This window comes from Clostridium sp. 1001271st1 H5, assembly GCF_005845215.1.
Lineage (GTDB): Bacteria > Bacillota > Clostridia > Lachnospirales > Lachnospiraceae > Enterocloster.
In genome coordinates this window covers 57,672-115,342 of sequence record NZ_SPHO01000019.1, presented here as the reverse complement: position 1 = coordinate 115,342, position 57,671 = coordinate 57,672, and the positions used below count along the sequence as shown (strand labels likewise).

The window sequence follows — 57,671 nt, the reverse complement described above, 5'->3', positions numbered from 1 at the left end:
GATGCCTGAAAACTGGCGTCAGGTCGCGACGCTCAGATTGATAGAGGGACGGCCGACAAGGGAAGTATGCGCTATGTTGGATATTACAGAAAAGGCATGCTATTCCAGAGTCAGCCGTATCAGGAAGTACCTAGAAGAACTGCTAAAAAGAGATAATTGGCCCTAAGGTTATTTCACACATGATTCAATGAGAGATACAACTGTTTTAACAGCATTGTTCAGACTGCTTTGTTCCATGGCCTGAATATAGGTATTGCGGTTTAAATATAAATCGTTAATCGCATTAAACAAAGAGTCATCAGACAATGCTTCCTCTTCCAGAACCTTGCTGAATCCTTGTTTTGCAAAGGAATTGGCATTGAGAATCTGGTCTCCGCGGCTTGCCGCTGCTGACAGGGGGATGAGCAGGTTCGGTTTGCGCAGTGCCAGAAGTTCGCAGATGGAATTGGCTCCAGCCCTTGATATGACAAGGTCGGCTGCCGCAAACAGATGCTTTAGGGGAGCGTCAACGTATTCATACTGTACATATCCGTCTGTTCCAATCCGGTTCTCATCCAGATTGCCTTTGCCGCAGATATGTATTACCTGATAGCTGGGCAGAAGACGGGGAAGGATGTTGCGGACTGCTGTGTTAACGGCTACAGAGCCCAGACTTCCGCCTATGACAAGAAGTACTGGCTTGTGGGCGGACAGATGGGCATAAGTGAGCCCGGACAGCCGGTCGCCCTGGAGCAGTTCCTCACGGATAGGAGAGCCTGTAAGCACAGCTTTGTCAGATGGAAGGTACTTAAGGGTTTCCGGGAAATTACAGCAGACTTTGCAGGCGGAGGGAATGCATATTTTGTTGGCCAGTCCTGGCGTCATATCGGATTCATGTATGATGACAGGAATTTTGTAATGCTTGGCAGCAAGAACCACGGGAACTGCAACAAAGCCGCCCTTGGAAAAAACTACATCCGGTTTATGGCGTTTTAAGAGCCGTCTGGCCTCCGTGTAACCCTTGACAACGCGGAATGGGTCGGAAAAATTCTTGATATCAAAGTATCTGCGCAGCTTGCCAGAGGATATGCCATCATAGGGAATGCCTGCATTTTCAATCAGCTTGCGTTCCATACCCTGGTATGAACCGATATAGCGGATTTCGTAACCAGCCTCCTTCAGTGAAGGGAGCAGGGCCAGATTGGGGGTAACGTGTCCGGCAGTACCGCCGCCGGTTAAAATGATTTTTTTCATAAAAACCTCCTAAAGAATACGATATGCTGGGGAATCCGGCATTCACAAACGTCTACTATTATAGTAAGCATTAAACGCAAAAAGTCAACCCTAAAGGCAAAGGGAACTTTAGGAGATTTGGTAAACAGAGGTGTCACGTGGGAGATTATAAAAGAGATTCAGAACAGGACAATTCTATGGACTGCCCGATTTGGGGAACGGATGATATATCAGATGAAGAACTGTTAAAAGAATTTGAAGCAGTCAAGCATATGGCCGTCCCCCTTCCCATTCCGTCCCCATCACCAGACGAATTTGAGAAAATCTGGACAAGGATACAGGAAGAAAGGGCTGAGTCAAAGAATGTACCGGAATCCAACCAACCAGAGCACCCCAAGGTTATCAGACCGAGGTTTGGCTGGAAGCGGTTGGCTGCGGTTGGTTTAATTGCCTGTCTTGTGGCAGGGAGTGGATGTATGGTGGCTATGGGGACGAAGTCGTATTTTTATCGGGAGAAGGAGTTGGGGGATGGACAAGGTATTTTTGTAAATGATTCATTTAAGGCTGAGGTCAATGGGGAGGATGAGGCTTATGAGGTTATTGGGGAGGAGCTGAATATCAAACCACTTAAATTGGGTTATATACCACCGGATATGGATTTTTTAGGTTTATATATAGAAAATGGAATAGCATATATGAAATTTAATTATAAGCAAGAAAATGTTTTTCTAATACAGTCAAAGTACGATAAGAAAGTTTCATATAACTATAAAGGTGATTCCCAATATAAATTAAATATTTATAATAAATGGATTGGAGAAAATTTAGATATCCATAGAGAAATGTTATCTAACGAAAAATTAAGATATGATACATCAGTAATATTAGATGGTTCATATTACTCTATTTCAGGTGTTATCGATGAATCAGCGTTTCTACAAATTGTGGAGAGATTAACATTTTAAAAAGGAGATGTACAAATGAAAAAGTATATAGTTACAATTTTGAGCAGTATTCTTATTTTGTCTATGACGACATTAACTGTTTATGCTAAACCATATAACCCAAATGACTATACCTCGGTTAATGAGGTTTCTGAATTATTACCAAAGTCTATACGACAAAGTAAGGTTTCTGAATTTGCTAAAGCAAGGGGCGATTTTTTTATGAGAGCTGATTTAGCAATTTCTGATGAAGGTAATGGGGATATTGGTGCAGTAGCTATTGGATTTTTAGCCATACCAGTAGATGAGGCATACATTACAGTTTATTTGGATAGATGGGATGAAACATCCGAACGCTGGAGACAGGTAACATATTATGACGCTGAATATTATGCAAAAGATTATCCTGAAGGATTGGATACCCCTACAGTAAACATTACATTTAAAGGTCAGGAAAAGGGTTATTATTATCGATTAAGAGGGGTATTCTCAGCTGTTTATAATGATAAATTTGAAGGTTTTAGCCCAGTTACAGCAGGAATTTTCATTGATTAGTAAGATACGAATTGTGATAAGTAATATACTAAAAAGGAAAGGAGAACTATATTTATTCTCCTTTCCTTTAACACTTTTACCGCCCTTTAAACTGCTTCAACGCCCTAGCCAACTGGTCCGGGCAAGACGTAGGTCTTGGCCCGCACTGGATTCCGTCCAGCCTGCGGATGGCCTCATCCACGTCCATGCCCTCGATGAGGCGGGACAGGCCCTGTGTATTGCCGGAGCAGCCGCCTATGAATTGGACATTGGTCAGTTTATTATCTTTCACTTCAAAGGATATCTCCCTGGAACAGACCCCTTGTGTTTTATATCTCATGTGTAGTGCCTCCTGTAATAAATTCATGTATATCCGATTATGCCTTATGCAAAAGATAATGTCAAGTGAGAACAAGCTTTGAACTTGAAAATCTGCGGGCTTCCTATATAATAGAAGAATAGTACAAGACAGAAGGAGGTAATTATGCTAGGAATTATTGGAGCCATGGACGAGGAAGTGGCTATGATTAAGGCGCAGTTGACAGATGTGCAGGTGGAGACAAGGGCTGCCATGGACTTTTATAAAGGAAAACTGGAGGGAAAGGAGGTAGTGGTGGTCCGCTCCGGCATCGGCAAGGTTAATGCAGCTATGTGTACTCAGATTCTGGCTGATATATACGGCGTAACGGGTGTGGTGAATACGGGAATTGCAGGTTCCCTGAAGGCTGAGATTGATATTGGGGACATAGTACTTTCCAGCGATGCGCTTCAGCATGACATGGATGCTACCGGATTTGGCTATGAGCCGGGACAGATACCCAGGGTAGAGACACTGGCCTTTAAGGCAGACGAGGGTCTTATACATCTGGCAGAGGGCTGCTGCGCCAGGGTAAATCCGGACATCCGCACCTTCGTGGGGCGCGTAGTGACCGGAGACCAGTTTGTCTCTGATAAAAACAAGAAAAAGTGGCTGGTAGATACGTTTGGAGGATATTGTACGGAAATGGAGGGGGCTGCCATTGCCCAGGCCTGCTATCTTAACTCTATCCCGTTCCTTATTGTGAGGGCCATCTCTGACAAGGCGGATGACAGCGCCACAGTGGATTATCCTGCTTTTGAAGCTAAGGCCATTGTCCACAGCGTAAATCTGCTTACTGAGCTTGTACGTTCCTTTTCTTAAATAAGGATTGATTGAAAATCAGATTGATATATAGCAGACACACATATAAAGATTCGCTAATAATTAGACCTCTGGATATGACGAAATTCAGAGGTCTGTTTTATAAGAGAGGGAGGTTGGTATGGGCAAGAAAAGGAAATGGATGATATTTGGAGGAACAGCAGTTGCTGTCATGGCAGCGTTTCTCTGCATTGCGGCCTTTTTCCTATATAAAGGGGTGACGCATTTCTTTGACAAGGAGACAGCGGCGGACCATTACCTGGAACAGATGGTGTCAGCGGCATCCCAGGGGGACCGGGAGGCCATGCGCTCCCTGTATTTGCCGGGAGCAGTGCCCGAAGAATATATGGAAAAAGAAATACAGGAAAATATGGATATATGGGGCGCAAGACAGATGGCCTCTTTTAAAAAGAGGGGATTAAATGTCCGGACCAGTACTGTAAAGGGTGTAAAGACCAAAACTGTGGAATGTACCTACAGGGTGAAGGCAGAGGACGGCCAGCTGTTTACAGCCGGCCTTAAGAGAATGGAGACATCGGACGGGAGCCGGGGAATCATCAGCTTTACCGTCAGGGACAGCGCATCCTTGGCGCCCCAGGGCACCCTGCGCACCATCGGTCATTGGAATGTATTTCAGTGGGGATTGTTCCTTCTGTCCCTGGCCATGATTTCCGCTACGATTATGACAGCCGTCATATGTTACAGGCAGAATCCGCGGTACAGGTGGGGATGGATTATATTGATACTCATAGCCTATCTCTCCATGGGGTTTTCTATCATACGTACGCCCGCCAGGCGGGAGTTTAAGGTCAACTGGGCGGCAGCTACGGTGAGGCTCAGCCGCTATGTCACATATGAAAACGGCAGCAGGGAGTTCCGCCTGTTTCTACCGGCAGGAATGGCTGTTTACTGGATTATGAAAAAACGGCTGGACCAGGAATCCAATCAGAAAGAGCATGGGGACCAGGAATCCGGCCGGGAAAAGCATGGAGAACGGGAATCCGGCCGGGAAAAGCATACGGATGCAGAAGGAAAATCCTGGCGTATACCTTAACTGTCTAAAGAAAAATCTCACCACTCAGAATCGTTTTTTAGGAGAATTTGGCGAACGATTCTAGGGACTCTCAACTTCCCAAATCAAAATCCGTTGCTATAATAGACTTTACCGGGAAACGCCTGACTGCAGGGGCGCTTCCCAAACCAGGCAGCGGCTGCAGCCAGCAGCCAGGGCCAAAACAATAATATTATATAGAAACGGGATGGAATCCGGGAAGAAAGGGGAGCTTTTACTATGATGAGCTTTTTACAAACAGGAAAGGCACTATACGTGCTGGCAGCAATCTGCCTGGCAGGGGTATTTACCAGGTTGATGGCAGGAAGCTTCTACAAACGATTAATTAAAGAAAGCACCAACATGGCATTGACTAAGAACAAATATCTGCGCGGATTGAAACAGAATGCAGAGGATACATATCGTATGAATCAGGGAATGAACAACACACGTGTATATCTGGAACGCCAGATGTACAGCCTGCGGACCTTTGGGATGTCCGTCAAGGGACTGGACAACCTGTCGGGGCAGCTGACACTTCTCTGCTTCCTGGCAGGCGGCGGAGCAGCATTTCTCTCTTATTGGTTTAGAAGTGATAATTATTATATTGTATTGTACGGCACCACAGGCATCCTGGCCGGCATGTTCACCATGCTGGTGGATTACGGAGTAAACCTGGAATCCAGGAGACAGCAGCTTCTGACCTGCCTCCAGGACTATCTGGAAAATGTGATGTGGCCGCGAATGAACCGGGAAGGCGCAGCAGAGCATGTGCCGGCCGTTACAGCTGAGGAGGACCGCAGGGAACCGGCTAATCTGCGCTCCATAGGAAGAGACCGCCGTTCAAATAGTAATAATAGAAGGGGGCTGGAGCAAACTGCTGCCAGCAGGGAAAAACAGGAAGAGAAGTCAAAGGATAATTGGCTTCAGGATTTAAATCCGGAACAAAAAAGAATGTTGGGGGAATTGCTGAAAGAATTCATTTCCTAAATAGGCTGACACCCAGGAATTTGCTTCCAGGGTCAGAAAGAAATGGTATTATAAGGGAAATTATGTTATAATTTAAGAGATAAGCGGCTTTACCGCAGCACTGATAGAATCATGGGCAGATGGTCCATGGACATAAGAAAAGGAGAGCGCGAGTTATGGGAAAGGAAGTTATGTTTGATTATTCCAAGGCAGCAGGATTCGTTTCTGCGGAAGAGATGGCCAACTTTAAGACCACAGTCATGAGTGCAAAGGAGACCTTGCTGAGCAAGACTGGCGCCGGTAATGATTTTCTGGGATGGATCGATTTGCCGGTAGATTATGATAAGGCCGAATTTGCAAGGATTAAGAAGGCGGCGGAAAAGATTCAGAATGATTCTGATGTCCTGCTGGTGGTAGGCATCGGCGGCTCCTATCTGGGGGCAAGGGCAGCCATTGAATTTCTGTCACACAGCTTTTATAATGTGTTACCCAAGAGCGTTCGCAAGACACCTGAGATTTATTTTGTAGGCAACAGCATCAGCAGTAAATATATCCGTGACTTAAAGCAGGTACTGGACGGCAAGGATTTCTCCGTCAACATCATTTCCAAGTCAGGCACTACCACAGAACCTGCAATTGCATTCCGTGTATTTAAGGAAATGCTCATTGAAAAATATGGCAGAGAAGAAGCCAACAAGCGCATCTACGCAACCACTGACAAGGCTAAAGGCGCCCTAAAGAACCTGGCAGACGAAGAAGGCTATGAAGAATTCGTTGTGCCGGATGATGTGGGCGGACGTTTCTCCGTATTGACGGCTGTAGGCCTTCTTCCGATTGCAGTGAGTGGAGCGGATATTGATAAGTTAATGGAGGGTGCTGCTTCAGGCAGGCAGAAAGCCCTGGAGACACCATATGAATCCAACGCAGCCCTTCAGTATGCAGCTGTGCGTAACATTCTGCACCGCAAGGGAAAGGCAGTTGAAATTGTGGCCAACTATGAGCCAAGCCTTCACTATGTGTCCGAGTGGTGGAAACAGCTCTATGGCGAGAGCGAGGGCAAGGACCAGAGGGGCATTTTCCCGGCGGCAGTGGATTTGACCACAGACCTTCACTCCATGGGACAGTTCATACAGGACGGAGCACGTATCATGTTTGAGACAGTTCTCAATGTTGAAGAATCTCCTGCCGAGATTCTTCTGAATAAAGAAGACGTGGATACCGACGGCATGAATTACCTGGCAGGGAAGAGTGTGGATTTTGTAAATAAGAGCGCCATGAACGGAACTATCCTGGCTCACACCGACGGCAATGTACCCAACCTGATGGTTAAGATTCCGGAGCAGAACGAGTTCTATCTGGGAGAGCTGTTCTACTTCTTCGAGTTTGCCTGCGGTGTCAGCGGATATATCCTGGGCGTGAATCCGTTTAACCAGCCGGGTGTGGAGAGCTACAAGAAGAACATGTTTGCATTGCTGGGTAAGCCTGGATATGAGGCTCAGAGAGAGGAACTGCTAAAGCGGCTGTAATGACGGTGCGGTTTCGGGATGACTGGCCGGTCATGCCATATGAATCTAAGTGAGATAAAAGCTTAACAGAGATACGGCATAGAGAAAAGGCCGTCCTGCTGATGGGGTGAGTCAGCAGGACGGCTTTTCGATTGCCCGGGCATCCTGTTTTAATTGCCGTATCACAAAGAACATGGTATACACTGCCATAAAGCCGGACACAGCGGGCGCAATCAATCCTATGACAAACAGGTTATCAGGGCAGTAGGTGTAGGCCAGCCATATGAGAGGCATTCTGAGGGCCAGGGCGCCGAAACAGCAGCTGACCATGGTAAAAACTGTTTTGGAACGGCCGTTCATAAAGCCGTTGAGACAGAATACAAAGGATACAGCCAGGTAATCAATGCTGCAGGAATGAAAGAAGGGGATTCCGGCCTCTATGATGTGGGGATTGGTGTTAAAAAGTCCAATCATGGTCCGGGGGGACAGCTGGGCCCACAGGAAGAAGACAGAGGAGGCCAGCACCGCGAATCCAATGCCGGCGGCCAGGGATTTCCTTGCCCGCCCCGGTTTTCCGGCGCCGTAGTTCTGGGCTGTGATGGCAGCCAGGGCGCTGGCGATGGAGGTGGCGGGAAGCATGGCAAACACATCGTATTTGCTGGCAATGCCAACTGCTGCAGCTGCATTTACCCCCAGACGGTTGGTGACCGAAGTCAGATACAGAAAGGACAGCCGGACCATGCACTCCTGGGAAGAGATGGGGATGCCCACCATGGCCAGCTCCTTCAGCCTGTCCCTGTCAATGCGCAGGTTTTTAAGGGTAAAGATAAATATGAACTTCTTCCTGTTAAGGTAGACAATGGAGCATATCATGCTGATGGATTGGGAGAGGACGGTTGCCAGGGCCGTGCCGGCCACGCCCAATCCCAGATACTTGACAAAAATAATATCGCCTGCAATGTTGAGCACACAGGACAGCGCCACAAAATACATGGGCCTGCGTGAGTCTCCGTACCCTCTTAATATGGCGCTGATGGCATTGTAGCCGCAGATGAAAAATATACCGCAGAAGCAGATGGTCACATACTGCCTGGCTTCATCCATGGAGGCGGCCGGCGTCTTTAAGGCTGCAAGTATGGTGTCCCTGAAAATCAGCATTCCAAAGGTCAGTGCCAATGCCACAACCGCAAATACGGACAGAGTGGTCCCGATGGTGCGGCAGGTCCTTTCATCATCCTTCATGCCGGTGTATTTTCCCACCAGTATGGTGCCGCCCAGGGTCAGGCCGGATACCATGCTGGTGATAATCTGGGTGACCTGGGTTCCGGTGGAAACCGCGGCCACGCTCTCCGGCGGGCAGTACCATCCGATGACCATCAGGTCCACAGCGCCGTAAAGGGCCTGTATCACATTGGCAACCAGAAATGGGACAGAGAACGCCAGCAGCACGTGAAATACATTTCCTTCTGTCAGCAGATTACTGTTTTTCATGTTGAACCTCTCCTCAATCTAACATTTGTTATGTATAAAAATAAACCCTCCAGTAACTAGAGGGTCAATAAGAAATGTCTAATTTTCTGATTTTCTTGAAAAAGGAATCTGTATTTCCGTCACATACCGGGACACATCATTGGTAAAGCCCGCGTCAATCAAGGTGATTTCCACGGAATCCCCGCAGCAGGAATAGCCCATCCGGTCCATGTATTCCAAAAGCAGTATATAGTGCTGGGACGCCTCCTGATGGGTGCCGGAAAAGCGGACGCTTATATAGTCCCCGGCCTGCAGATGCTGTTCCTCTCCCTGATAGTGGTCCTCCTTCTCGAGAAGTACAAAAATACCTGAAAATGATTCAAATCTCCGGGCCTTCAGATTAGCGGATGACAGGGACACGCCTACCTTGCCCAGGAACATTGCAGGTTCCAGCGTATTGGCCCTTTCCAGCTCACGGAGGGGGAATTCCAGGTCCTCTCCCAGTTTAATATCCTTGCGCAGATATGCAATGGGCCTCTGTTCCAAATGAAGGATTCTGATTTGGCCGCATTGTGTGTCCATGGCATCCTCCAGGGCCTTCAGGCGGTATTCCAGCTTCTGTTCAATCTGTATCAGTTCACTGATTTTTGCCTGTGTTTCTTCCCTCTGTTCTTTGAGCAGTGCCAGCATAATATCCACATCCCTGTTTTCAAAAAACAATGAAATTTTCTTGAGAGATACGCCCAGGGCCCGGAGATATTTGATGGTATTCAGCCGTTCAAACTGTCGGGTAGAGTAATACCGGTATCCGGTTTCCGGGTCTGTTGTCTCCGGGCGCAGGATGCCGATTCCGTCATAATAGCGCAGGGTACGTATGTTGATGCCGAAGAGTTCGGCCATTTCTCCGATTATAAATAGGTTTTTCATGATATCCCTCCGCTTGTGGTATAAAGTTGATACACACTGTATTTACAGATGTCTTAAGGCCGCCGTATACCGTGCTTTTTCATGCGTCTCCACAGGGTTGTCCGGTTAATGCCGAGCTTCTCAGCAGTCAGGGTCTGATTATAATTTGATTCTTCTAACATCCGAATCAGGAATTCACGCTCCCCATCCTGGTAAAAAGGCGGAATGGGCGTGTCCGCGGACTGGAATTTTGCCGGCAGCTCTTCGGGATGCAGCGCCTCCCGCATATCATCTGACGTTATTTCTTCTTTATCCATACATATAACAACCAGCCGTTCCGTGACATTTCTCAATTCGCGGATATTTCCGGGGAAATGGTAATCAGACAGCATCTGTATGGCTGCTGTGGCCACATGGGGGATGATTCTGCCCAATTGCCGGTAATACAGATTTAAATAATGGAGGAAAAGTATCTTGGTATCGCCGCAGCGCCTGCGCAAAGGAGGCAGGAACAGCTTCAATACATTCAGGCGGTATAAAAGGTCCTGGCGGAACCGCCCCTGCTCTGTTATGTGGCTCAGGCTGTGATTGGTGGCGGCAATGATACGTACATCCACGGAAATCACCCGGTCCCCGCCCACCCTCCGGACCTCATGCTCCTGGAGGACGCGGAGCAGTTTGCCCTGGATGCTGAGGGGGATTTCGGAAATTTCATCCAGGAACAGGGTTCCCTTGTGGGCCAGCTCAAAGAGGCCGGTTTTACCGCCCTTGGCTGTACCGGTAAATGCACCCTCCACATATCCGAACAGTTCGCTTTCCAGCAGGTTTTCCGGCAGTGCGGCGCAGTTGACTGCCACAAATGGACCGTTGCAGCGGGTGCTGGCATTATGTATGCTTTGCGCAAACAATTCCTTTCCGGTGCCGGTTTCCCCCTCTATAAGGATATTTGAGGAGACAGAAGCGAACTTTTTCGCTTTTTCGATTACATAATCTATTTCCGGGCTTTCATGGATAATATCATCAAAGTGGTAATGGGCGTTAAGCCCTTTATCAGTCATCTTCTTACGTATCTGGATTTCCACCTGCTGAATCTGTGTTACATCCTGGAAGGTTACCACGATACCGGTTATGCGGCTGTTGATAATGACAGGATGGATGGTGGCGTTGATTGTGTAGTTTTTCCACCGTATGAGCTGGTTGGGAAGCTCTGTTCCCGAATTTATGACAGCAGAAACCGGCTCTGAGAGGAAGGGGAAGGCGGACTGCAGGGAAAGACCCTGGAGCTTCTTCTTTGGCCCTGTGTACATCTTCAGGGCAGCGGGGTTGCATATTTTTATGGTCTGCTGTGTATCCACATATAATACCCCATCCATGGCTGTCTGGGTAATGGTGGTGAACATGGCCGAGCGTTCCCGTTCCATACGGACCACATCCACGGTACGCACAGCCTCGTCCAGGGCCCTGGTAACGGCCTCATTGCCCGTGCGTATGGTGACGGATGGAAGTCCCCTCTGGGAACAGATTAAATTGACGGAATATCCGCCTATGAAGGCAGTATAGCCGTCAGCCACAGCCTGGTCAATTGCTTTGGTAATGTCATCCGTGGATTCGGAATGGTAGCTTTTAATATCACAGTTTACAAAGCTGCCCAGTTCATCCGCCTCCGCAAGGGCGGTATAATTTCCAATAAATGCCACTTTCTTGGGTGAATAAAGAGTGATACACTCATTGAGAGCCCGAATCAAATCATAGGCCGTTATGGGAAGTTCTATGATAGGGAGTTCCGGGGTCATCCTGCGCAGGCCGCAGGCCGTGTAGCCGCGGGCTATAATGACATCGCTGTGGGCGTTAAATGAAAATGTTTCAAGCTCATCGGCCGTGCGCATCTCGATTCTTTTTCTCAGCCTTGCCCGGAGGGGGTGATTCTGGAAAATTTTGTTGACCCTTTCCTCCAATTCCGGATAGGGGATAATAAAAATGATATTTATCAGCATAAAGTACCTCCTGGATGATGCAACGCACGCAACGTTGCTTCAATACTACAACACTGTTGCGAAAAACACAAGAAGGATTTGAAAAATAATTTTCTTTAATCAGTCACAATTTAATGGCAGCTTATGGCTATTTGCAGTGAATTGTGTAATTATATATATGTTGGCATGTGATTTGCTAGTTATATAAGTATCCAAGAAAGGCCCTAACCGGCTCTGTATAAAATCATAGGAGGAATGACAATGAAAAAAAGAACAGTAAAGGTTTTAGCAATGGCTATGGCATCCCTGTTTGTTTTGAGCGCATGCTCCGGGACAGCCAGTAACCAGACAAGTACGGGGGAGGCAGCCGGCACAGCCGATACAACTGCCTCCGCATCGGCAGGCCAGTCCACGGCAGGCCAGTCCACGGCAGGCAATCATTTTACGTATGTGATAGGTACGGAGCCCCTTACCATGGATACCCATCTCATGAGTGATGCAAATACCGGCCGTGTATCTGTGCAGATACATGAGAACCTGGTGAAACGGGATTTGGAAGGCAATTTCCAGCCGGTACTGGCAACGGAATGGTCCCCAAATGAGGATGCAACCGAGTGGACCTTTAAGTTAAGGGAGGGAGTTACGTTCCATGACGGCGAACCCTTTAATGCCGAGGCAGTGAAATACAATATTGAGCGTCTTAAGGACCCTGCAACAGGCTCACCCAAGTCTTCCCTGGTGAATATGATTACGGATTTTGAAATTGTCAATGACCACGAAATTAAATTTATCCTGGACCAGCCCTGCGCGGTAATTCCGGCCATGGTCAGTACATACAGTACGGGCATGATGAGTCCGAAGGCCCTGGAGGAGTATGGGAAGGATTACAGCACCCATGCAGCGGGCACCGGTCCCCTTAAACTGAAGGAGTGGATTCCAGGCACTTCCATGTCCCTGGAGAAAAATGAAACCTATTGGGGGACCCCGGCAACGGCAGAAACCATTGATATAAAGATAATTGCCGAGGATTCTGCAAGGGCAATGATGCTTAAGACAGGTGATGCAGATGTTGCAGCTAACATTCCAAGTGTTTTAGTGGATGAGCTTCAGAGCGACCCCAATGTTGAGGTGGAGATGGTTCCCGGTTACCGCACTATTTATCTGGGACTGAATTTCCAGGATGAGAAGCTTGCAAATCTGAAGGTCCGCGAGGCAATTGACTATGCAATTGACCGCGACGCCATCATCAATGGCATTTTAGGGGGATATGTGACCTTCCCGTCTACCGGAGTTATCTCATCTTCAATCCAGAATGCAAAACCGGGAATTGGAGACGATTATAAATACGACCCTGAAAAGGCAAAACAGTTATTGGCAGAGGCCGGTTATCCGGACGGATTTACCACAAAGATTAATACTCCTGAAGGCAGGTATGCAATGGACCGCCAGGTTGCAGAAGCCATCCAGGCCATGCTGTCACAGGTAGGCATTACAGCAGAGGTTAATGTTCTGGACTGGGGCGCTTATACGGAAGCAGCAGCTGCCGGAGATACGGAAATCTTCCTGTTAGGAAAGGGATGCGCAACCGGAGATTTGGCCCAGGACCTTATGTATAATTACAGGTCAGGGGAGCTTCAGAACTATACATTCTACTCCAACCCTGAATATGACAAGGTATGCGAGGAGCAGCAGCGTACGGCAGATGAGTCTGCCCGCAAGGAACTGCTGTATAAGATGCAGGACATCATCCATGAGGACCGGGCGTCCGTCATCCTGTATTATGAGAACCAGACATTCGGCACAAGGGCAGACGTATCAGGACTGGTTATCTATCCGAATGAGACAATTGAACTGGCATATCTGAACAGAAAGTAATGTGATAAAAACAGGATATAGAACAATGTAATCTGTAAATGCAATATAAAAAAATGGTTCCCTCCCCCGGATGTATCCCGGGGAGGGAAGTTAAGAAAGGAACAGGGCGGTCAATGGCAAAATATATTTTTAAACGAATGTTGTCTTTGATTCCAGTGCTTATTGTAGTCTCCCTTTTAGTATTTCTGATGGTACATATGATGCCCGGCGACCCGGCCCGGCTAATAGCAGGTGAGCAGGCTACAACGGAGGACGTGGAGCGGATTCGGGTGGCGTATGGATATGATAAGCCTCTGTACGTACAGTATTTTAAATATGTTGGAGGTATTCTCCAGGGGAATTTTGGCACATCTACAAGAACCGGCCGGCCTGTGGCAGAAGAGCTGGCAGTACGTTATCCAAATACTCTTTTATTGGCAGCCACATCCACAATTGTGGCAATCATAGGCGGTGTAGGGATTGGCCTGCTGTCAGCCGTGAAACGGTTTTCCATATGGGATAATCTATGTATGTTCCTGGCCCTGATAGGCCTTTCCACACCGGCATTTTATCTGGGTCTGATGCTGATGCTGGTTGTCTGTGTCAAGCTTCAATGGCTTCCTATTACACCCCAGTCCACTGCGCTGAGCCTGATTTTGCCTACGGTGACTCTTTCGTCCAGAAGTCTGGCGACCATTGCCCGTATGACCCGCTCCAGTACCCTGGAAATATTGGGTCAGGATTACATCCAGACCGCCAGGGCCCAGGGATTCAGCAAAAGAAAGGTCATATTCGGATGTGCGTTAAAGAATGCCATGAATGCCATTGTGACGGTTGCCGGACTTCAGTTTGGCCTTTTGATTGGCGGAGCCGTCATTACAGAGAAGGTATTCGGATGGCCGGGCCTGGGAGATTTAATCGTGACGTCAATCAAGGCAAGGGACTTTCAGGTGGTGCAGTCAGCCATCCTGGTTATTGCCGCATCGTTTGTGATTGTTAATTTGATTGTAGACCTTCTGTATGCAGTCATCAATCCAAGAATCAAATTGTCCTGATGGGAGGGAGACGAATGCCGGAGAAGACAGAGAATCCAGCAGCTGAAGGCGCTTTGCAGGCGGATATCAAGATTTCCAAATCGTATCAGATTAAGCGCTTCTGGCATAATTTTAAAAAGAGAAAAATCGCTGTTTTAGGCCTGGTGATTGTACTGCTGTATGTGGCTATAGCAATTGCCGCGCCTTGGATTGCTCCTTATGACCCGGAGGAGGCTAACTTCAGCATCATGCTGAAAGCCCCGGGGACCATAGAAGGGCATCTGCTTGGAACGGATGAGCTGGGACGTGATATCCTGAGCCGTCTTGTTTATGGGGCCAGAATTTCAATTGGCATCGGCGTTACGGTGGTTCTGGCTGCATTTTTTATTGGGGTGCCCCTGGGTATCGTGTCAGGCTACTATGGAGGAAAGATGGATTTCATGCTGATGCGTATCATGGATGTGCTGATGGCATTTCCGCAGCTGCTCCTGTGTATTTTGTTCGTGGCAGTGCTGGGGGCCAATCTTACTAATGCGGTCATGGCTGTATCAATCTATACAGTGCCGAATTTTGCGCGCATGGCCCGAAGCGAGACACTGGCGATTAAGAATGGGGAATATATCGAGGCAGCCAAAGCCCTGGGCGCCAACAATTTCCGGATTATCGTATCACATATCCTGCCCAACATTATGTCGCCGTTAATTGTTCTGGCTACTTTGAATTTCGGAAATGCGGTATTAACTACATCCGGAATGGGATTTTTAGGAATCGGCGCCCAGCCGCCCACACCGGAGTGGGGAGCAATGCTGTCCAGCGGACGCCAGTATCTGTTGGTGGCCCCCCATGTGACCAGTATCATTGGTCTGGCAATCCTTTTCCTGGTATTGGGACTGAACCTGTTTGGCGACGGCTTAAGGGATATTTTAGACCCTAAGCTTAAGAGTGACTGATAAAACAGACAATGAATGTGAGGCATTGGAATGAAAGAGATTTTCGATTACATAGAACAGCATAAGGAAGCGTATTTAGAGGAACTATTTACATTTTTGCGGTGTAAGAGCATAAGCACCAGGGATGAGGGAGTGGAGGAATGCGCAGAGCTTCTTGCCGGAATCATGGAGAAAAGCGGTATCAGGGCTTCCATTTTTCCCACGGACAGGCATCCCATTGTATATGGAGAGCGCATGGAAGATGCATCCCTTCCCACCATGCTGGTATATGGCCACTATGATGTGCAGCCGCCGGAACCTCTGGAGGAGTGGAAGAGCGACCCGTTTGAACCGGATATACGGGACGGGAAGATATTCTGCAGAGGCGTATCAGACGATAAGTCACAGCTTTTCACCCATATTAAAGCTGCCCAGGCATGGGCAGAGGTGAAGGGAAAGCTTCCTGTCAATGTAAAGTACCTTTTTGAGGGTGAGGAAGAAATCGGAAGCCCTGATTTGCTGACCTTTGTGGAAAGCCATAAAGAACTGTTGAAATGTGATGTATGTTTCTATTCGGACAGCCACTATCATGAAAGCGGCAGGCCGCAGATTAACTTAGGTGTAAAGGGTCTTTGCTATGCGGAGATTACATTGAGGGAAGCCGAGACAGACCTGCATTCCATGATGGCGACCTGTATACAGAATCCTGCATGGAGGATGGTAAAGCTTCTGAATACAATGCGGGATGCAGAGGGCAATATCACCATTGATGGGTTTTATGATGATGTAAGGCCGCTGAGCCAGCTGGAAATAGATGCAGTATCTAAGATTCCGTCAGATGAAGAGGTCTTAAAGAAACAATATGGAGTGGACCATTTTATAAGGGGAAGGAAGTCAGATAATTTCTATTATAATCTTATATTTGAACCTACCTGCAATATTGCAGGATTATCATCTGGTTTTACCGGAAATGGGTCCAAGACCGTGCTGCCAAGGGAAGCGGTTGTAAAGATTGACATGCGCCTGGTTCCGGGACAGACTCCGGAAAAGATATACAGGACACTGCGCCGTCATCTGGATAACCATGGGTTTAAGGATGCAGAGCTTAAGCATTATGGGATGGTTACCCCGTCAAGGACGCCGGTGGACCATCCGTATGTGGAAGTGGCAGCCCAGGCCCTGCGGGACGGGTTTGAGGAAGAACCCATTATTTTCCCCGGAATTGGGGGAGTGGCTCCGGATTTTGTGTTCACCGGCCATCTGGGAGTTCCCAGTATTGTGATTCCCTATGCCGCGGCAGACCAAAAGAACCATGCACCCAATGAAAGTATGGTTTTGAGCGGATTTTTCAAGGGAATCCGTACATCGGCAGCATTGCCGTATTATCTGGCAAAAAAGAGGCAGGCATGAGCCTGAAAGATTTGTGCGGCTGTCCGTGATTGGCAGTACAGCCGCTGAAAGGGGAAAAGGATATGAGCGAGAACCTGCTTGAAATAAAAGATTTAAGCATTGAATTCCGCACATATGACGGAGTGGTGAAGGCAATCAACCACATGTCATTTGATGTGCCCAGGGGAAAGACCGTGGGACTTGTGGGGGAGACAGGGGCAGGTAAGACCACCACGGCCCTGTCTGTCATGGGATTGGTGCCAAATCCGCCCGGGGTCATCACATCTGGCTCCATCCTGTTTGAGGGCACGGATTTGCTGAAGCTGAATGAGTCGGCCATGTGCCAGTACCGGGGAAAGAAAATAGGAATGATATTCCAGAACCCCATGACATCCCTAAATCCGGTTTACACGGTAGGGCACCAGATTAGCGATGTCATCAAGCAGCATCAGGATGTAGACCAGAAGGAGGCCTGGAAAAGGGCCGGCGATATGCTGGAAATCGTGGGGATTCCCAGGGAGCGCCTCACAAACTATCCTCATGAGTTTTCTGGAGGTATGAAGCAGAGGGTGTGCATTGCCATGGGACTGTCCTGCAATCCCCAGCTTCTCATTGCAGATGAGCCCACCACTGCGCTGGATGTGACTATCCAGGCCCAGATTCTGGAATTGATGAAGGGCCTGAAGGAGAAATATAAGACTTCTACCATATTTATTACCCATGCCCTGGGGGTTGTGGCGGAAATTGCAGACTATGTGGTAGTTGTTTATGCAGGGTGTGTGATTGAGAAGGGAACCATACAGGAAGTGTTTGAACAGCCGTCCCATCCATATACACAGGGACTGTTCGGATGTCTCCCTGATATTGAGTCGGAGGAGTCCGCCATGCTTCACGTAATCAGGGGGTCCATGCCCGACCCCATGGAATTGCCTGCGGGATGTAAATTTTGTCCGAGATGCGACAAGGCCATGGATATATGCAGGACAACAGAGCCGGAGGACATGTCCATCGGCGGGGAGCACACTGTAAAATGTCATTTATACAGAAAGGAAGAACAGTATGAGTGATACGATTTTAGAGGTTCACAACTTGAAGAAGTACTTTAAGGTGCCTGCAGGTACGCTCCATGCAGTGGATAATGTGAGTTTCCATATAGATAAGGGGGAGACGTTAGGACTTGTAGGGGAAAGCGGGTGCGGAAAATCCACGGTAGGCCGGGTGGTCCTGCGTCTGATTCCGCATACGGACGGCCAGGTCATATACCAGGGGGAGGATATTCTTTCCTATGATAACAGGAAGATGCAGGGATTGAGAAAGAAAATGCAGATTATATTTCAGGACCCCTATTCCTGTCTGGACCCCAGAAAGACCATCGGACAAATCATTGCAGAGCCGCTGCGTATACATAAGACATATCCGGCCGGGGAGATTAATGACAGGGTACTGGATTTGATGGCAAAGGGCGGTGTCAGCAGAAAATTATTTAACAGCTATCCCCATGAACTGGACGGAGGACGGCGCCAGAGGGTGGGTATCATAAGGGCGCTGGCCCTGAATCCGGAATTCATCATATGTGACGAACCGGTGTCATCCCTGGATGTATCCATACAGGCCCAGATACTTAACCTGCTCCAGGAACTTCAGAGCACAATGGGGCTGACCTATCTGTTCATATCCCATGACCTGAGTGTGGTTCGCCATATCAGCAACCGGATATTAGTAATGTATCTGGGACAGATGGTGGAAATATGCGATTCCAGGGAGCTCTTTAAGAATCCCGTGCATCCTTATACTAAGGCGTTGCTTTCCGCGGTCCCCATTGCCAAGTATGGCTATAAGAGGGAACGGATTCTGTTGGAGGGGGATGTGCCCAGCCCAATTAATCCCAAGCCTGGCTGCAAATTCGCCAACCGCTGTCTGATGTGCCAGGATATCTGCAGGCGGGAAGAGCCGCCTGTGTATACGGTGTCGCCCGGACATCAGGTATGCTGCCACATGGCGGAGCATTAAAACAGGCCGGATATTACTCTTCAATTACCTGGATTTCCAAAAAATCAAAGTCAATGGATTCTATAAAATTATCCTGGGTAAACCGTACCTTATCATGAAGCTGGAATTCCTTAACAGAAGATTCCAGCCAGATTGGTTTTTCCAGGTCAAACTCATAGCAGATAGAATCCAAAGAGTCAAATACCATCTGGGTCCTGGACCGTGAGTAGTCAGTCATGACTGCCACCGTGTCCTTGACCAGATGGTTGTCTTTCATAAGTTTTCCCCACATTCTGAACATAGTGCTTCTCCTTTTGCAAGTCTGTTACATTGGCTTCTGATGTTTTAGTATAACATCTAATCCGATGTTTTAAAAGTCATTTTTAAACTCAATGCCGGCTGTGACTGTATCCGTCATATTTCGGCCATATTTGAATTTTTTGTAACATCCCTTGCCCGTGGGGACTATTTGTAGTAAGCTATACGTAATAACAAACGTTCCCATAAGGAGGAAATGCAGGTGGGACAGGCAATTACGGATTATGTAAAGTTCCTGGCAGATGCCAGGGATGCGGTGTACCGTCTTAACTGTGACCAGAATACGGCCGGCCAGCTGGCGGATGAAGAAGAGAAAAAAGAACGGGAGCTTGAAACTGCCGGAAAGGCTGTATCCGATTCCGTGAACCAGACCGTTAAAAAGCGTTTGGATGAGATTAATTCCAGCTATGACAAGGAGATTGGAAAAGGCCAGGAACGTCTTAAGAAAGCCAGGGCAAAACGGGAGAAGGCCAAGAGCCAGGGGATGAAGGAACGGATTGCCGAGGAGACCAGCGAACTGCGGGAACACAACAGGGACCTGAAGGTCCAGCTGAGGACATTGTTCCAGAAGAACCGGGTGCCTGCCTGGTGCGGGACTACATTTTATTATGCCTTGTACTATCCCAGAGGATTTAAGGAAATACTGATATTCCTGCTTACCCTGATAATCTGCTTTTTGGGAATTCCCTGCGGCATTTATTTTCTGATTCCCCAGAGGATTATCTGGTATCTGGCGGCTGTGTATTTTGTGGACGTCCTGTTGTTCGGCGGCCTTTATGTGATGATTGGAAACAGGACCAGGCTCCGTCACCAGGACACGCTTAAAAGGGGACGGGATATCCGCAATGTTCTGAGGTCCAACCAGAAGAAGATAAAGGTGATTACCAGAACCATTCAGAAGGATGGGAACGAGGATATATACGACCTTGAAAAGTATGACGATGAGATTGCCTGTGTGGAGCAGGAGCTGTCGGAAATAGCTTCCAGGAAAAAGGATGCCCTGAGCACCTTTGAGAATGTGACAAAGACTATCATAACAGATGAAATCATAGCCAGCCATAAGGATACAATGGACAGGCTCAGGCAGGAGCTGGACGAGGTGTCCGCGAACCTGCGGAGCCTGGAGAGCAGCATTAAGGAGCAGAATATACGCATTACAGACACCTATGGACCATACCTGGGAAGGGAATTCCTGCAGCCGGATAAACTGGCGCAGCTTTCACGGCTTATACAGGATGGTTCGGCGTCCAACATTACGGAGGCTATTAAGGTGTACCGGGATGCAGGACAGGCTGAGGGCAGAGGATAGGCTTGTGACGGCTTGTCAGTATAAAAATACGGACTCTTCGGAGTCCGTATTTTGTTTCGCGCATAAGGAAGGAGCCGCTGCGCCATAGAGAATCACCCATCTATTTTGCCGCAGCCCCATATTTCTTGAGCCAGTGCCCTCAGACGCTCTATGCCTGAAGGGATGATGGCGGCACGGCAATGCTATTGATTCCGGGAAAATACCTGCTTTCCGTCAATAAATACAGAGAGGATATTGGTTTCGATTTCAAAGGGATTTCCGTCAGTGATTACAATATCCGCATCCTTTCCCACTTCCAGGGAGCCTACCCGGTGGGCCACTCCAATATGTTCAGCAGGATGAATCGTGATGGCTTTCAGCGCCTCAAACTCATCCATCCCAGCCTTCACAGCCAGACCCGCGCAAAGAGTAAGATACTTCTGGGGGATAAAGGGAGCATCCGTAATGATGGAAACATGGCAGCCGCTGGCCGCCAGTACGCCGGGCGTATCCCAGGTCTTGTTTCTCAGTTCAAACTTCGTGGCATGACCCAGGGTGGGCCCCACGGCCAGCATTACATTTTCCTGAGCCAGTTCTTCTGCAACCAGGTGACCTTCCGTAACATGTTCCAGTGTAATATTGACATCAAATTCCCTGGCGATGCGCAGAGCGGTAAAAAAGTCATTTGCCTGATGGGCGTGGGCCTTCAGAGGAATTTCCTTCCGGAGAACCGGCAGCATGGCCTGGAGCTTCATATCAAAGGGAGGACGGGCTGCCATATCATCTCCGGCCCTGTCCAGCCTGGCTTCATACTCCCTGGCTCTGAAAAGAACCTCTCTCAGGCGGGCGGCAGTGGTCATGCGGCTGGAATTCCCCTTTTCCTGGTAGCAGCGCTTCGGATTCTCACCAAAGGCGCATTTCATGGCAGCCTCCTCTTTAAGACACATCTGCTCCACCCTGCATCCAACGGGTTTGATGGCAGCAAAGGTGCCCCCCAGAACATTTGCACTGCCCGGGCCCACGCAGAGGGTTGTAACACCGGCATTTCGTGCTTCCGCCAAGGTTTCATCCCTGGGTTCAATGGCGTCTATGGCGCGAAGCTGGGGGGAAATGATGTCCCCCAGTTCATTATAGTCATGTCCCTCGTAGCCAATGCCGTATCCGGACAGACCGGTATGGGCATGCGCTTCTACAAAGCCGGGATAAATCTCTGCCCCGGCTGCATCATATACTTCTGCGCCATCCCGGACAATATCCGGCTCAATCTTTATAATCCTTTTGTTATCCACCAGAATATCAGCCATAAAAGGAGTCCGGCGGACGGCATTGTGAATAAGTCCATTTTTAATCAGCAGCATAGTGATTTCCTCCTGCCCTTTCTCATTATTATTTAATTCTGCCGGTTATCCGGCACAGAAAAGACCAAATATATTTGTTACAGATACATTCTCAGCCACCGGAGAATTTCGCTGTAGTAGCGGTCCCGTGCCAGAGGCGTTCCTCTGCCTGCAAGGCCGTGATGTTGGCCGGGGAACACGCATAATCTGGCTGGCACACCATGAACCTTTAGGGCGGTGAAGAGCATCTGGCCCTGGGAGAGGTGACTGCGGCGGTCATTTTCGCCGTGGAGCAGCAAGGTGGGCGTTTTCATGGAAGGGATGCGGCTGAGAGGAGAACGCGTCCACAGTTTGGCGGTTTGCCGGAAAGCACAGGCTTTCATCTGTTTTTCGGCAAATTCAATGCCGTAATCACTGGTTGATACCATGGAAACACAGTTGGAAATGACCCCATCGCAGACTGCAGCTCTGAAACGGTCACATTTCCCCGTGGCTGTTGCAGCCAGATAAGCTCCGTAGCCAGTGCCAATCACAGCCATACGGCTGGAATCAATCTCAGGACAGGCGTCCAGAGCCGCATCCAGGAAACGGATAAGACCGTTGTAGTCATAATCGCCCCAGTGTCCGTCCAGCTTTGAAAAATCTTCGCCATACCCCATGCTGCCGGGCAGGTTGGCAAACAGTACAACATAGCCGTTTTGGGCAAGCAGCTGCATTCCAAAGTGGTATACTTCACCAAATGCCTGCTGAGGACCGTCGTGAAGAAATAAAACCGCAGGACAAGTCTTTTCATCTGTTTCCTCCCGTAGTGCCCAGCCCTGAATACCATGGCAGGGGATTTCCACCATGGGGTGGCAGGGAAGCAGGTCCTCATTGTGAAGGCTTGAAACCTTCTGCTCTCCATCCTTCAGGATATAGACCTCCGGACAGGCTCCCCTGCGCAGACCGGCAAAGGCAATACGTCCGGCACGGACGTCCAGCTGGTTAATGCTGCCCGGGTCAAGGGTCAAGGGCAGCGGTTCACCTCCGGCAGCCAGCTTATAAATCTGGGAGGACCCCTTCTCTGTGGCGGCAAAATAGAGATTATCACCATCCGCACAAAAAGTCTTTTCCTGCAGGCAGACATCGGAAACAATGTAATTGCCAACCGCAATTCTGGATGCATACAGGATTCCGGCATTGCCGGTGTGCAGGGAAACCTGCATCAGGGCAGGAGCAGCATCCGCCTCACTGCCAATACCAGCCGCGTAAAAAAACGCATAATTGCTGCCTACAGCAAGATGTTTGATTTCCCCATGGTTTTTACAGAGGACCCGGTCTTCTCCGTCCCAATAGTGAATCTCATTTGCAGCACCGGCAAGGATTCCGGGAGTATAGCCGGCATAGACCAGACAGCATAAATCTGCCGATACAATACGGACATCCATGCCCTCCGGAGAGATACGTTTCAACCGGCCATCGCAGGAGCAAAGAAAAAGCTGGCGGCGAATCTTGGCCCGGTATCCCACGCCGTCCTCCCAAAGGGGAAATTCATCCAGGATGGTCCACGCTCCATCCTCCCCGGCCTTTTCTTCCGTAATCGGACGGCGGGCTGAGATGAGAAGCCGCCCGGAAACCCAGCCTTCAATTCTGGCGGAAAAGGGGATTTCCCACACAGTCTCCTCCAAACCGTTCTTCAGGGACAGAAGTGCGCACTGCGTGCTGTCTCCATTGGGACGGGCAACCGCCAGTGTGGCTTCATCCACCCAGGCAAAGCTTGTAATCCCGGATACTCCAAGGGGATAAGACTGGGTAAAGTCACTGATATGTATGTGTGTTACATAGTTATTTTCTGCTTCGCAGGGAGTATGGACAAGGAACGCGCAGCGGCCTGCCCCGGGAGAAATGCGCAGATTCGATATGTTGTGCAGACTTAATATTTCAGGGTGCTTCATGCCTTTCTTTCTCCTTTCAGGTATTTGTCCATCCAGTTTGTGATTTCTGTCAGGCGTTTAATCCGGCAGCGGGGCTTGCCGGCACGGGACAGTTCATGGTTTTCACCATGGAACAGGCACATACGCACCGGGGTGCCTGCCAGCACTGCACCGGTATAAACAGGCATCATTTCACTCAGAGGGCAGCGGCGGTCTTCATCAGAATGGATGAAGAGGATGGGCGTCTTAATATTCATAGCATATTTTCCGGGGGAATGGTTCCAGGCATTTGCGGCATCGTACAGCGGTGAAGGGGGAAACTGCTCACTGGTGACCCAGAAACCGCTGTCGCAGGCACCATAATGCACCATCCAGTCACCGATGCTGCGCTGGCTTGCCGCAGCAGCAAACCGGCCTGTATGGCCTGCAATCCAATTGGTCAGGAAGCCTCCATAGGAGCCGCCGGTGACGCCCACCCTGCTTCGGTCGATTTGGGGATATACTTCCAAGACATGGTCGGTAAATTCCATCAAATCATCATAGTCCAGGGTGCCGTTGATGCCGGAGATGGCAGAATAGGCATCTCCATGACCGTCGCTTCCCCTGGGATTACAGAAGAATACAAAGTACCCCTGATTGGCCCAAAGCTGCATCTCATGGTAGAAAACCATACCATAGCAGGCTTTGGGACCGCCATGGATGTCCAGAATAGCAGGGTAAGTACGGTTTTCATCATAATCTGCAGGAGGAATTACCCAGCCGGTTATGGTAATGCCGTCATGATTTTGGAAATAACAGGGGATGGGTGTGCAGACTCTGTGGCTGTCCGTATAGTCCTGGTTGAAATGTGTCAGTCTGGTTTCCTGACCCGTGGCCAGATTAAACGTATACAGCTCCTGCAGGCCCATGCCCCGCATTCCGACGAAAACAGCCTTATCTCCCTTGATGTCAAAACAGTCTACGGACCCTTCCTGGCTGCTTATCTGTCGGAAGCTGCCGCCGGATGTTACCTGAAACAGGTGGCTGGATTCAAAATGTGCTGAGGTGAAGTATACGCTGCTGCCGGAACACAGGCAGGTGGTGCCGGTTTCATAGCGGCAGTCGGAGCCGATGCCCAGTCCTCCTACATAGTGGTCAGGATAGCAGAGCTCAGATACTTCTCCGGTGGCAAGATTCAGTGTATAGAATGTGGGATTTTCATTGCTGTCATGGTTTCCCTTTGTACCGGCAAACAGCAGGTTCTGTCCCATCATGGAGGCGAAGTACAGGCGGTAGATATTGGGCTCCACAACCATTCGGCCGGTTTTGGCAGGAATGTCATAGAGATAGATACTTCCCCTGATTCCACGGACATCTGTATACTCATGTCCATGGCAGACGATTTTCAGCTCCTTCATACACAGACTGTAGCCCATGGTTTCAAAGTGGGGAGGAGTAATCTGCCGGAGTGAGCTGGTAATCCGGTCAAACAAATACAGGCTGCTGCGGCTGCCGGAGGTGTACCCCACGCCATTGTAATGGGCAGGCAGCTCCTCCAGGACCACGCAGATTTTTTCCGTCAGCAGGCCCTTTGCCTCCTCATTTACATAGCTGGCAGCCTCCACAAGCCAGAGATTATCCGTTATGGGCTGAATGGCCCTGACCTGTATGGGTATGTTAAATGCCGGACTGAGGCTGCCGTCTGGATTCATTTTAGTGAAGCGGGTTTCGCCGTCAGGCGTGGCATAGAGAAGTGAGCCGTCCAGGGCCCAGCAAAACACCTGTTTCTTGTTGCCGGAAGTCACCTGGACAGTACGGCTGCGGCTTAAATCATATATCCAAAGATTAGAATCATATCCATCCTGGGTCCTGCTGCACTGATGCTTCATAAATGCGGCGCGGGTTCCGTCCAAAGAAAGAGACAGGTTGGAAAGGCTTTGAAATTGCAGAATATCGGTAGGCCCTATGGGAATGGAATGATGTTCAGTGTTCTTGTTCATCATGAAAAACCTCCTGGGTGGACATTGGGATTATAACGCGTATTCCTGCTCTGTAGCGCAACAGAAAAGGGCTGTTTTGATATGTGGCATCAAAACCGCCCTTTTGTATAGAGCCGTGTTATTTCCCAAAACAACGGTTTCCCGGACAATGCCGGAGCAAATTCTGAGTCATATCAGAGAGATAATATTAGGCGTTGCTGCGGGCCTTTTTGTCAACCATTGCAGCCAGGTAGCCAAAGACCATCCACCATTCAGGGCCGGCCTCTTCCAGAATACGGTCAATCACGCGGTTGGAATTCTCCAAATCGCCGGTGATATAGTAATAGTTGGAGATGGCATACAGCCGGGTAAACTTATCCTTGCAGTCAGGCATATTACACTGAGCCTCGGTATCCTCAGGGGAAACCCAGCCCTTGAACATGCGAAGTGTGCTAAAGTAGGCTTCGCGGCTTGCCTCAAATTGTGTCTCCTTTGTTATAGGCGCCAAAATCTTCTCAGCTTCTTCCTTGCGGCCCAGACGCATCAGAGTAGACCAGTACCATCCGGTGGTAGTGATAATGTCATCGCCGCGGGCCAGGCCGTAGCAGGTCTGGTAGGCGTCTGCCGCTTTTTCGTATTCACCCAGCAGATAGTGGGACAGTGCCAGCAGATACCAGGCCTCCCAGATTTCATGGATATCAACCGTGTTGGGAACCAGTCTGGTAGACATAATAAAGTCAGAGCAGGCTTCCTGGAATTCCCAGCAGGACAGATGCCGGTGTGCGCGGTTGCGGTATGCCAGCCAGTTAAAAGGCTCCAGGCACAGGGCTTTGGAATAGGACTCTACCGCTTCCCGCATCAGGTTCTGCTCTACCAGGGCCAGACCGCGCTTAATCCAAAGATCCGCATTCTCAGGATTCTGGGCCAGCTGCTTATTCAGATTCAGGACCTTCTCAGACAGTTCAATGTTGGTTCGTACAGGGTTTGCTACTTGATTCTCACTGCGTACCATATTATTCATCCTCCTATTAATAAACTGATAATTATAATCCTGCCGTGGGTCACAGCACCGACGTTCCTGTGGCTTTGCCTCGTACAGATATATCATGATTATATTTTACATCGCGTTCCAGGGAAGATGAACGGAAAATCTTTTGGTATCGTTTAATATTTTACAAAATTCCTTAAAAAACTTCCGGTCCTGCTGTGCTACATACGGTTGGTATTTGCGGAGGATTGGGCTCTGAATTGAGAAGGAGTGATTCCTTCTGTTTTACGGAAGACCTGCGAAAAGTATTTTTCATCATCATAGCCTATGCAGTAGGCAATTTCGTAGACCTTCATGGTTGTGCCGCATAAAAGCTCTTTTGCTTTCTGGATTCTCACAGACTGCACATAGTTGATAAAGGTGGTTCCCAGAATTCTGGAAAACAGGCTGCTCAGATAGGGGGACGAGAGCTCGATTTCATTGGCAACACTGTCCAGAGAGAGATTTTCCTTATAATGGGCCTGAATATACTGAACTGCCTTGTTTACATAAATACGGGAAACATCCCCGGACTCAAGCAGCGAGAGAGCATCCAGCACAACGGATGTCAGAGTCCGGTGGATTTCCTGGGAAATATTCCCGCCGGAGCTATCCAAATCCTCAAAATATGGAGATGAAAAACAGCTTCCGCGTTCCAGCAGGAACCGGCAAACCTCTACATAAAGGATGACCGCGCAATTCAGCCGGCTCTCAGTATCACTGTTTAATTCACACAGACAGTTCCAGAAACAGTCAAGCTCCGCAAGAACACCTTCTTTTGTACCAACTTTCAAGCACTCCAGCAGGCGGTGTTCTTCCCGGGAAGGATAGTGAAGCAGTGAAAAGTCGATGGCATTGCCGGACAATGAGTTTTTCCTGCCGCCAGGAGCCGGAGCCTCCGGGTAACTGCTGCGGATAAGCTCAAGGTGCTTGATGGATTTTTGGATAGCCATTATCACATCGTCAGGGCGGAAGGGCTTTAACAAGTATTCTACCGCCGCCAGGCTGATTGCCCTCCGGGCAAATTCGAAGTCATCGTATCCGCTCATTATAATAAAGGCAGGAGAAATCAGGTTCTCTGAACGAATCTTTTCGAGAACATCAAGGCCGGTCATTCCAGGCATCTGGATATCAATTAAGACAATATCCGGACGCATGGAGTTGATAAGATTATAGGCGGTGAAACCATCGGAGGCCTCTCCGACCACGGTGATTCCGTAGGTTTCCCAGTCAATAAAACTGACCATAATCTGTCGGGTTTCTTCTTCATCGTCAATAATTGCCAATCTAAGCATTGGAAGCGCTCCTTTCATCTATCTCTTTTACAGGAAGAATAAGCTCAATGGTGGTCCCGTGGTCACTGCGGATACGGAAAGTAAAATCGCTTCCATATACAAGTGTAAGCCGGTCATAAATGTTTTTAACCGCAAAGCGGCTGCTCTTATTGGGTTTCAGACCATCCTCCGCTGAAGCCGGGATTACTTCGTTAGGTAAATACCGAAGGATTTCCGGGGGAATTCCACAGCCGTTATCCTGAATCATAAAGTGTAACGACGTTCCATCCTCCGACAGGGAGACAGACAGCGAAATCACCAGATTGAGGGAAGCGTCCTTTGCCATTCCATGGACAATGGAATTTTCAACCAGAGGCTGAAGAATCAGCTTTGGAATCTGGCAGCCAAGGACATCCTCATTAAAATCAATATGATAGTCTATTTTTTTGCCCAGACGGTATTGCTGCAGGGATAAATAGTAGTTGACCAGGTCAAGCTCCTGCTTCACTGAAATAATGCTCTTGCCGCGGCTCAGGCTGATGCGGAATACCTGAGCCATGGAATAGGCGATGTCCGCAATCTCCTTGTTCCCTCCCTTGAGCGCCTGCCACTGGATTGCATTGAGCATATTGTAGAGAAAATGGGGATTAATCTGCGCCTGCATCAGCGCGAGTTCCGCATCCTTATTTTTTAAGCGCAAATCATATTCCGATATCCGTAGACGTTCATTATCCAAAACCATGTCATTGAAGGCTTTTCCCAGCAGGCCAATCTCATCCGTATATTTAAACTGAACTTTTACATTACGCTGCCCCTCTGCAAATTGCTGGATGGATTTTGTCAGGCTCACCAGAGGTTTTGTAATCATTTTGGAAACCAGTATAATCGACGGGAAGAGGCTGAGAATATACAGAAACAAACCCGCTAATATATAGCTGTATACGACATCAATCCCAAAGGCGAACGGGGTATGGCGGTATAGGAAGAACGCCACAAAATCAGTGGAAGGAATGGCCTGATAGCTGACCCGGTACCTGCCGCTGCTTAAATCAGCGGTATAAAGGCCTGTATCGCTGCCAAAGGAGTTGCTGGATAACAGCCGGATATCATCCTCATTCAGATTGATATTGGAACGGTTGTATACTACCTGGTCTCGGGAATTGATAATTGCCAGGTTTTCAGACAGCTGCTTTGCGGTTTCGTCAAAGCCAAGGAGGGAGCGGGAATCAATGGTAACCGCCACAGCTCCGATTATATGTACATCGTTGCTGTCCCGGACTACCCTCCACAAACACAGCTTGGGGGAAAAATCGTATTTCATAAAACCGCTGTTATTTTGGTCAATATACTCCCATACATAGGTGGCCTGTCCCGATTCCAGTTTCTGGAAGGCGCCGCTGTTTTTTTGATTGATGGGCGCCCGGGAGGTATCCTTCGTGGTATAGTAGATGGCCTCGCCTTCGGCATTATAGAATACGGTGCTGAGAATGATGATTGTAGGGGTTTTGAACCTGGACTCGTCCAGGACTGTTGTCACAGGAAGGCCGGAATTGCTGATGGTCATCATATTCTGGATTTCCGGAGACAGGGCATAATAATCCGCCACACCAATCATATACTGCTGGCGGCTGTTAATGGTAAGAATGGCAACCTTCAGCATCTTGGAGTGCTCCTCTACCAGCCGCTGGTCAGATGCCCGCCCAACAATGTCAAAAAGGAAAAAAGAGAGAAATAAAAAGAGAATGATTACGATTAAGTAAATAAAAACGCTGATTTTTACGGTCAGACTCTGATTCATAAGCCGTTCCATGACGGACAGACTTTTCCGTTTTATTAAATCCTTTTTCATACCGCCCCCCTGTATTTTGTTCATGCTCCGGCATCCAATCTGCTTTTAGCCATTATATACTATGTACATGCTTTTTTGAATAGAAAATGAAAATATTCAACCAAATCATAAAATACTGAGTTTATCTTGCCACTGTTATAATCTACAATTAAGGTGCGTTAATGATACAGGATTTACGTCAATATTATATGCAGAATGAAGGGGGTGAAGATTTGTGCTAAAATATATCTTTAAGCGAATTTTGATGATGATTCCGGTTCTCCTGGGAGTTTTGTTCCTGGTGTTTACCATGAACGAGATTTCTCCCGGAGATCCTGCGGAAATGATTGCCGGTGACGCTGCCTCGGTGGAGGTTGTGGAGCAGATTCGGGAAGACCTGGGACTCAACAAGCCGTTCCCGGTCCGGTTTCTCAATTATACCAAAAATATCGTGCTCCACGGGGATTTGGGTACATCTTACAAAACAAAGCGTCCTGTTTTGGAGGAGGTCATGGACCGGCTGCCTACAACAATACTCTTGTCATTAACAAGCGCGGCATTTGCGGTGATTCTTTCCATTCCCATTGGAATTATCTCCGCCATCAAGCAGAATACCTGGATTGATAATCTGCTGATGGTACTGGCTCTGATTGGTGTGGCAATGCCTGCATTCTGGCAAGGCTTAATGACAATTATTCTGTTCTCCGTTAAGCTGGGATGGTTTCCAAGCTACGGGTTTACAACACCGGCCCACTGGTTTATGCCGGTTCTGACCATCGGTACCGGCGCCATGGCATCGCTAGTCAGGATTACCCGTTCCAGTATGCTGGAGGTTATCCGCCAGGACTACATACGGACTGCCCGGGCAAAAGGCCAGACCGAACGAAAAGTGATTATTTCCCATGCATTAAGAAACTCGATGATTCCAATCATTACAGCGATTGCTATTCAGCTGGGCAGTATGCTGGGCGGCGCCATTGTTACAGAAACGGTTTTTGCAATTCCCGGTATAGGGATGCTGATGATTCAGTCCATTAAAGCCCGTGATTATCCGACTATCCAAGGAGCTGTGGTTGTAATTGCTGTCATGTTCAGTCTTTTGAACCTGCTGGTAGATATTATATACACCTTTGTGGATCCCAGACTGAAATCCATTTACCAGACCAAAAGAAAGATTAAAAACCTCATTGCCCAAAGTGAGACCTGACCGGTTTCTGGCAAATAACACACGCAAAGAAAGGTCTGATTTATGATGAAAGCAACGACCGGGGGAAAACCCCGCAGAGTCACAAAAAAATATGGAACCTCCCAGTGGGGGGAAGCCTGGATTCGTCTGAAACGGGATAAGAAGGCTATGATGGGACTGGTCATTATATGTATTCTGCTGTGCTGTGCGCTGGTTCCGGCTCTTCTGGCTCCCTATGGTTTGGATGAGCAGCGTCCTGCGGAAGCATTACAGTGGCCCAATCTGTGGCATCCTATGGGAACAGACAACTTTGGACGGGATATCTTAAGCCGTATTATATATGGTGCCAGAACATCCATTGTGGTTGGCTTTATCGCTGTTGGATTCGCCTGTATCACCGGCACCCTTTTAGGTGCGGCCGCAGGCTACTACGGCGGTAAGTCAGATAATGTGATTATGCGCTGCATGGATGTTCTGATGGCAATCCCCAGCACCCTGCTGGCAATTTCCATTGCCGCTGCCCTGGGCTCCGGTTTAGTTAACCTGATGATTGCGGCAGGCATCGGTACGATTCCCTCCTATGCCAGGACTGTGCGTGCCTCGGTTCTTACCGTTAAGGACCAGGAATATATTGAAGCCGCGCGGGCCGGCGGCGCCAGTGATTTGCGGATTGTCCTGCGCCATATTCTTCCCAATTGTCTGGCCCCCATCATCGTCCGTTCCACGTTAGGCGTTGCGAGTGCGATTCTGACCTGTGCATCATTGAGCTACATTGGACTGGGTATTCAGCCTCCCACGCCCGAATGGGGCAGTATGCTGAACACCGGTAAGGCGTATCTGCTGAATGAATGGTATATGGCACTGTTTCCCGGTCTGGCAATTATGATGGTTATTCTGGCGCTGAACCTGCTTGGCGACGGATTGCGGGATGCTCTGGATCCCAGAATGAAACGGTAAGCAGCTGTTAAGCAAGGAGTTGAGACAGATTATGAGCGAAACATTATTAGATATAAAGAATCTTGTGATTCACTATGAAACTGACAGCGGCATTGTGGAAGCTGTTAATGGGATGAATCTGGCCCTGAGCAGGGGACAGTCTCTGGGCCTGGTAGGCGAAACCGGCGCCGGAAAAACCACCACTGCCCTGGGAATCCTGCGGCTTCTGTCCGAGCCTCCCGCCCGGATTATCAGCGGTGAGATTCATTTTGAAGGCCGGGATGTCCTTGCCATGGATAAGGAGACCCTGCGAAAATACCGGGGCAAAAAGGTTTCCATGATTTTTCAGGACCCCATGACCTCCCTGAATCCGGTCATGACAATTGGCGAGCAGGTCATGGAGTCCCTGCAGATTCATGAGCCGCATCTCTCCAGAGAAGAACTTGCGGCAAAGGCCCAGGGAACCTTGGAAAAGGTGGGCATAAGGGTGGAGCGCTTCAACGACTACCCCCATCAGTTTTCCGGCGGAATGAAACAGAGAGTGGTCATTGCCATTGCGCTGTGCTGCAACCCGGAGCTGCTTATTGCCGATGAACCCACCACTGCCCTGGATGTCACGATTCAGGCCCAGGTGCTGGATATGATTCGTACTCTGAGGAATGAACTGCAGACCTCCATGATTCTGATTACCCACGACCTTGGCTTAGTGGTTGAGAATTGTGATGTGGTGGCCATCATCTATGCCGGTGAGATTGTGGAGTATGGGAATCTGTTAGATATTTTTGAGAATGCCAGGCATCCCTACACCGTTGGCCTGTTTGGCTGTATACCAAACATTGACAAAGATGTTCACAGGCTGAAGCCCATTGAAGGCCTGATGCCTGATCCGATGAATCTTCCGGACGGCTGCCCGTTCCATGACCGCTGTGAGCACTGCATGGAGATTTGCAGTAAGGTTAAACCAGCGGAATTGGAAGTCTCTCCAGGCCATATGGTCAAGTGCCATCTTTGTGCCTGCGCAGAAAAGGAGGGATTGGAATGAGTGCGCTACTGGAAATCAGAAACCTGAAAAAATATTTCCATGTGCCTGACGGCTGGCTGCATGCTGTGGATGATGTGTCTTTTACTCTGGAGGCAGGCAAAACCCTGGGAATCGTAGGAGAGTCCGGCTGCGGCAAGTCCACACTGGGCCGTACCATTGTACGTCTGCTGGACACCACCGAAGGAGAAATCTGTTTTGACGGAAAAAAGATTACCAATGCCAGAGGAAAGGAACTGAAAAAACTGCACACGGACATGCAAATCATCTTTCAGGACCCCTTCTCATCCCTGAATCCCCGAATGACCGTTAGGCAGATTATTGCAGAGCCGCTGCGCTGCTGTGAGAAATTACCAGCCAGGGAGATTGATAAACGTGTGGATGAATTGATGGAGCTTGTGGGTTTGGCCAGACGGCTGGCAGGAAGCTATCCTCATGAGTTGGACGGCGGACGCCGTCAGCGTATTGGTATTGCCAGGGCCTTGGCTCTTAACCCAAAGTTTATAGTGTGTGATGAGCCGGTATCCGCGCTGGATGTTTCCATTCAGGCCCAGATTCTGAACCTGATGCAGGATTTGCAGGAGCAGCTTGGGCTGACATACATTTTCATCACCCATGATTTATCCGTTGTCAAGCACATCTCAGATGAAATTATGGTGATGTATCTGGGTCAGGTGGTGGAAAAGTGCGGCTCCGATGAGCTGTTTAAGGACCCGCGCCACCCCTATACCAAAGCTTTGCTTTCCGCAATCCCCATTCCCAGCCTGGGCGTAAAACGAGAAAGGATTTTTCTGAAGGGAGAGCTGACATCTCCCGTTAACCCCAAGCCCGGCTGCCGGTTTGCTCCCCGCTGCCCTTATGCTGACGGGGAATGCTTTAAAAGAAATCCCTCACTGACTGGCGACAGCCTTGGGCATTTTGCTGCCTGCCATCATATTCAGTAAGAAACAAATACAATCTAAGGAGGATTCATTTATGAAAAGGAAATTAGCACTGGTTCTGGCAATGGTCATGGTGCTGGGTTCATTAGCTGGCTGCGGCAGCAAGAACGGCGGTTCACCGTCTGAGCAGGGGAGTAGTGCTGTGTCCGGCGAGTCTGCCGGGACAAAGGCCGGCGTTATCATTGAAACAGGCGACAAAATTAATTCCACCTACACAGACAATACGCCTCAGGCGAATCTGCCTGTCACTGCCGTCGAAGACACGCTTACCGTTGCTCTGGCCAGCGAGCCTGCATCCCTGGACATTTTCCAGCTGTCCGACAGCGCCGCCACCCTGGTTTCAAAGGTCCACTGCGAAGGCCTGCTGAGGCGTAATGACGCAACCATGGAATATGAAGGTGTCCTGGCAAAATCCTGGGAGAACCTGGATGATACCACAATCCGGTTCCATCTGAGAGATGACGTTTACTTCCACAACGGAGAAAAGATGACAGCTGAGGATGTTTTGTTCATGTACCAGCGCGGCAATGAGCTGCCGCTGCAAAGCTCCTTCTACAACATGTATGATTTGGAGAAATGCAAGGTTATCGACGACTATACCCTGGACATCGTTACCTTTGAGCCCTTCCCTCCCATGGAGGATTTTATGAGCGACCCTGCGGACTGCGTTCTGAGCAAGAAGGCCATAGAAAGTTCGACTCCGGAGGCCCTTGTCCGGGATTTGAACGGCGCAGGTACAGGACCCTACAAGTTTGTTGAGTGGATTGCCGGTGACCGCATTGTTTTCGAGCGCAATGAGAATTACTGGGGCGAAAAGCCGGAGTTCAAGAACCTGGTATTCCGTATTATAACCGACTCCACCGCAAGAACCCTGGCGTTCGAGGCCGGTGACGTGGATATCTGCATGCAGCCTCTGACCACCTCCGTGGACTCCCTGCGCCAGAATCCCAACTGCGATATCTGGACCTGCGATACCTTTACCACATCCAACATTGTGTTCAACTGCACGGTCGCTCCGCTGGACAATAAGAAGGTCCGTGAGGCCCTGGCCTATGCGCTTGACCTGGATACCATTGTTGACACTGTTTTCTCCGGCACCGGCAGGAAGCACGACAGCTTCTTCACTCCCCAGAATGAAGGCTACCATCCCGCTGATCCTGAAAAGCATAAAGCCCTGTTGGAGTACAACCCCGAGAAGGCCAAGGAACTGCTGGCCGAGGCAGGTTATCCCGATGGTTTCACTATTAAGCTCTGGACCAACGAAAGCCAGAACCGTATTGACCTTGCGGAAATCCTCCAGAACAACTGGGGCGCTATCGGTGTTAAGGTCGATGTTTCCATTATGGAATTCGCAACGCTGATGGCTGAGTACAGCAAGGGAATCCATGATGTTGTCATCTGCGCCTTTGCCCCCACCGGCAAGGACGGCCAGTTCTACTACCCTTATATGCACTCCACCGGTCCTTTCAGAAGAAACTATGCGGGCATCCGAAATCCGGAAATCGACAAGCTGATGGAAACTGCCCAGAGCAGTCTGGATAAAGAAGAGCGCGCAGCAGACTATGCCAAGGTTATCGACATTTTGCGTGAAGAAGTTTATATGATTCCCCTGCACAACTCAGAGAACATTTTCGGCGTCCGTTCCACCCTGACAAACTTTGAACCGAACCCTGTGAGTCTGCCCCGTCTGGCAATTGTCAAATCGAAATAGCGTTTTATACTGGGTTCAACTTTTATAATAAAATAAAAAACTTTAAGGAGAGATATCAATGGAAATTATTAGACATGATATGTGTAAACACTTTGCAAGGGTAACGGAGTATAATGGTGTTCTGTACTTTACCGGACACATCGCTGCCGGAAAGCAGCCCACCATGACCGAGCAGATGGCTGCCCTGACCCACCGCCTGGATGAGCTGCTGGAACAGTTTGGCTCCGATAAGAACCATATCCTCTATGCAAAGATTGACATCCATGATTGGTCTATGTTTGACGAATTTAATGCTGTTTGGGATGCCTGGTTTGATTCGGGCTGCATGCCTGCCAGAACCACTGCCCAGTCTGTTTTGACCGACGGTTACCTGGTTGAAATCACGCTGACCGCGGCAAAGATTAATAAAGACTAGCTTAAAAAGGGGCCGTTCCTCCATAGATAACTCATGTCTATGGAGCAACGGCTCCTTCCTTGTGCGGGAAAACAGAAAACGGACTCCGGGGAGTCCGCAATACCGCCCAACCGTCTGTGATGGATGATTTTGCCAACGTTTTTCTGCTTTATATGCGTATAAGATGATACTTCACCTGATTTGCCGTCAGCAGCTGTGCCTCCCTCTGGTGGCAGGTAAATACAATAATCTGGTTATCATATGCCTTCACTAGCCATTTTAACGCTGTTTTTAACCTCTCATCATCATACAGCACAAAGCTGTCGTCAAAAATCAGAGGCATGGTATCCCCCCGGCCGTTCTGGACCAGCTTGGCGGCGGCCAGGCGCAGGGCCAGATAAATCTGGTCCATGGTGCCGCTGCTGACCTGTTCTATGGGAACCAGCTTGGACGGCGTGTTCATGAACACGTCTAAGTTTTCGTCAATGCTCATGCTGGTGTAGATTCCCCCGGTGATGCCGGATATCAGGTCAGAAGCCTCCCTGTTCAGGTATAATCCAAAGGAATCGCGGATAGAGGTGGACAGGGTGGTCATGGTGTCCTGGGCCAGGTCGATGGCATCCAGTTCCTCCTGTATGCGTTCATTTTCCGCCAGCACATGTTTCAGGGCCTCAGCCCTTGTCTTGCAGTCGGCCAGATGCTCCAGTTTCTGCTCCAGTTCCCATTGGATACGCTGCTGCTGTTCTATCTCCTGGGAGAACTGGTCCTCGCTGGACTGAAGCTTTCCAATTTCCTCAGACAGCTGCACCAGGGTCTGTTCAGACTGTTCCACTGCCTTGCTGAGACGGAGGAACTCAGCCATCCGGCCCTCCAATGCATTCATGGCCTCCTGGGATATACTGGAATCCCCCAGGTGACGGGCAAATATCTCCTGGAGAAGGCGGGTGCTGGTGTCCAGTTCCTTTCGGAACCGGCGGTTTTTCCCCAGCTTAAGGATTCCGGTGATGCAGCCAGCCAGGGCAATGGCTCCGGATATGCCTGCGGCGGCAGTAAGCGGTACCGGAAGGAGTACAAGGGAGCGGACCAGGTCAGGCGCAGCCAGGCACAGACCTGCGGCTCCTGCAAAGGCCAGGGTAATAAGGAACATGAATACGGCGCAGACAGTCCTGGATTTCTTACTGCAGGCAGCCAGGGTGTTCTGATAGTCGCCGTAAAGCTTTCTGGTGTCCTCCATGTAGCTCTGCACGGATTCCTGGTCAGTAAACTGGCTGTTTAATAGAATCTGCCGCCCCTTGGCGGACTTTTCAAGCAGCCCCTCCTTTTCCTTCTGACAGCTGTCCAGTTGTTTCCTGATTTCACTCTTCTTATTACGGTACTCAATCAGCTGATTGGCATACTGAGGCGCGGATATTTCCTGCTCTGTCTTGCGGATATCCCCCAAAAGAGCAGTATAGCTGCGGGCTGCCTCAGGCACCATCTGATTTTCCAGCTCCCGCCTCTGACTCTTTAAGTAGGCAGTTGCCTTGGTTATGTTGAGGGCAATGCTGCCGGAGGTATTGAGATTGGCGATGTAATTGCGGAGCTCAGCCACCATGCCCCCGTCCGTGGCGCATTTTAACTGACCGATGCTGATGGTGTTGTCGTAGGCTGTTTCCGACAGGCCGCAGCGCAGCTGGTCCAGAAGGGCTCTGGTGGGTTCTGCCTCCCTTCCCAGGGTTTCATTGACAATGGTCAGCTCCTTGTTCTGCTTCTGGAATCTTCTCTGGATACGGTATATCTGTCCTTCGCTTTCCAGCCGCATCCAGCCCTCATAGGTGCCGCTTCCCTTCCAGGGTTCGTACTTGCTGTACACGTCATTCCTGGCCGCCCTGCCCCTCTGTTTCTCAATACCAAAGAGCATTCCCCTGATAAAGGTGTGAAGGGTGGATTTGCCGGCCTCATTCTTGCCGTACACCACATTCAGCCCATCCTTAAAGGAGATATCCAGGTCATGGAATTTACCGAAGCCCTCGATGTGCAGACTTAATATCTTCATGGGTTCAGCTCCTTTCATCGGTGGTATGCAGAAGGGCATTTACCCCGTAATACAGGGCTTTCTTCTCCACCGGACTCATATCTTCTTTTTGGAGGGCCTGGATATAGAACCCAATCATGTCGCTGGAATGTTCGGCAAACAGGGCTGAAAAATCATACTGGGGTTCAGAGTCATCAATAATTTCAGCAATCCTGTATTTGTCCGATAACTGCTCCAGGTCAAATTCAATATCAGGGTCCCTCATGCCCCTGATTCGGAACCGGTAAATGTGCTGGGAACCCCGGTTTTCAATTTCATTTGATATCCGGTCGCACAGTTCGCCGTTGGTGGTATCTTTGGACACATTCACGGCCAGAGGTATGTACTGGAGGCTGGCTGCCGGGATGAACCGGAGGCTTACCAGCTTTCTGGTGACAGGATGAATCTCACCTGCATAGAAGCCATGGGCGCCTGTCTCTGTCAGGTCCAGGGGTTCGGGGGAGCCGCAGTAAGCAATCTTTCCGTCAGCCAGGACGTGGGGCTTGTGGATATGTCCCAGGGCAATGTAGGAAAATGGGGACAGCTCCAGACTGTTAAAGTTAATCGGCAGGTGGGCGGCGTCGCCGCCATGGGCCATGAGAATCTGAATCCGGCTGTTCAGGGGGACCTGTATATCTTCCAGCAGGGGAGCCTTAATTTCAGCTGTGTGATAGCTGAATCCGTGAACCTCGGTGTTAATGTCCTCAAAGTATACAGAGGTCAGGTCCTCATCCATGATAAAGGTTACATTAGGACTCCAGGTAAAGCTTAGCAGGGCAGAGTTCTCCCTGATGCGGTCATGATTGCCTGCTATCAGGATGACCTTTACGGTGGGAATGGTGGAGAAGAGATAATTGACCTCCTTAAGGTCTTTCATCAGCGGCTGCCTGTGAAACAGGTCTCCGCTGATGAATAAGCAGTCCACATCCATCTCTTTTGTTTTTTCTATGATTATCCGGAAGGTATCTTTGATTGCCTGGGCACGTTCCTTGCCCCAGGGTTTGTTGGCATCGGGACACATACCCCAGTGGATATCCCCGGTGTGGATGAATTTCATGTCTGCCTCCTGTCAAGTAATGGTTCCATAAGCGCTGCTGCGTCCGGGTAGCGAATACCTGCCCGCTTTGGCGGGGCGGGCAAATAGGGGTTCCCCGAACTCCGCGTTGCTGCGTCCGGGTAGCGAATACCTGCCCGCTTCAGCGGGGCGGGCAGGTATTCTTTATAATTCGCAGTTGTTAACCGTTCTTGGGAATGGGATTACGTCGCGGATGTTGGACATTCCGGTCAGGTACATGACGCAGCGCTCAAAACCAAGTCCAAATCCTGCGTGGCGTGTGGAGCCGTATTTTCTTAAGTCCAGATAGAAGTCATAGTCTTCCTTCTTAAGGCCCAGCTCGTCCATCCTGGCTACCAGTCTGTCGTAATCGTCCTCCCTCTGGCTTCCGCCGATGATTTCGCCGATACCGGGAACCAGGCAGTCTACGGCGGCCACGGTCTTGTTGTCAGGATTCATCTTCATATAGAAGGCCTTGATTTCCTTCGGATAATCAGTTACAAATACAGGCTTTTTAAATACCTGCTCCGTCAGATAGCGCTCATGCTCTGTCTGCAAATCGCAGCCCCAGGATACCTTATAGTCAAATTCATCGTTGTGTTCTTCCAGTATTTTTACGGCTTCCGTGTAGGTAATGCGGCCGAACTCGGAATTTAATACATTGTGAAGACGATCCAGAAGACCCTTGTCCACAAACTGGTTGAAGAAATTCATCTCCTCCGGCGCATGCTCCAGGACAAAACGGATGATATATTTGAGCATGCCTTCCGCCAGGCACATGTCGTCGTCTAAATCCGCAAAGGCCATTTCCGGTTCAATCATCCAGAACTCGGCTGCATGGCGGGTTGTGTTGGAATTCTCAGCGCGGAAGGTGGGGCCGAAGGTATATACGTTGCGGAAAGCCATGGCATAGGTCTCAGCATTCAGCTGTCCGCTTACGGTCAGGTTGGTGGCCTTGCCGAAGAAGTCCTGGCTGAAATCCACTCTGCCTTCCCCTGTCTTTGGAATATTGTTTAAATCCATGGTGGTTACCTGGAACATTTCACCGGCGCCCTCGCAGTCACTGCCGGTAATCAGCGGCGTGTGCACATAGACAAAATCCCTTTCCTGGAAATACTGGTGGATGGCGTATGCAATTAAGGAACGCACACGGAATACAGCCTGGAAGGTATTGGTTCTGGCGCGCAGATGGGAGATGGTGCGCAGGTATTCAAGAGAGTGGCGCTTTTTCTGAAGGGGATAATCCGGCGAGGAGGTTCCCTCCACCGTTACCTCTGTGGCCTGAATCTCAAAAGGCTGCTTGGCCTGGGGAGTACTTACCAGGGTTCCCTTTACAAGAATGGCGGTGCCTACGCTTAATTTAGAAACTTCCGCAAAGTTGGGAAGGGAATCGTGATATACAATCTGCAATGTCTCAAAAAAACTTCCGTCGCTGACAACAATGAAGCCAAAAGCTTTGGAATCGCGCAGGCTGCGTACCCAGCCTCCCACATTTATCTCCTTGCCCAGATGTTCCTCCGGATGTTTGTAAAGTTCTCTTACGGTAATCAGATCCATGACTGATGTTCTCCTTTTCTCTTATCTATATATTCAGTATCCCCAATTCCCCTGGAAATGGACGGTAACTACATATACGTGATTATATGATATTTCACGTCATGTTTCAAGGCTTAACTTTCCCCTGAGTCCGGGTACGGAGCCTGTATTTTCAATATGATTGCATTATAGTAGTATATGAACGGGGAAAAATCCGCATAAGGGGCGTTACTTAACTGAAGCGGGTCATGCCGGATGCAGATTATGTCAGATAACTGCGGCTGGAGGCGTTCCAGAAATTGGAATGCACCGGCAACAAATTATCTGATATTATGTTTATAGCTGTTTTTGACAAAAACATCCGTGAATATACAGCCTGCGAGGGGGACTTATTTAGTGGTAAATTTTGGAAAGGGGTACAAGATATAGATAAATCAACATCAAATGGTTAAAAACGGAAAAAATGTCGGAAAAATGCACAAAAACGATGAAATAAATTTAAAAATTTATGTACTATTTACGAAGTTTGTGGTATAATTAAAATTACAAAAATTTTAACAGCAAGAGGTGATAACGTGATTAAAAAAGAAATGATAGCTATGCTATTAGCAGGCGGACAGGGAAGCCGCCTTGGCGTACTAACACAAAAAGTAGCCAAGCCGGCCGTATCTTTTGGGGGGAAGTACCGAATCATTGATTTTCCGCTGAGCAACTGTATCAATTCCGGAGTTGACACAGTCGGGGTATTGACACAGTATCAGCCATTACGTTTAAATTCTCATATCGGAATTGGTGTACCATGGGATTTAGACCGGAACGTTGGTGGTGTGACCGTTTTACCCCCATATGAGCGCAGCAAAGGCAGCGATTGGTACACAGGAACTGCCAATGCAATCTATCAGAACCTGGAGTATATGGAATCATATAATCCGGAATATGTTCTGATTTTATCCGGCGACCATATTTACAAGATGGATTACGAGGTAATGCTGGATTATCACAAAGCCAATAATGCAGATATCACCATTGCTGCCATGCCGGTTCCCATTGAGGAGGCCAGCCGTTTTGGCATCCTGATTACGGACGAGTCTAACCGTATCACGGAATTTGAGGAGAAGCCTCCAGTTCCCAGAAGCAATCTGGCTTCCATGGGTATCTACATATTCAGCTGGCCGGTATTAAAGGAAGCTCTGATTAAGATGAAGGAAGAGCCGGGATGCGATTTCGGCAAGCACATCATTCCATACTGCCATGCAAGAGGCGACAGGATATTCGCCTATGAATATAATGGTTACTGGAAGGATGTAGGTACGCTGGGCTCTTACTGGGAAGCTAACATGGAGCTTATTGATATCATCCCTGAGTTCAACCTGTATGAGGAATACTGGAAGATTTACACCAAGAATGATGTGATTCCGCCCCAGTTTATTTCCAATGAGGCAAATATTGAGCGGAGCATTATCGGTGAGGGAACTGAGATTTACGGCGAGGTAATGAACTCTGTTATCGGAGCAGGCGTTACCATTGCCAAGGGTGCCGTGGTAAAGGATTCCATTGTAATGCAGGGGACCGCCATTGGAGCCGGTGCTGTTGTTAATAAGGCCATCATTGCTGAGAACGTAAGGATTGGCTCAGGCGTGGAGCTGGGAACAGGCGAATACGCACCCAGTACATATGACCCCAAGGTATATCAGTTCGACCTGGTGACCATTGGTGAGAATTCTGTAATTCCAGACGGGGTTAAGGTAGGCAAGAACACTGCCATAGCAGGCGAGACAACCGTGGGCGATTATCCTGACGGATTACTGGCTGGCGGAAATTACATTATAAAGGCAGGTGGCGTAAAATGAGAGCAATCGGTATCGTATTAGCAGGTGGTAACAGCAAGAGGATGCGGGAACTTTCTAATAAGAGGGCAGTGGCTGCCATGCCGGTTGCAGGAAGCTACCGCAGCATTGACTTTGCACTCAGCAACATGACAAATTCCCACATCCAGAACGTGGCAGTTTTTACACAGTATAATTCCAGGTCCCTGAACCTGCATTTAAGTTCCTCCAAGTGGTGGGATTTCGGACGTAAACAGGGCGGTCTGTTTGTATTCACCCCATCCATCACGCCGGAAAACGGTGATTGGTACAGGGGCACGGCAGACGCATTGTACCAGAACCTTACATTCTTAAAGAACAGCCATGAACCGTACGTTGTCATTGCGGCAGGCGACGGCGTATACAAGCTGGATTATAATAAGGTTCTGGAATATCACATTGAGAAAAAGGCAGACATCACCGTTGTCTGCAAGGACATGGAAGAGGGCACGGATGTAACACGGTTCGGCTGCGTTAAGCTGAATGATGACGGCCGTATCACGGACTTTGAGGAGAAGCCCATGGCATCTGACGCAACTACCATTTCCTGCGGTATCTATGTCATCCGCAGAAGGCAGCTCATTGAACTGCTGGAGCGCTGCGCAGCAGAGGACAGGTATGACCTGGTCAATGATATTCTGGTACGCTATAAGAACCTTAAGAGAATCTATGCTTATAAGCTGGACGGCTACTGGAGCAACATTGCTTCTGTGGACTCCTATTATAAGACCAATATGGATTTCCTTAAATCTGAGGTGAGGGATTACTTCTTCAAGCAGTATCCTAATGTATATACTAAGATTGATGACCTTCCTCCAGCCAAGTATAACCCTGGCGCGTTGGTTAGAAACAGCCTGATTTCCAGCGGATGTATCCTGAATGGTACAGTTGAAAATTCCATTCTCTTTAAGAAGGCATACGTAGGCAACAATTGTGTAATCAAGAATTCCATCATTTTAAATGATGTCTATATTGGCGACAACACAGTGATTGAGAACTGCATTGTAGAGAGCAGGGATACCATCCGTGCCAACACCACGCACATCGGCACACCGGAAAACATCAAAATCGTTGTGGAGAAAAACGAAAGGTATACATTATAATACGCACATAGCCCCGCGGTACGCACGGGGAGCGCAGAGCGGGGGACCGGCGGGATAAGACGGAAGGGGTAGAAAACATGCAGGTTACAGACGTGAGAGTGAGACGGGTTGAAAAGGAAGGCAAGATGAAAGCAATTGTTTCCATCACACTGGACAATGAATTCGTCATTCATGACATCAAGGTAATAGAGGGGGAGAAGGGTTTATTCATAGCCATGCCAAGCCGCAAGGCGGCGGACGGAGAGTACCGCGACATTGCTCATCCGATTAACTCCAACACAAGGGATATGATTCAGACCATTATTCTGAATAAGTATGAGACAACCTTGCTGGAGAATGAGGCGGCAGAGGATGGGATGGCATAAGATACATACAGAACAATGAGTGGGAGCTGTTTCCGGATAACCAATGTGAACCGGGACAGCTCTTGTTTTTTGTGTTGGCCTGTGCAATATCTGGCTGAGCCGCTTGAGAAGCGGGCTGAAGCCGGAAGAAGATATTGAAGTACTGGTAAAGGAATATAAGGGGAAGGAACAAAATCCCCTGTACGAGACTGCCATGGACTTAATCATGCGGGCAAACTGGGAAACATGTCAGGAGGTGGATAAGATGTGTGATGCTCTGCGGGAACTTTTTGCAGATGAGCTGGAGGAACGGGAAAACAAAGGAATTGAAAAGGGATTGGAGCGGGGGAAGATGGCAAAATTGATAAACCAGGTCATGCGGAAACGGGAGAGGGGGCAGTCCGCTGCCAGGATTGCTGAGGACTTAATGGAGCCGGAAGAGGTGGTGCAGAAGTTATATGATTTGATTGGGCGCTATCCTGACTCTGATGCGGAGTCTATATCAGCGCATATAAAAGGTTGATTATACAGCAAAAAACGTTTGGAGTCCTCTTGATAATTAGGGGGTTCCAAACGTTTTGGTATTATGTGGTTTTGGGCGAGTATGACCGTGTATGCCGGACAGGGCCTGTTATGCTTCCATCTGCTTCAGGATACTCCTGGCCACGCTGATGCCGTTGGCGGAAGCCTGCTGCAGCCCTCTGGTAACGGATGCGCCGTCTCCAATCGCCCGCAGTCCTCTGATGCTGGTTTCAAAGTCAGCGTTTACCACTACTTTATTGGAGTAGAACTTGACCTCCACGCCGTAGAGCAAGGTTTCGTCGCTGGCAATTCCGGGAGTCACCTTGTCCAGGGCCAGCAGCATTTCCTTGATATCCGTCATGATGCGGTGAGGGAATACCAGGGACAGGTCGCCGGGTACTGCATCCTTCAGTGTGGGAATCAGGTTGTTGCGGCAGAGGCGTTCCTCTGTGGTCCGGCGGCCTCTCTGGAAGTCTCCGAAGGTCTGGACCATAATCCTCCCGCCGCAGAGCATATTGGACAGCTGGGCAATATGCTTGCCGTACTCAATGGGCTCGTTGAAGGGCTTGGTAAAGTTCTTGCTCACCAGAAGGGCAAAGTTGGTATTATTAGTCTTATACTCCTTGGATTTGTATGCATGGCCGTTTACCACTGCAAGGCCGTTTTCATAGTATTCTGTGGCCACTTCTCCGGATGGATTGGTGCAGAAGGTGCGGACCTTGTCGTCAAAGGTAGGGGTATAGTATACAAGCTTGGCCTCGTACAGGTTCTCGTTTAAGAACTTCATGACCTCATCCCGGACCTCCACACGGACGCCTATGTCCACGGTGCCTACCTGGGTCTGGATTCCGTGATTGCCGCAGATATGAGAGAACCAGTCAGAACCCTCCCGTCCAATGGCCGAAACCACCTCAGGCGCATAGTAGGTTTCATCCTTGTCTGTAATGATACCCTTTACGGTATTGCCTTCAATGATGATGTCCCTGACCATGGTGTTAAACTCCATGGTAATGCCCTGGGCCAGAAGATGTTCCTGGAGGCGGGTATAAATTTTATAGCCTTCCTCTGTTCCCAGGTGGCGGATGGGGCATTCAATCAGCTTTAAGTTAGCCCCAATGGCTTTGCGGCGGATTTCTTCTATTTCGTTCTGTTTGTCCACGCCGTATACATTGGTATCAGCGCCGAATTTTAAGTAGATGTTGTCAGATTCCTTTAAGAGTTCAACGGTTTTATCATAACCCAGGATTTCCGGAAGGTTGCCGCCTACGTCTGGGGAAAGGGACAGCTTGCCGTCTGAAAATGCACCGGCGCCGGCAAAACCAGTGGTAATGGAGCAGGGCTTGCAGCCCACGCATACCTTGGTGGTACGTTTTGGACAAACCCTCTTTTCAATGGGACGTCCTTTCTCCACCATGAGGATTTTCATGTCAGGTTTCTTCTGGATTAACTCATACGCGCAGAAGATGCCGGAAGGACCTGCGCCAATAATGATTACGTCGTAATTTGTGGTTGGATTCATAGGGAAACTCCTTTCTTTCACTGCCTGATTTGCCTGGTTTCGCGGAATGCCTTAGGATACGGTACATCCGGCGTTCCCTGGCCCTTTAAAATCCATTCCAGGGCACAAAAAAAACCAGTATGCAAAATAGAAGCATGTAGTCAACTATTCCGGTAGCTGGTAGAAACGTTCATCCAATCATGAACTTATACAGGCATCACAACGGTTATAGTTTAGCATAGTATGAGGCGTTATGCAAGGGCGGAACGCCTTAAAATACCTGTGTATGAGGGGCTCAAATCCTTAAGAAAAACCAATCAGACCTTTAGAAAAAATTTCATAAATAGTCAGAGAATAGTCACGGTATGTTAAGGCAAATTCAAAGATTATTGCATTCTCTTGTGATATGATACATATATGAGATAAGATGGTTCCACAATACAGGATTCAGAAGAGAAAGCGGGTGAAAGGATGAAGGTGCGTACAGGTATAAAATGGGTGGCAGCGGTCATGTTTACGGTGGCGCTGTGTTTCTGCGTGACAGTGGCTGCCAAGGGCTACGGAATGTACCGGGAGGCCATGGACAGCGTCAGCCTTGAGGATAAGGTGGCGTCCATACGTGCTAAGGAGAACTATACCACCTTTGACCAGCTTCCTGAGATTTATGTGGATGCAGTGCTGTCCGTGGAGGACCACAGATTCTATAACCATCCGGGAATCGACGTCATTGCCATTGGAAGGGCTGTATTTAATGATATAAAGGCAGGAGCCTTTGTGGAAGGCGGAAGCACGGTGACTCAGCAGCTGGCTAAGAACATGTATTTCAGCCAGGAAAAGGAACTGGTCCGCAAGGTGGCGGAGGTCCTGGTGGCATTTGATTTAGAACGGAATTACAGCAAGAATGAGATTCTGGAGCTGTATGTCAATACGATTTATTACGGGAACGGGTATTATTGCGTAAAGGATGCCAGCATGGGCTATTTCGGCAAAGAGCCTGAGGACATGACGGATTATGAGAGCACATTGCTGGCAGGGATTCCCAACGCACCATCCTGCTATGCGCCCACTGTGAGCCAGGAGCTGGCGGCCAGACGGCAGCAGCAGGTTTTGGACCGCCTGGTGGAATGCGGATATTTTACAGAGGAACGGGCTTTGGAAACAATGGCAGTGGGAAGCAGCCTGTGACGGCGGGAGCATGAGCTGCAGACAGGTATCGCGGCTGGCGGGTGCAGACTGGAAAATTAAAAGAACGGCAGATGGAGGAAAGAGGCCTCCATCTGCTTTACATTTTAAGCGTAATCTGATAGAATGAGGGAACGGAAAAAAGCGTTAGATACCCCATGTGGTGTGTATCTAACGCTTTAAGGCGTGTTTTGAATAATAGGAAGATATTGGGAAATGCAAAGGGAATGAGTAAGACAAATCATAAAACTGGAAGGTAAAGTGGCGGGAATATGAGCGGAATATGGGAGAGAATAAAAGAGCGGCTGGGATTTGGAAAGAAAGCGGAAGGCCGTAAGGAGGACGACAAGGTGATGTATATCATTGCAGGTTTGGGCAATCCCACCAGGGAGTATGAAAAGACAAGACATAATGTGGGATTTGAGGTCATAGACGTGCTGGCGGACCGCCTGGGCACCACTGTGGAGGAGAAAAAATTTAAGGGTTGTTACGGAAGAGGAATCATCGGCGGACAGAAGGTGCTGCTCTTAAAGCCCCAGACCTTTATGAATCTGAGCGGTGAGAGCGTAAGGGCGGCAGCTGATTTCTATAAAGTGGACCCGGAACATATTATTATTGTATATGATGATATCAGCCTGGATGTGGGACAGCTGCGAATCCGGAAAAAGGGCAGCGCAGGAGGCCATAATGGGATTAAGAATATCATTGCCCACCTGGGAACCCAGGAGTTCCCACGCATTAAGGTGGGAGTGGGCGATAAACCTAAGAAAATGGACCTGGCTGACTATGTTTTAAGCCGGTTCTCCAAGGAGGACAGGGCTGTCATGGAAAATGCGTTTAAGGAAGCGGCCGGGGCAGTGGAGATGATGATTACGCAGGGCGCTGACGCGGCAATGAATCAGTTTAACGGCCACAAGGGTTGATAAGGGGTGCAGGGATAAATGGAAAATCCATTATTGGAATTACAGGAATATGATAATCTGGTTCAGGCGTTGAAATCCGGAAAGGGACCGTTACAGGTAACCGGGACCCTGGATTCCCAGAAAGTACATCTGATGTATGAACTGGGGGAGGCCAGTGCGTTTGCCTGGAAACTGGTGGTCACCTATGATGATACCAGGGCCAAGGAAATCTATGATGATTTCCGCAGCTTTACCAGCCAGGTATGGCTGTATCCCGCCAAGGACCTGCTGTTTTACAGCGCTGACATTCATGGAAATCTGATGACCAGGCAGAGGATTGCTGTGCTGCGCCACCTTATGGAGGACAAAGAGGGGGTAGTGGTTACCACCATGGATGGTCTTATGGACCATCTGCTGCCTCTCAAATATCTGAGGGAGCAGTCAATATCGGTGGAGAGCGGACAGGTAATTGATTTGGATGTCTGGAAGGAACGTCTGGTTGCCATGGGCTATGAGAGGATGGCCCAGGTAGACGGGATGGGCCAGTTCTCCATCAGAGGCGGAATCGTGGACATTTTTCCGCTGACCGAGGAAGTACCGGTGCGTATTGAGCTGTGGGATGATGAGGTGGACTCCATCCGGACCTTTGACCTGGAGAGCCAGCGTTCGGTGGAGCAGTTAGAGAACATTACCATATATCCGGCTGCGGAAGTAGTATTGTCTGGGGACCAGCTGGCGGACGGAATCAGAAGGCTGGAAACGGAAGAAAAGGCATATGAGAAGGCATTAAGGGAGCAGCATAAGCCGGAGGAAGCCCACAGAATCCACACCATTATCGAAGAACTGAGAAACGGCCTGGATGAGGGATGGAGGATTGGCGGGCTGGATGCCTATATCCGGTATTTCTGCCCGGATACGGTTTCCTTCCTGGAATATTTCCCCCAGGGGGAAAGCGTGATTTACCTGGATGAGCCTGCCAGGTTAAAGGAAAAGGGCGAAATCGTGGAGCTGGAATTCAGGGAAAGCATGGTGCACAGGCTGGAAAAGGGCTATCTGCTGCCGGGCCAGACCGAGCTTCTGTATCCGGCTGCTGAGGTCCTGGCCAGAATACAGAAGCCCGTTGCAGTCATGCTTACGGGATTGGACCAGAAGCTTCCGGGTATGAAGGTAAACCGGAAATTCAGTATTGATGTCAAGAATGTGAACTCATACCAGAACAGCTTTGAGATGCTTATCAAGGATTTGACCAGGTGGAAGAAGGAAGGATACAGGGTTATCCTGCTGTCCGCATCCAGAACCAGGGCCAGCAGGCTTGCCAGTGACCTGAGGGAATACGGCCTGAGGGCTTATTGCCCGGATGTGCGGGCTGCCGAAAGGGGAGATTCCCCAGGTGAGGAAAATGTCATACCGGAATCCGGGAATACGGATTCGGCGGGCGCTGCCGTCCACAAGGTTCAGCCGGGAGAGATACTGGTTACCTACGGCAATCTCCACCGCGGATTCGAATATCCTCTTTTGAAGTTTGTATTTATCACAGAAGGCGATATGTTCGGCGTGGAGAAAAAGCGGAAGCGCCGGAAAAAAACAAATTACCAGGGCAAGGCCATCCAGAGCTTCTCAGAACTGTCGGTGGGGGATTATGTGGTCCACGAGGAACACGGACTGGGCATCTATAAGGGCATAGAGAAGGTCGAGCGGGATAAGGTCATTAAGGACTATATCAAGATTGAGTACGGCGACGGAGGCAATCTCTATCTGCCGGCCACCCGTCTGGAGAGTATCCAGAAATACGCAGGGGCAGAGGCCAAGAAACCCAAGCTCAACAAGCTGGGAGGAACTGAGTGGAATAAAACCAAGACCAGGGTCCGGGGAGCTGTCCAGGAGATTGCCAAGGATTTGGTGAAGCTTTATGCGGCGCGCCAGGAGAAGGCCGGATTCCAGTACGGGACAGATACGGTGTGGCAGAGAGAGTTTGAGGAGCTGTTTCCCTATGATGAAACCGATGACCAGATGGATGCCATTGACGCGGTAAAGAAGGACATGGAGAGCAGGAGAATCATGGACCGGCTCATATGCGGTGATGTGGGGTACGGCAAGACAGAGGTGGCTCTGAGGGCGGCATTTAAGGCGGTACAGGACAGTAAGCAGGTGGTGTACCTGGTGCCTACCACGATTCTGGCCCAGCAGCATTACAATACATTCGTACAGAGGATGAAGGATTTCCCGGTGCGGGTGGATATGCTGTCCAGGTTCTGTACGCCTGCCAGACAGAAAAGAACACTGGAAGACCTTCGCAAGGGAATGGTGGACATTGTCATCGGGACCCACCGGGTCCTGTCCAAGGATATGCAGTTTAAGGACCTGGGGCTGCTGATTATTGACGAGGAGCAGCGGTTTGGCGTTGCCCATAAGGAGAAAATCAAGCATCTGAAGGAAAATGTGGATGTGCTTACCCTGACAGCCACGCCAATTCCCAGGACCCTCCATATGAGCCTGGCAGGCATACGCGACATGAGCGTGCTGGAGGAGCCGCCGGTGGACCGGACGCCCATCCAGACCTATGTGATGGAGTACAATGAGGAGATGGTGCGGGAGGCAATCAACCGTGAGCTGGCAAGAAACGGTCAGGTGTATTATGTATACAATCGTGTGACGGATATTGATGAGGTGGCTGGCCGTGTGCAGGCCCTTGTGCCGGATGCAGTGGTTACATTTGCCCATGGACAGATGCGGGAGCATGAGCTGGAACGGATTATGGCTGATTTTATCAATGGAGAGATTGATGTGCTGGTGTCCACCACCATCATTGAAACCGGTCTGGATATACCCAATGCCAACACCATGATTATCCACGATGCGGACCGCATGGGACTGTCCCAGCTGTATCAGCTGAGAGGCCGTGTGGGGCGCTCCAACAGGACTTCCTATGCCTTTCTCATGTACAAGAGGGATAAACTTCTGAGGGAGGAGGCGGAGAAGCGTCTCCAGGCCATCCGGGAATTTACGGAACTGGGTTCCGGAATCAAGATTGCCATGCGGGACCTGGAAATCCGGGGCGCGGGCAATGTACTGGGCGCGGAGCAGCACGGACACATGGAGGCTGTGGGGTATGATTTGTACTGCAAAATGCTGAACCAGGCCGTGCTGGCTCTTAAGGGAGAGACATTGGAGGAGGATTCCTACGAAACCGTTGTGGAATGCGATATCGATGCATACATTCCCGGACGTTATATCAAGAATGAATACCAGAAGCTGGATATCTACAAACGTATCTCTGCCATTGAGACAGAGGAAGAATATATGGATATGCAGGATGAGCTTATGGACCGGTTCGGGGATATACCCCGCAGTGTGGAGAACCTGCTTAAGATAGCGGCCATCAGGGCCCTGGCCCACCGGGCATATGTGACAGAAGTGGTGATTAACCGCCAGGAGGTAAGGCTTACCATGTATCAGAAGGCAAAGCTCCAGGTGGAAAAGATTCCGGACCTGGTCAGGTCTTACAAAGGGGACCTGAAGCTGGTGCCCGCAGATGTGCCCTCCTTCCACTATATTGACAGGAGGAATAAGAACCAGGACAGCCTTGAGATGATGGGCAGGGCGGAAGAAATACTGAAGGGTATGTGCGGGATTCGTCTATAGAGGACTATGGAGGCCCTTGTGGCAGGGGAAGCGGCAGAGGGCAGAGCATTAACCGGTTTTACTCCCCCAGTTCATACCATGACACAAGAAAGACCGCGCTAAGCGGGGAGATATTTTCCCTGCAGCGCGGTCTTACTGTGTGTATCAGGCCCGTTCCTCTTCCTTGATTTCCCAGTGAATCAGGAAGGTAAGGGCGGCTCTCAGGGCAATGATGCCGGCCACGATTCCTATTTCCTTCCACTCCCGGACCACGACCGTGCGCAGGATTTCGCTTCCCATTTTGAATTCCAGTCCCATGGCCAGGCCCTTTGCCAGATAAATCTTGGTGTCCGGGGACTTGCGGAGGAATTTAAGGAAACTTGTGAGGCCTGAGTATATGATGATGCCCACGCCGATAAATTCAAATATAATGATTGCGATGTTTGCTACCAGGGACAGCAGCCATTCCAAATGTTCCATGGGGTTCCTTCCCTTTCTTTTATTTGTTGACCGGCACCTGAATGGATTTCACCTTTACACCGTCTACCTTTCCCAGGTCCCCGGCAAAGGAACTGATTTGGTTCTGGGTTCCGTGAAGAACCACGCTGATGACGGAGACCCCGTAATCCCGGCAGGGAACGCCCAGACGGGCAATAATCAGACTGGACTGAAGGTGGAATTTTTCGTTTACCGTTGCCACAGAGTCAGGGTTGCTTATGATACAGCTGATAACAGCCAGACGGTCTTCCATAAAGTATAACCTCCCTTATTGTTTTTTACCCGGCAGGGCTCTGCAAAAATCAGATGCACACCCATATGCGGGCCGCGGTTGTCTGTGGTTATGATATCATGGGTCCCGGCCTTTCGTAAAGCCTAATAAAATGCGCAGGACAAGATATTTTTTTAACCCTTGCTTTTTCACGGGAGCTGGAATATGATGGTAGTAACTAAATAGAACCTTTCTCTGATGCGAAGCAACCCTGAGATAAAGAGAGAGCGGAACTGTCCTGGCTGTGCAGGCGCCGGTTTGTGTTATTTTCCGGTGTGCGCTGTTTGTGGGTGTGGCTTATGTGCCTGCAGCGGAAGCCGTGACTTGTTGATTATATCCTCTCTCTGAATTTCAGAGAGAGGTTTTTTATTTCAAGAACAGAGGGGAAGGAAAGATATGTTAAAGATAGCGGTTTACGGAAAAGGCGGAATCGGAAAGTCCACCATCTCATCTAATTTGTCAGTGGCCCTGGCGGAGCGGGGGTACAAAGTAATGCAGATAGGCTGCGACCCAAAGGCGGATTCCACCATACAGCTTCATCAGGGACGGGCCGTGGCCTCCATCCTGGATATAATCCGGGCAAAGGGAGATAAGGCGGGTCTGGACGAGCTGGTGACAGAGGGAAGCAAGGGTGTGCTCTGCGCTGAGGCAGGAGGACCTACCCCTGGCATGGGGTGCGCCGGGCGGGGAATCATCACTGCCTTTGAGGCATTGGAGGAGAGAAATGCATTTGAGGTTTATAAGCCGGACGTGGTCATTTATGATGTGCTGGGCGATGTTGTCTGCGGCGGGTTTGCCATGCCCATCCGGGAGGGGTATGCGGACAAGGTATTTATTGTTACATCCGGGGAAAACATGGCCATCTATGCGGCCGCCAATATTGCCACAGCAGTGAAATCCTTTGAGGCCAGAGGGTATGCCAGCCTGGGAGGCATCCTCCTTAACCGCAGAGGCGTGAAGCGGGAACAGGAAAAGGTGGAGGAGCTGGCAGAGGATATGGGAACGGAAATCATAGCTTCCCTGGATTACAGCTCCCTGGTGGGAGAGGCGGAGGAGCTTGGAAAGACGGTCATGGAAGCTTATCCGGACAGCGGCATTGCGGGTCAGTACAGGAAAATGGCGGATGCTGTTCTCGCGGCCTGCGGGGAGGAAGAGGTGAAGAGAGCCTATGCTTAAGAAACTGCATGAATGTGCCGGGGAGGGGATAGCCGGGCGGAGCATAACCGGGCAGAATAGAACCGGACAGAGTACAGCAGGCCAGGACGCGGCCCTTGCGCTGTCCCAGGTGGACAGCCTGGCCCCGTTTACCTACGGATTGGAGTACAGCGCCCCGGCCAGGGGAGGATGGACCATTGTGCATATCGGGATGCTGCTGCCGGAGAGCCACCAGGTGTTCGTGTGTGCCCAGAGCTGCCTGCGGGGCGTTGTATTGTCTGCTGCAGAGCTGAATGACAGCCGCCGTTTTTCCACTATATCCGTGGATGAGGAGTCGGTGCTGGAGGGGAACTGTGAGGATATCATCATTGAGGGCGTGACCCATATCCTGGAGGGTCTGCCGGTGCTGCCAAGGGCCCTGCTGCTGTTTACCAGCTGTATCCATCATTTTCTTGGAACAGATATGAAAATGGTATTCCGGGAGCTGAACACACGGTTTCCGCAGGTGGGCTTCGTGCAGTGCTGGATGAACCCCATTATGAGAAAGACAAAGATGCCGCCGGACCCGTTCATGAGAAAACAGCTGTATTCCCTGTTAAAGCCGGCAGATATGCACAGGCAGCAGATAAATATCATTGGCAATAACCTGGCCATGGGAAGGAGCTCAGAGCTGCACACTATATTGGAAAAAAACGGATTTTTCCTAAAAGATATATGCACCTGCCGGGACTTCGGGGAATATGAGGCCATGGCATCATCGCGGCTCAATCTGGTGACAAATCCGCTGGGGCGTCCTGCTGCGAAGGAACTCAGTGAGCGCCTGGGACAGGAGTGGGTCTATCTGCCGGTGAGCTATGACTGGGAACAGATAAGGGAGCACTGGAAATGCCTGTCGGATTTGCTGGAACTGGACTTTAATGCGGTGTGGAAAGACGGGGAACTGGACCAGCTGTGGCAGAAGGCGGAGACGGCCCTTGAAACGCTTGCAAGGAAACTGGAGGGATGGTCGGTGGCCATTGACTATACGGTTTCTTCCAGACCGCTGGGAATGGCCAGGCTGTTTGTGAAATGCGGTTTCCGGGTGGAACGGATTTATGCGGATACCATATCGCCGGAGGAGGAGGATACGCTTGCCTGGCTGAAAGAACATTGTCCCCGGATGCTGCTCTGTCCCACGGTGTACCACAAGATGGCGGTGCTTCCCAGGACATGGCATCAGGAAAAGGGAGGAAAAGTGCTGGCAGTGGGACAGAAGGCTGCCTATTTCACAGGAACGCCTTATTTTGTAAACATGGTGGAGGACGGAGGACTGTACGGTTACGGCGGCATCCTGGAGCTGTCCGCCATGATGGAGGAGGCTGCCAGGGAAGAAAAGGATACGGAAAAACTGATACAGGTAAAAGGATGGGGGTGCTGCTGTTGAAACGGACAAACCGGATTCTGCCGGTATATGCGGCAGATATATCAGGGGTCTGCTCGGCCCTGTATGAGCTGGGCGGAATGACGGTGATGCATGATGCTTCAGGCTGTAATTCCACCTATACCACCCACGATGAGCCCAGATGGTACTCCATGGACAGCATGGTGTATATTTCGGCTCTGTCGGAGCTGGAAGCAGTCATGGGGGATGACGGAAAGCTGGTGCAGGATATTGTGGACGCTGCAGCGAATCTTCATCCGGCGTTCATATGTATGGGAGGAACCCCGATTCCCATGATGATGGGGACTGACTTTAAGGGAATTGCCAGGATGATTGAAAAACAGACCGGTATCCCAACCTTCGGCATTGCCACCAATGGAATGCACTCCTATGTCCGCGGGGCAGGGGAGGCGCTGAGGCAGATTGTGAAACGGTTCTGTCCGCCCGGAGCGGAGCTGCAAAAGCTGGCGGGAAATACAGGCAGCCCGGACGGAACCAGCCGCAAGGGGACGGAACGGGAGCATGCCCTGAGGGTGAATGTCCTGGGCGTTACCCCGCTGGATTTTTCACTTACGGGAAATACTGCCAGACTAAAGGATTTTCTCAGTGACCATGGAATGGAGAACGGGGGCTGCTGGGCCATGGAAAGCAGTCTGGATGAACTGCGTCTGGCCGGCCTGGCAGACGTAAATCTGGTGGTATCAGCAGCGGGGCTGCCTGCGGCCGGAGCGTTAAAGGAGCTGTACGGAATACCTTACGTGGTGGGAACACCTGTGGGAAGATTGACATCTGAACGGCTGGCAGGGTATATCAGGCAGGCGGCGGAAGCAGGTGAGAACCGCTGTTTGTTTGAACATGCTGAAAATGCGCTGCAGCCGGATTCAAATTCGCTTCAGCCGGAGGCCGGTTCCGCCGGGGCTGCCCGGCCTGACCTGGGGCTTTCCGGGCTGCCGGATGATTTGTCCGGTGAGAGGGTACTTATAATCGGGGAACAGGTCATTGCCGGTTCCCTGCGGTGCAGCCTGAGGGAGGAATTTGGAGCTGACCAGGTGACGGTGCTTTGTCCGGCCGGAGGAGAGAAGGACCTGGCCATGGAAGGAGATATCATTGACTGGGATGAGGATGAAGTTATTTCCGGTATAGCGGAGAGTACGGTTGTGGTGGCTGACCCCTTATACCGTCAGGTATGCCCTGCTGACAGAAATAGGGTGTTTGTGGATTTTCCCCATGAGGCATGTTCAGGCAGAATGTATCACAGCATTATGAAGCCCTTTGTGTGCTCTTTGAATTGTTCCGGGGAAAAATAAATGGAGGAAGAGGTATTATGAAAAAGCTAACAGCAATCATTTTAGGTGTGTGTCTTGGGGCAGCAGGACTTTCTGGCTGCCAGTCCGGGGCACCGGGGGCGTCTGCCCCAGGCGGTCAGGCTGCAGAAAGTCAGCGTCAGGAGGACAAGGGACAGAATGACAAGGGACAGAATGACAGCGGTCAGAACCCTGATGAGGGCCAGAGTGCAGACAAGGGCCGGAGGGAACCGCAGACCTCCCGGTCCGCCGGCACAGTGGTCATAACAGACCATGCAGGCAATCAGGTGGAGATACCCGGGGAAGTGAACCGGGTGGTGGTTACGGATATACTGCCGCTTCCCTCCATCATCACCGTGTTCCTGGGGTCCGGGGAAAAGATAGTGGGAATGGCCCCCGCCAGCATGAGCGCTGCCAAAACAGGGCTTTTGGGAGAGCTGTTTCCCGACATCCTGGATGCCAGTACGGATTTCATGAACGGCAGCGACATCAACATGGAAGAACTCATGAAGCTGGAACCGGATGTGGTATTTTACAATGCAGGCAGCAAGGAAATAGGGGAGGCCCTGCGCTCTGCCGGATTTGCGGCAGTTGCAGTATCTGTAAATAAATGGAATTACGACAGCATAGAGACGTATGACCAGTGGATTGGCCTGCTGAGCCGGATTTTTCCGGAGAAGGGGGATACATCGGAGCGGGTGTCCCAATACAGCCAGAAGGTATATGAGGATATCCAGAGCAAGGTGTCAGGATTAAAGGATGAGGAGAGGAAGAATATCCTGTTCCTGTTTAATTACAGCGATACCACCATGGTGACCTCAGGCAGGAAATTTTTCGGTCAGTTCTGGTGCGACGCAGTGGGCGGACGCAATGTGGCTGAAGGCGTGGCAGCGGAGAATTCCAATGCAGTCATCAACATGGAACAGGTATATGAGTGGAATCCGGACATTATATTCATCACCAATTTTACCCCGGTCCAGCCTGAGGACCTCTATGAAAATGCAGTGGGACAGGATGACTGGAGTCCGGTAAAAGCAGTGCAGGACAAACAGGTATACAAGCTTCCCCTGGGAACCTACCGGAGCTATACGCCCAGCACGGATACGCCCATGACTCTTTTGTGGATGGCAAAACAGGTATATCCGGACCTGTTCCCGGATGTGGATATCACCCGGGAGGTAAAGAATTATTATGAGGAAATGTACGGTGTGGAGCTGAGCAGCCAGCAGGTACAGAGGATGTACCATCCTGGCC

The 57,671-nt window shown here is 49.7% G+C and carries 49 protein-coding genes and 1 riboswitch (2 of these 50 cut by a window edge); of the genes, 31 read left to right on the top strand and 18 right to left on the bottom strand.

Annotation, left to right across the window (positions count from 1 at the left end; all coding sequences use genetic code 11):
• On the top strand, positions 1–166 hold the 3' end of the coding sequence (locus FGS84_RS23560) for an RNA polymerase sigma factor (RefSeq protein WP_138310762.1). The gene continues 386 nt to the left of window position 1, outside the view; 166 of the gene's 552 nt are visible here — the last part of the coding sequence; the start codon falls outside the window, past its left edge; the stop codon is at positions 164–166.
• Positions 167–168: 2 nt separating this feature from the next.
• On the opposite strand, the gene FGS84_RS23555 is transcribed toward FGS84_RS23560, so the two are convergent.
• Positions 169–1,233: an undecaprenyldiphospho-muramoylpentapeptide beta-N-acetylglucosaminyltransferase gene (locus tag FGS84_RS23555; RefSeq protein WP_138310761.1), complete on the bottom strand. Its 1,065-nt coding sequence runs from the start codon at positions 1,231–1,233 to the stop codon at positions 169–171.
• Between the two features lie 137 nt (positions 1,234–1,370).
• On the opposite strand from FGS84_RS23555, the gene FGS84_RS23550 reads away from it, so the two are divergent.
• Together FGS84_RS23550 and FGS84_RS23545 are read left to right on the top strand one after the other, a co-directional pair.
• Positions 1,371–2,177, top strand: a complete 807-nt coding sequence (locus FGS84_RS23550) for a hypothetical protein (protein WP_347563877.1) — start codon at positions 1,371–1,373, stop codon at positions 2,175–2,177.
• A gap of 15 nt (positions 2,178–2,192) precedes the next feature.
• Positions 2,193–2,711 (top strand): hypothetical protein, encoded by a 519-nt coding sequence (locus FGS84_RS23545; RefSeq protein WP_138310760.1) that lies wholly within the window; start codon positions 2,193–2,195, stop codon positions 2,709–2,711.
• 76 nt (positions 2,712–2,787) lie between these two features.
• Here the strand turns inward: FGS84_RS23545 and FGS84_RS23540 are convergent, their stop codons facing one another.
• Entirely contained in the window at positions 2,788–3,030 is a 243-nt protein-coding gene (locus tag FGS84_RS23540) for a TIGR03905 family TSCPD domain-containing protein (protein ID WP_138310759.1), read from the bottom strand.
• Between the two features lie 144 nt (positions 3,031–3,174).
• Between FGS84_RS23540 and FGS84_RS23535 the strand changes: the two genes are divergently transcribed.
• From FGS84_RS23535 to FGS84_RS23520, 4 genes are all read left to right on the top strand, one after another.
• Positions 3,175–3,870, top strand: a complete 696-nt coding sequence (locus FGS84_RS23535) for a 5'-methylthioadenosine/adenosylhomocysteine nucleosidase (RefSeq protein ID WP_138310758.1) — start codon at positions 3,175–3,177, stop codon at positions 3,868–3,870.
• Between the two features lie 121 nt (positions 3,871–3,991).
• The gene (locus FGS84_RS23530; protein ID WP_243130047.1) at positions 3,992–4,924 is read left to right on the top strand and encodes a hypothetical protein; all 933 of its coding nucleotides are present in this window, start codon (positions 3,992–3,994) and stop codon (positions 4,922–4,924) included.
• A gap of 237 nt (positions 4,925–5,161) precedes the next feature.
• Positions 5,162–5,911 (top strand): hypothetical protein, encoded by a 750-nt coding sequence (locus FGS84_RS23525; protein ID WP_138310757.1) that lies wholly within the window; start codon positions 5,162–5,164, stop codon positions 5,909–5,911.
• 155 nt (positions 5,912–6,066) lie between these two features.
• Entirely contained in the window at positions 6,067–7,416 is a 1,350-nt protein-coding gene (locus tag FGS84_RS23520) for a glucose-6-phosphate isomerase (protein ID WP_138310756.1), read from the top strand.
• Between the two features lie 111 nt (positions 7,417–7,527).
• Here the strand turns inward: FGS84_RS23520 and FGS84_RS23515 are convergent, their stop codons facing one another.
• From FGS84_RS23515 to FGS84_RS23505, 3 genes are all read right to left on the bottom strand, one after another.
• Positions 7,528–8,886 (bottom strand): MATE family efflux transporter, encoded by a 1,359-nt coding sequence (locus tag FGS84_RS23515; protein WP_138310755.1) that lies wholly within the window; start codon positions 8,884–8,886, stop codon positions 7,528–7,530.
• Between the two features lie 78 nt (positions 8,887–8,964).
• Entirely contained in the window at positions 8,965–9,792 is an 828-nt protein-coding gene (locus FGS84_RS23510; RefSeq protein ID WP_138310754.1) for a MerR family transcriptional regulator, read from the bottom strand.
• Positions 9,793–9,845: 53 nt separating this feature from the next.
• On the bottom strand, positions 9,846–11,765 hold the full coding sequence (locus FGS84_RS23505; RefSeq protein ID WP_138310753.1) for a sigma 54-interacting transcriptional regulator: 1,920 nt from the start codon (positions 11,763–11,765) through the stop codon (positions 9,846–9,848).
• Between the two features lie 240 nt (positions 11,766–12,005).
• Between FGS84_RS23505 and FGS84_RS23500 the strand changes: the two genes are divergently transcribed.
• The 6 genes from FGS84_RS23500 (at position 12,006) to FGS84_RS23475 (ending at position 18,960) form a co-directional block, all read left to right on the top strand.
• Positions 12,006–13,619 carry a glutathione ABC transporter substrate-binding protein gene (locus FGS84_RS23500; protein WP_138310752.1) on the top strand — a complete coding sequence of 538 codons (1,614 nt, stop codon included), beginning with the start codon at positions 12,006–12,008 and terminating at the stop codon, positions 13,617–13,619.
• 113 nt (positions 13,620–13,732) lie between these two features.
• The gene (locus tag FGS84_RS23495) at positions 13,733–14,653 is read left to right on the top strand and encodes an ABC transporter permease (RefSeq protein WP_138310751.1); all 921 of its coding nucleotides are present in this window, start codon (positions 13,733–13,735) and stop codon (positions 14,651–14,653) included.
• 14 nt (positions 14,654–14,667) lie between these two features.
• Positions 14,668–15,582 carry an ABC transporter permease gene (locus FGS84_RS23490; protein WP_138310750.1) on the top strand — a complete coding sequence of 305 codons (915 nt, stop codon included), beginning with the start codon at positions 14,668–14,670 and terminating at the stop codon, positions 15,580–15,582.
• A 30-nt stretch (positions 15,583–15,612) separates the two neighbouring features.
• Positions 15,613–16,971: a M20/M25/M40 family metallo-hydrolase gene (locus FGS84_RS23485; RefSeq protein ID WP_138310749.1), complete on the top strand. Its 1,359-nt coding sequence runs from the start codon at positions 15,613–15,615 to the stop codon at positions 16,969–16,971.
• Between the two features lie 62 nt (positions 16,972–17,033).
• Positions 17,034–18,017, top strand: coding sequence for an ABC transporter ATP-binding protein (locus FGS84_RS23480; RefSeq protein WP_138310748.1), 984 nt, complete (start codon positions 17,034–17,036; stop codon positions 18,015–18,017).
• Entirely contained in the window at positions 18,010–18,960 is a 951-nt protein-coding gene (locus FGS84_RS23475) for an oligopeptide/dipeptide ABC transporter ATP-binding protein (RefSeq protein WP_138310747.1), read from the top strand. The genes FGS84_RS23480 and FGS84_RS23475 overlap by 8 nt, the downstream gene beginning before the upstream one ends.
• 13 nt (positions 18,961–18,973) lie before the next feature.
• Here the strand turns inward: FGS84_RS23475 and FGS84_RS23470 are convergent, their stop codons facing one another.
• Entirely contained in the window at positions 18,974–19,240 is a 267-nt protein-coding gene (locus FGS84_RS23470; protein WP_138310746.1) for a hypothetical protein, read from the bottom strand.
• Between the two features lie 219 nt (positions 19,241–19,459).
• Between FGS84_RS23470 and FGS84_RS23465 the strand changes: the two genes are divergently transcribed.
• Complete coding sequence (locus FGS84_RS23465; RefSeq protein WP_138310745.1) at positions 19,460–20,566, top strand: hypothetical protein; 1,107 nt, start codon at positions 19,460–19,462, stop codon at positions 20,564–20,566.
• A 182-nt stretch (positions 20,567–20,748) separates the two neighbouring features.
• Here the strand turns inward: FGS84_RS23465 and FGS84_RS23460 are convergent, their stop codons facing one another.
• The 6 genes from FGS84_RS23460 to FGS84_RS23435 form a co-directional block, all read right to left on the bottom strand.
• Positions 20,749–21,903 (bottom strand): amidohydrolase, encoded by a 1,155-nt coding sequence (locus FGS84_RS23460; RefSeq protein WP_207739992.1) that lies wholly within the window; start codon positions 21,901–21,903, stop codon positions 20,749–20,751.
• Positions 21,904–21,980: 77 nt separating this feature from the next.
• The gene (locus tag FGS84_RS23455; protein WP_138310743.1) at positions 21,981–23,816 is read right to left on the bottom strand and encodes a prolyl oligopeptidase family serine peptidase; all 1,836 of its coding nucleotides are present in this window, start codon (positions 23,814–23,816) and stop codon (positions 21,981–21,983) included.
• Positions 23,813–25,777 carry a S9 family peptidase gene (locus FGS84_RS23450; RefSeq protein ID WP_138310742.1) on the bottom strand — a complete coding sequence of 655 codons (1,965 nt, stop codon included), beginning with the start codon at positions 25,775–25,777 and terminating at the stop codon, positions 23,813–23,815. The genes FGS84_RS23455 and FGS84_RS23450 overlap by 4 nt, the downstream gene beginning before the upstream one ends.
• Before the next feature lie 184 nt (positions 25,778–25,961).
• Positions 25,962–26,765 (bottom strand): tetratricopeptide repeat protein, encoded by an 804-nt coding sequence (locus tag FGS84_RS23445; protein WP_138310741.1) that lies wholly within the window; start codon positions 26,763–26,765, stop codon positions 25,962–25,964.
• A gap of 197 nt (positions 26,766–26,962) precedes the next feature.
• Positions 26,963–28,075 (bottom strand): response regulator, encoded by a 1,113-nt coding sequence (locus FGS84_RS23440; RefSeq protein WP_138310740.1) that lies wholly within the window; start codon positions 28,073–28,075, stop codon positions 26,963–26,965.
• Positions 28,068–29,903: a sensor histidine kinase gene (locus FGS84_RS23435; RefSeq protein ID WP_138310739.1), complete on the bottom strand. Its 1,836-nt coding sequence runs from the start codon at positions 29,901–29,903 to the stop codon at positions 28,068–28,070. The genes FGS84_RS23440 and FGS84_RS23435 overlap by 8 nt, the downstream gene beginning before the upstream one ends.
• Positions 29,904–30,117: 214 nt before the next feature.
• Here FGS84_RS23435 and FGS84_RS23430 point away from each other — a divergent pair, with 214 nt between their 5' ends.
• The 6 genes from FGS84_RS23430 to FGS84_RS23405 are packed head-to-tail and all read left to right on the top strand — an operon-like array spanning position 30,118 to position 36,110.
• Positions 30,118–31,089: an ABC transporter permease gene (locus FGS84_RS23430; protein WP_138310738.1), complete on the top strand. Its 972-nt coding sequence runs from the start codon at positions 30,118–30,120 to the stop codon at positions 31,087–31,089.
• A gap of 42 nt (positions 31,090–31,131) precedes the next feature.
• A complete protein-coding gene (locus FGS84_RS23425) occupies positions 31,132–32,025 on the top strand; it encodes an ABC transporter permease (protein ID WP_138310737.1) in 894 nt (297 codons plus the stop codon).
• A 31-nt stretch (positions 32,026–32,056) separates the two neighbouring features.
• Positions 32,057–33,046, top strand: coding sequence for an ABC transporter ATP-binding protein (locus FGS84_RS23420; protein WP_138310736.1), 990 nt, complete (start codon positions 32,057–32,059; stop codon positions 33,044–33,046).
• A complete protein-coding gene (locus tag FGS84_RS23415) occupies positions 33,043–33,987 on the top strand; it encodes an oligopeptide/dipeptide ABC transporter ATP-binding protein (protein ID WP_138310735.1) in 945 nt (314 codons plus the stop codon). The genes FGS84_RS23420 and FGS84_RS23415 overlap by 4 nt, the downstream gene beginning before the upstream one ends.
• A 31-nt stretch (positions 33,988–34,018) precedes the next feature.
• On the top strand, positions 34,019–35,695 hold the full coding sequence (locus tag FGS84_RS23410; protein ID WP_138310734.1) for an ABC transporter substrate-binding protein: 1,677 nt from the start codon (positions 34,019–34,021) through the stop codon (positions 35,693–35,695).
• A 58-nt stretch (positions 35,696–35,753) separates the two neighbouring features.
• Positions 35,754–36,110, top strand: a complete 357-nt coding sequence (locus FGS84_RS23405; protein ID WP_138310733.1) for a RidA family protein — start codon at positions 35,754–35,756, stop codon at positions 36,108–36,110.
• Between the two features lie 148 nt (positions 36,111–36,258).
• Here FGS84_RS23405 and FGS84_RS23400 read toward each other — a convergent pair whose 3' ends face one another.
• The 3 genes from FGS84_RS23400 to asnS form a co-directional block, all read right to left on the bottom strand.
• A complete protein-coding gene (locus tag FGS84_RS23400) occupies positions 36,259–38,124 on the bottom strand; it encodes an AAA family ATPase (RefSeq protein WP_138310732.1) in 1,866 nt (621 codons plus the stop codon).
• Positions 38,125–38,128: 4 nt separating this feature from the next.
• Positions 38,129–39,199 carry a metallophosphoesterase gene (locus tag FGS84_RS23395; RefSeq protein WP_138310731.1) on the bottom strand — a complete coding sequence of 357 codons (1,071 nt, stop codon included), beginning with the start codon at positions 39,197–39,199 and terminating at the stop codon, positions 38,129–38,131.
• A 162-nt stretch (positions 39,200–39,361) separates the two neighbouring features.
• Positions 39,362–40,753 (bottom strand): asparagine--tRNA ligase, encoded by a 1,392-nt coding sequence (asnS, locus tag FGS84_RS23390; protein WP_138310730.1) that lies wholly within the window; start codon positions 40,751–40,753, stop codon positions 39,362–39,364.
• Between the two features lie 554 nt (positions 40,754–41,307).
• Here asnS and FGS84_RS23385 point away from each other — a divergent pair.
• The 4 genes from FGS84_RS23385 (at position 41,308) to FGS84_RS23370 (ending at position 44,567) form a co-directional block, all read left to right on the top strand.
• Positions 41,308–42,582, top strand: a complete 1,275-nt coding sequence (locus FGS84_RS23385; protein WP_138310729.1) for a glucose-1-phosphate adenylyltransferase — start codon at positions 41,308–41,310, stop codon at positions 42,580–42,582.
• A complete protein-coding gene (glgD, locus tag FGS84_RS23380) occupies positions 42,579–43,700 on the top strand; it encodes a glucose-1-phosphate adenylyltransferase subunit GlgD (RefSeq protein WP_138310728.1) in 1,122 nt (373 codons plus the stop codon). The genes FGS84_RS23385 and glgD overlap by 4 nt, the downstream gene beginning before the upstream one ends.
• 77 nt (positions 43,701–43,777) lie before the next feature.
• Positions 43,778–44,065: a septation regulator SpoVG gene (gene spoVG, locus FGS84_RS23375; protein ID WP_138310727.1), complete on the top strand. Its 288-nt coding sequence runs from the start codon at positions 43,778–43,780 to the stop codon at positions 44,063–44,065.
• A 103-nt stretch (positions 44,066–44,168) separates the two neighbouring features.
• On the top strand, positions 44,169–44,567 hold the full coding sequence (locus FGS84_RS23370) for a hypothetical protein (protein WP_243130046.1): 399 nt from the start codon (positions 44,169–44,171) through the stop codon (positions 44,565–44,567).
• Between the two features lie 108 nt (positions 44,568–44,675).
• Here the strand turns inward: FGS84_RS23370 and FGS84_RS23365 are convergent, their stop codons facing one another.
• Entirely contained in the window at positions 44,676–46,085 is a 1,410-nt protein-coding gene (locus FGS84_RS23365; protein ID WP_138310726.1) for an NAD(P)/FAD-dependent oxidoreductase, read from the bottom strand.
• Between the two features lie 117 nt (positions 46,086–46,202).
• Positions 46,203–46,298: riboswitch (purine riboswitch) on the bottom strand.
• 237 nt (positions 46,299–46,535) lie between these two features.
• Between FGS84_RS23365 and FGS84_RS23360 the strand changes: the two genes are divergently transcribed.
• The 3 genes from FGS84_RS23360 to mfd all read left to right on the top strand — a co-directional run bounded on the left by FGS84_RS23360 (position 46,536) and on the right by mfd (position 51,790).
• Positions 46,536–47,249 carry a biosynthetic peptidoglycan transglycosylase gene (locus FGS84_RS23360; protein ID WP_138310725.1) on the top strand — a complete coding sequence of 238 codons (714 nt, stop codon included), beginning with the start codon at positions 46,536–46,538 and terminating at the stop codon, positions 47,247–47,249.
• Positions 47,250–47,599: 350 nt separating this feature from the next.
• Positions 47,600–48,169: an aminoacyl-tRNA hydrolase gene (gene pth, locus FGS84_RS23355; protein ID WP_171042703.1), complete on the top strand. Its 570-nt coding sequence runs from the start codon at positions 47,600–47,602 to the stop codon at positions 48,167–48,169.
• A gap of 18 nt (positions 48,170–48,187) precedes the next feature.
• Complete coding sequence (gene mfd, locus FGS84_RS23350) at positions 48,188–51,790, top strand: transcription-repair coupling factor (RefSeq protein WP_138310723.1); 3,603 nt, start codon at positions 48,188–48,190, stop codon at positions 51,788–51,790.
• A gap of 144 nt (positions 51,791–51,934) precedes the next feature.
• Here mfd and FGS84_RS23345 read toward each other — a convergent pair whose 3' ends face one another.
• Entirely contained in the window at positions 51,935–52,249 is a 315-nt protein-coding gene (locus FGS84_RS23345; protein ID WP_138310722.1) for a DUF1622 domain-containing protein, read from the bottom strand.
• A 19-nt stretch (positions 52,250–52,268) separates the two neighbouring features.
• Positions 52,269–52,520, bottom strand: a complete 252-nt coding sequence (locus FGS84_RS23340; RefSeq protein ID WP_027641985.1) for a TM1266 family iron-only hydrogenase system putative regulator — start codon at positions 52,518–52,520, stop codon at positions 52,269–52,271.
• Positions 52,521–52,934: 414 nt separating this feature from the next.
• On the opposite strand from FGS84_RS23340, the gene FGS84_RS23335 reads away from it, so the two are divergent.
• The 4 genes in view from FGS84_RS23335 to FGS84_RS23320 are tightly spaced (at most 17 nt apart) and all read left to right on the top strand, a layout consistent with a single transcriptional unit that may run on beyond the window.
• Positions 52,935–53,714: a nitrogenase iron protein NifH gene (locus FGS84_RS23335; protein ID WP_138310721.1), complete on the top strand. Its 780-nt coding sequence runs from the start codon at positions 52,935–52,937 to the stop codon at positions 53,712–53,714.
• A complete protein-coding gene (locus tag FGS84_RS23330) occupies positions 53,707–55,116 on the top strand; it encodes a nitrogenase component 1 (protein ID WP_138310720.1) in 1,410 nt (469 codons plus the stop codon). Before FGS84_RS23335 ends, FGS84_RS23330 begins: the two co-directional genes overlap by 8 nt.
• Positions 55,113–56,420, top strand: a complete 1,308-nt coding sequence (locus FGS84_RS23325) for a nitrogenase component 1 (protein WP_347563876.1) — start codon at positions 55,113–55,115, stop codon at positions 56,418–56,420. The genes FGS84_RS23330 and FGS84_RS23325 overlap by 4 nt, the downstream gene beginning before the upstream one ends.
• A gap of 17 nt (positions 56,421–56,437) precedes the next feature.
• Positions 56,438–57,671: the 5' portion of an ABC transporter substrate-binding protein gene (locus tag FGS84_RS23320; protein WP_138310718.1), read on the top strand. 29 nt of this gene lie beyond the right edge of the window; the window shows 1,234 of its 1,263 coding nt (coding positions 1–1,234); it begins with the start codon at positions 56,438–56,440; the stop codon falls past the right edge of the window.

What these genes read in the sequence shown, in the direction of transcription:
- FGS84_RS23555 (WP_138310761.1), bottom strand. Translation starts at nt 1,233, where the DNA reads ATGAAAAAAATCATTTTAACCGGCGGCGGTACTGCCGGACACGTTACC.
- FGS84_RS23545 (WP_138310760.1), top strand. Translation starts at nt 2,193, where the DNA reads ATGAAAAAGTATATAGTTACAATTTTGAGCAGTATTCTTATTTTGTCT.
- FGS84_RS23540 (WP_138310759.1), bottom strand. Translation starts at nt 3,030, where the DNA reads ATGAGATATAAAACACAAGGGGTCTGTTCCAGGGAGATATCCTTTGAA.
- FGS84_RS23535 (WP_138310758.1), top strand. Translation starts at nt 3,175, where the DNA reads ATGCTAGGAATTATTGGAGCCATGGACGAGGAAGTGGCTATGATTAAG.
- FGS84_RS23530 (WP_243130047.1), top strand. Translation starts at nt 3,992, where the DNA reads ATGGGCAAGAAAAGGAAATGGATGATATTTGGAGGAACAGCAGTTGCT.
- FGS84_RS23525 (WP_138310757.1), top strand. Translation starts at nt 5,162, where the DNA reads ATGATGAGCTTTTTACAAACAGGAAAGGCACTATACGTGCTGGCAGCA.
- FGS84_RS23520 (WP_138310756.1), top strand. Translation starts at nt 6,067, where the DNA reads ATGGGAAAGGAAGTTATGTTTGATTATTCCAAGGCAGCAGGATTCGTT.
- FGS84_RS23515 (WP_138310755.1), bottom strand. Translation starts at nt 8,886, where the DNA reads ATGAAAAACAGTAATCTGCTGACAGAAGGAAATGTATTTCACGTGCTG.
- FGS84_RS23510 (WP_138310754.1), bottom strand. Translation starts at nt 9,792, where the DNA reads ATGAAAAACCTATTTATAATCGGAGAAATGGCCGAACTCTTCGGCATC.
- FGS84_RS23505 (WP_138310753.1), bottom strand. Translation starts at nt 11,765, where the DNA reads ATGCTGATAAATATCATTTTTATTATCCCCTATCCGGAATTGGAGGAA.
- FGS84_RS23500 (WP_138310752.1), top strand. Translation starts at nt 12,006, where the DNA reads ATGAAAAAAAGAACAGTAAAGGTTTTAGCAATGGCTATGGCATCCCTG.
- FGS84_RS23495 (WP_138310751.1), top strand. Translation starts at nt 13,733, where the DNA reads ATGGCAAAATATATTTTTAAACGAATGTTGTCTTTGATTCCAGTGCTT.
- FGS84_RS23490 (WP_138310750.1), top strand. Translation starts at nt 14,668, where the DNA reads ATGCCGGAGAAGACAGAGAATCCAGCAGCTGAAGGCGCTTTGCAGGCG.
- FGS84_RS23485 (WP_138310749.1), top strand. Translation starts at nt 15,613, where the DNA reads ATGAAAGAGATTTTCGATTACATAGAACAGCATAAGGAAGCGTATTTA.
- FGS84_RS23480 (WP_138310748.1), top strand. Translation starts at nt 17,034, where the DNA reads ATGAGCGAGAACCTGCTTGAAATAAAAGATTTAAGCATTGAATTCCGC.
- FGS84_RS23475 (WP_138310747.1), top strand. Translation starts at nt 18,010, where the DNA reads ATGAGTGATACGATTTTAGAGGTTCACAACTTGAAGAAGTACTTTAAG.
- FGS84_RS23470 (WP_138310746.1), bottom strand. Translation starts at nt 19,240, where the DNA reads ATGTTCAGAATGTGGGGAAAACTTATGAAAGACAACCATCTGGTCAAG.
- FGS84_RS23460 (WP_207739992.1), bottom strand. Translation starts at nt 21,903, where the DNA reads ATGCTGCTGATTAAAAATGGACTTATTCACAATGCCGTCCGCCGGACT.
- FGS84_RS23455 (WP_138310743.1), bottom strand. Translation starts at nt 23,816, where the DNA reads ATGAAGCACCCTGAAATATTAAGTCTGCACAACATATCGAATCTGCGC.
- FGS84_RS23450 (WP_138310742.1), bottom strand. Translation starts at nt 25,777, where the DNA reads ATGATGAACAAGAACACTGAACATCATTCCATTCCCATAGGGCCTACC.
- FGS84_RS23445 (WP_138310741.1), bottom strand. Translation starts at nt 26,765, where the DNA reads ATGGTACGCAGTGAGAATCAAGTAGCAAACCCTGTACGAACCAACATT.
- FGS84_RS23440 (WP_138310740.1), bottom strand. Translation starts at nt 28,075, where the DNA reads ATGCTTAGATTGGCAATTATTGACGATGAAGAAGAAACCCGACAGATT.
- FGS84_RS23435 (WP_138310739.1), bottom strand. Translation starts at nt 29,903, where the DNA reads ATGAAAAAGGATTTAATAAAACGGAAAAGTCTGTCCGTCATGGAACGG.
- FGS84_RS23425 (WP_138310737.1), top strand. Translation starts at nt 31,132, where the DNA reads ATGATGAAAGCAACGACCGGGGGAAAACCCCGCAGAGTCACAAAAAAA.
- FGS84_RS23420 (WP_138310736.1), top strand. Translation starts at nt 32,057, where the DNA reads ATGAGCGAAACATTATTAGATATAAAGAATCTTGTGATTCACTATGAA.
- FGS84_RS23415 (WP_138310735.1), top strand. Translation starts at nt 33,043, where the DNA reads ATGAGTGCGCTACTGGAAATCAGAAACCTGAAAAAATATTTCCATGTG.
- FGS84_RS23410 (WP_138310734.1), top strand. Translation starts at nt 34,019, where the DNA reads ATGAAAAGGAAATTAGCACTGGTTCTGGCAATGGTCATGGTGCTGGGT.
- FGS84_RS23405 (WP_138310733.1), top strand. Translation starts at nt 35,754, where the DNA reads ATGGAAATTATTAGACATGATATGTGTAAACACTTTGCAAGGGTAACG.
- FGS84_RS23400 (WP_138310732.1), bottom strand. Translation starts at nt 38,124, where the DNA reads ATGAAGATATTAAGTCTGCACATCGAGGGCTTCGGTAAATTCCATGAC.
- FGS84_RS23395 (WP_138310731.1), bottom strand. Translation starts at nt 39,199, where the DNA reads ATGAAATTCATCCACACCGGGGATATCCACTGGGGTATGTGTCCCGAT.
- asnS (WP_138310730.1), bottom strand. Translation starts at nt 40,753, where the DNA reads ATGGATCTGATTACCGTAAGAGAACTTTACAAACATCCGGAGGAACAT.
- glgD (WP_138310728.1), top strand. Translation starts at nt 42,579, where the DNA reads ATGAGAGCAATCGGTATCGTATTAGCAGGTGGTAACAGCAAGAGGATG.
- spoVG (WP_138310727.1), top strand. Translation starts at nt 43,778, where the DNA reads ATGCAGGTTACAGACGTGAGAGTGAGACGGGTTGAAAAGGAAGGCAAG.
- FGS84_RS23365 (WP_138310726.1), bottom strand. Translation starts at nt 46,085, where the DNA reads ATGAATCCAACCACAAATTACGACGTAATCATTATTGGCGCAGGTCCT.
- FGS84_RS23360 (WP_138310725.1), top strand. Translation starts at nt 46,536, where the DNA reads ATGAAGGTGCGTACAGGTATAAAATGGGTGGCAGCGGTCATGTTTACG.
- pth (WP_171042703.1), top strand. Translation starts at nt 47,600, where the DNA reads ATGTATATCATTGCAGGTTTGGGCAATCCCACCAGGGAGTATGAAAAG.
- mfd (WP_138310723.1), top strand. Translation starts at nt 48,188, where the DNA reads ATGGAAAATCCATTATTGGAATTACAGGAATATGATAATCTGGTTCAG.
- FGS84_RS23345 (WP_138310722.1), bottom strand. Translation starts at nt 52,249, where the DNA reads ATGGAACATTTGGAATGGCTGCTGTCCCTGGTAGCAAACATCGCAATC.
- FGS84_RS23340 (WP_027641985.1), bottom strand. Translation starts at nt 52,520, where the DNA reads ATGGAAGACCGTCTGGCTGTTATCAGCTGTATCATAAGCAACCCTGAC.
- FGS84_RS23335 (WP_138310721.1), top strand. Translation starts at nt 52,935, where the DNA reads ATGTTAAAGATAGCGGTTTACGGAAAAGGCGGAATCGGAAAGTCCACC.
- FGS84_RS23330 (WP_138310720.1), top strand. Translation starts at nt 53,707, where the DNA reads ATGCTTAAGAAACTGCATGAATGTGCCGGGGAGGGGATAGCCGGGCGG.